Raw genomic sequence first — 57,671 nt, forward strand, 5'->3', positions numbered from 1 at the left:
AGTAAGATAAGGAAAATGGTGAACGCTTTTTGCGTAAAGGAGGCTTCTTATTGAAAGCGATAACAAATTTTTTTCTCGTTCGATTCATCCAACGATCCATCTATCGTAAAATGCTGCTTTCCTTTTTTTCAATCAGCGTTCTGACCGTTTCCATTCTCGTCACTGACTTTTACTTTCGAACGGCGCCAGATCTGAAACGACAGTCTGTAGAGACGACGGAAAGGTTGACACAGCAGTCCGCGGCTACGCTAAACGTTTACTTAAACAATGTTCGCAACTTTTCATGGAACTACTTTGGAGATGCTGCATTTCGGCAATTCGTGCTTCATTTGGGGAGTGATCCCGATGCGCTCAGTACGTATAGAGGAAAATTTACCCAATTCGTATCAGATAACCCCATCGTATCATCCGTTATCGTGACAACACTAGACGGCTTCGCCATGCGAACAGGGAACTGGACACCGGACACGCCACAAGAAGATCGCAAGAAGCTAATGAATCTAGCCATTGAAGAAAATGGGAAAGGCATATGGGTCCCCTCTTTAACCTATCAGATTGAATCGAAGACTTCTGTAGGGACCTTGACTTTCGCGCAGGCCATTCGAAACATATCTGTCAGTTCTCCAGGACCCGTCATTGGTGTCATGATGTTCGACATGTCTTATCTTTCGCTGAAGCAATGGCTCCAGAATGTGGAAGGTGACGGTTTGAATCGCACGTATATTGTCAATGCGATTGACGGCAAGATCGTATTTTCCAATCATGATCATGAGGACGGCCAGCCACTTCTGAATGCCGCACAATTAGAAGAAATAAAGGATTCTCAAGGTGGTCATTTCTACGGAAAGAATGACAAAGGCGATTCTCTTGTGGTTTATAAAAAGCTGACGAATACCGATTGGATGCTTGTCTCAACATCATCAATGAAGGCGCTCAATAAGCCCGTTAATGATTTTACAATGCGAACGATCATCATCGGTTCCTTAAGCTTACTCGTTTCCATGCTATTGGCAAGTGTGTTCTCATCGCGAACCATTACGCCTTTGAAAGAGCTAAGTAAAGGAATGAAGGCGATTGAAGGCGGGAATTACAAGGTGAGTCTGCCCATTCGGAGTCAAGATGAAGTGGGCTATATTAGTGCTTCGTTCAATCGGATGGCGCGGGAAATCAATCATTTGATCATGAAAGTATACGAGACGGAGCTCGTTAAGAAGAACGCGGAAATCAAGACGTTGCAATCGCAGATTAATCCCCATTTTCTTTATAATACATTGGGCATTATCGACAGCCTTTCTTCGATTGAAGGAGATGGCCGAGTATCGTATATCAGTCGTTCCTTAGCAAGAATGTTTCGTTACAACATAAGCGGTGAAGATATCTCCACGTTGGAGGCGGAAATTCAGCAAATCCGATTGTATTTGTCGATTCAGAAAATTCGGTTTGATACACGCTTTGATTATTCGATTTATCTGGAGCCTGGCCTCGAATCGATCGCCATTCCCAAAATGCTGTTCCAGCCATTGGTGGAAAACAGTATTCTCCACGGGATTAGCCGAAGCTTAGAAGGTGGTACGGTTAGGGTGGAAATCATCCGGGACGGCGAGGACAAAGTGCAAGTCCGCATTTGGAATAATGGCATCCCGATTGATCCCGAGCGGCAAGTCTGGCTAAGAAGACTGCTTCAGGAGAAGTCCAAGAATGGCGAGCCTTATGTCGAACGCACTTCGATTGGCTTATTGAATGTCAATACCCGAATTAAATTGCTTTACGGTGAGCATTACGGGCTTGATTTTGAAAGCAGTGAAGAACTAGGGACGGTATTTACACTAACGATACTGCCGACTTTGCCTCAAGGAGGAAAAGAGGAATGAACATTATTGTGATCGATGATGAACCGATTATCCGACAAGGTATTATTCATAAAATTCGCCAATCGGGATTGCCTATTGTCGTTGTAGGGGAAGCCGGGGATGGCGTAGCGGGTGTTGAGTTGGTTCGCAGGCTGCAACCAGATATCGTAATTACGGATATTCAAATGCCGACCATGAATGGTCTGGCTTTCATTCGACTTGCGAAGGAAATTGATCCAAAGACGGATTTCGTTATCTTAAGCGGATTCGATGATTTCGATTATGCGAAACAGGCGATTCAGTATGGGGTAAGCGATTATTTGCTTAAGCCTCTTGAGAACGAAGAGTTGTATGACGTGTTAACGAAATTAATCGAGAAAAAGAATGCGGAGAATAACGAGGTCCAAATGTATATGGAGCTCAAGTCTTTGGAAGAATCGAGCCGTGAAACTGTTCGGCAGCAAGTGTTGACGCAATTCCTACAACAGGGAGATTCCATCATTCAAGACAGCGCACTTAAGGAGCTAGAGAGCGCATGTACGTTATACACCGCCATCGTTCTGCAGATTGCCCCGTTCGTACTTCCACATCAATCCTTTATGGAAAGTGAGGAAGAGCTGCTCCTTTTTGCCGTCAAAAATATTGTTACGGAACGAATAGGCTCTGTTGGGATGCACGGTGTATTAGTACATCATGCTTTGCATAGGTACGAAATCGTATACATACTAGGTTTTGTTCATGCACATGAACGGTCGGTCATCCAAGCAGCATTAGAGGAAATTTCCTACGGGATTCGGACGTATCTGAAACTAGACATGACGATTGGCATCGGCCCCTTTACCGATAAATTTGCAGGCATTCAGGAAAGCTATCGCGAGGCGAAGCAATTAATTAGAAACACGATTCTGCATGGGAAAAACCGCGTTTATCAAACGAATAGGGCGGCAGTCCACACACCTAATCGTAAATCGATTGTAGGGGATGAGGATGAGAAGCTTTTGATCGCTTGCTTAAAAAGGTGGGAGTCAGAAAAGATCCATCGCTGGATCGAACGTCGTGTGGGGGCAATCGTGCAAGATCCGAATTCCGACTATATTCAATTGGAGTGGTTCTGCTTAGATCTGTATTTATTGTTCCATAAATATCTCATGGTTCACTCTCAAGATTCAGTATGGACCATTGGAGAGCTGGATGATCTTAGACAGTGGTTAGAGCAGGTTACGGATTGGCATGAAATCGTAGAACGCATGAAAAAGTTTGCGAGCAACATCGTTGCCTTGCTCTCCAAATCGGACGAATCAGCAGGGAAAGATATGATTGAAGCGGTACGCCTATACATCAATTCGCATTATCAGGAGTCATTAACGCTCCAGACGATTGCTGAACGGTTCTATATTCATCCTAATTATTTCTCGAAACGGTTTAAGGAGAAGTGTGGAGAAAGCTTCATTGATTATTTAACCTCCGTACGAATGAAAGAAGCTGCCAAGCTGCTTAGAGATACAGAGCTGAAAGTACAAGAGATTGGTGAACGAGTGGGGTATGAGGACTCCGCCTATTTCGGCAGTGTATTCCGTAAGGCCCATGGGGAAACACCAAAGCAGTATCGTGAGCGCAGTATACCTTAAGAATTTCATATGAATAGCTTAGGATATTCGCTTAAACTCAAAGGCTGTACAGCCTAAAATAAGACATGTAAGGAGAAATTAACGAGGGGGAAGTAAGTATGAAGAAACAATTCAGGGTCTCTGCCGCAATCACTTTACTAGCGACATTTTCGATAACAGCCGCCGCATGTGGTGGTAATAGCAGTACGATTAGCACGTCAACTTCACAGCCCACGACCTCAGTGGTGAGTCCGAGTGCAGCAGCGACGGCTCAGCCAACGAAAGCAGCTACCGTTGAAATTACGGTTTGGGATAAACCGCATGCCGATGAGGTTACCAAGCCTTTTATCGAGCAGCAGTTTGCCGCCTTTGAAGCGAAGTATCCGAACATTAAGGTCACACACATTGAGCCAACGAAAGAAAAAGAACGGGAGCAGTTTATGACAGCCGTAGCTGGCGGAGGTCAACCGGATGCCTATCGGTCTGCTTACCCAGATATGGTCTCCTACGTTTCGCAAGGAATTGCCGCAGATATCTCCGAATTGTGGAATGCGAATCCCGATAAAGCTAATTATTTGCCCTCATCGTTGAACGCTGCCACCTTCAACAATAAGGTTTATGGTGTACCCAACGAAATGTACGTGACGGGGCTTCTGTATAACAAGAAATTGTTCGCAAACGCGAAAATGGATCCGAAGGTTGCTTTAAAGGATTGGAACTCATTCGGTGAAGCTGTACAGAAGCTGACCGACCCTGCCAAAGGGGTTTATGGCTATGCCATTCTAGGTATGGACTGGGCGGATTGGTTCTTCGAGTACTATGTATGGCAAGCCGGCGGCGATCTGACAGAGAAACAACCGGATGGCACGGCTAAGCTGACATTTACCTCAGACGCCACCGTAAAGGCGTTACAGTACTACAAGGATTTAAAGTTTAAATACAAAGCAACGCAGAAGAATGTCGTACAAAGCTTTGATGACAACAATAAAGACTTCTATACCGGGCATGCAGCATCAATGGTTGGAGCGTCGGATTCTTTCAGAAGCTTGTTGCCAAAAGGGATGGATATCAATGATATCGGATTCTCACCACTCCCAGTAGGACCATCGGGCATTAGTCCTTCGCAGGTTGGCGGCAACTATTGGATTCTGAATCCGAAGGCATCCAAGGAGAAGCAACAAGCTGCTTTCACTTATGCTAGCTTCTTTACCTCCAAAGAATATGGCGAAAAGTATCTGTCGTTCCTGAAAGGCAATGGTATTTTCCCGAACCTTCTCACCGTACGTAATGATGTGGATGTAGCTAAATATGTTGAAGGTCTGCCAGCCGATATCGTAACGAATGTAAGAGCTGCAGCCAAAGATACACATTTGGAATATTTCTTGAAATCTCGCTTAAGCCCTTATATCGTCAAGCCGATCCAAAAAATATTGCTAGACGAGAGCGCGGATCCACTGACGGAGTTGAAAATCGCCCAGGAGCTCGCGCAAAAAGAAGTGATTGATAAGTTTAACGCAGAAGTAAAAAAATAATAGCGATCGGGATCCTCTAATCAGAGGGTCCCGAGATAATCTTGGGGTGGAAGAGCTGCATGACAAAATTTTTGAGAATCCGCTGGATGCCCATTCTTTTTCTATTCCCATCTGTCGTCTGTTATCTCCTGTTCAAGTACTACCCGCTATTCAGCATGATCTACGTAAGCTTCTTCAATTACAGTGTCATTGATCCGCCAGGTAAGTTCGTTGGTTTCTCCAACTATACGGAATTTTTGACTTCCTCAACGTTCTGGCAAGCTGTATCGAATACCTTCATTTTCTTTGCCCTCTTTTTAGTCCTTACCTTTTGGATTCCAATCGTTCAAGCTTTGTTGTTAAGTGATATTCGGAAAGGAAATGCCTTCTTTCGCTTCATGTACCAATTGCCGACAATCATGCCAGCCGTAGCTGGGGTACTAGTGTGGAAATGGATGTACAACCCTGATTTCGGTTTGCTCAATTATTGGCTTTCGTACGTAGGACTTGGACCTTACCTATGGTTGAATAACCTTAATTTAACGAAGTTAGCGATTGTTCTCCCTTCTGTTTTCGCAGGTAATGGTATCTCCTTGCTCTTGTATTATTCAGCGATTAAAGCGATTCCAACAGAGCTATTGGAAGCAGCGAAAATGGACGGAGCTAATCCGTGGAAACGTATCTGGACGATGCTGCTGCCGAACATTCGGTTTATTATCGTCATTCAGTTCGTTGCGTTCATGTCCGGCGTTCTCTTAGCCTATGACAATATTTATGTCATGACACAAGGAGGACCAGCGGGAAGCACGACCGTGGTATCGATGTTAGTTGTTAATACAGCCTTTCAGCAATCGCGATTTGGTATTTCGGGCGCCATGTCCATGTTTATGTTTATCATTATTGCTTTGTTAACTATTTTGCAAAATAAAATCTCAGCAGAAAAGGATTGAAGCCGATGGCACGAACCAAAGTTGTGGAAAAAGGACAGCGGTCTTTAACCTTTACTGCCTACGCCGTGACGATTTTCTTTGCGATTACAGCCTTAATTCCAGTTCTGTGGATGTTAACCTCCTCGTTAAAGACGGATAAAGATATCGAAACCTATCCGCCCAAATGGGTGCCGAGCATCCTTCGTTCCATCGAAGTAACGCTTGATTATACCGGGATGCCAGGGATGGATCAGGTTGCTTATGAGAAGGATGCGATGAAAGCCACGTGGTATCCTTGGATGAAAAATATTCGGGAGAACATCGGCGTCATCAAGGTATCGGGCGTTCGCGATGGGAAACAAATCTATCAAGCCCAAACTAATTCTTCTTCCTTCCGTGCTGGTCAGCCGATCGTAGTTCCGTCAACCCTATTTTCTAACGAGATGATGGATCTTAAGCTGCCCATTATTCAGGAAAAGAAGCTATCTACATTCACTTCTTACGGTGAAGGCAGCAAGAAAGCTGCGACGACTGCGGGTATTGCTGAAACGGAAATCCCTACGAAGCTGATGGAATTTTATCAAGTTTCTCCTTTTGTGAAGGGAAAAGTGACATCGATTACGGATCAAGCGGCGTGGAGTCGTATGTTCGACAGTTACCTTTCTTTGAATAAAGTGGCACAGGATACTGCTGGATCACTGGGGTTTTTCAAGTATTTTCTCAATAGCGGCATTGTGACGCTCTCGACTGTCGCCATTCAACTTGTTTTAGGCGGCTTAGCTGGCTACGCACTCTCGCATTTGATTCAGAGCCGCAAATGGCAGTTTATTTGGCTCATGTTTTTCCTTGGGACGATCATGATTCCAGGCATTTCGCTTATTTTACCGCTATATTTGTTGATGAAAGATTTGGGATTAATCAATTCGCTGCTGGCTGTAATTTTGCCACACTCGGCATGGGGGATTGTCATTTTCCTATTCAAAGGCTTCTTTGATCAGTTGCCCAAAGAACTCATGCAAGCTGCCCGAGTTGACGGTGCTTCTGAACTCCGTACATTTTCACAGATCGTCATACCTATGTCCATTCCGATTTTTACAACAGTCGGCGTGTTGACATTTATTCCAGTTTGGAATGAGTTCGTGTGGCCGCTCGTGGTCAACAACTTACCGCAATATTGGACCTTTACGGTGGCTTTGAACGATTTGCAGAATAAGACCTTTGTTCAGCAAAATATGGTCATGGCAAGCTCATTACTTTCCATGATTCCGCTATTTGTGATTTTCATCGTGTCACAGAAGTACATCGAAAAGGGAGTAGCCTTCTCAGGCGTGAAAGGGTGATGAACATATGGGAAGGATGACGTACCGCTTCATAGAAATATGCACCTCATTCGTAGCATCTTCGGATATAAAGGGAGAGGCGCGATTGGTACAATGATTTACGAGAAAGCGCATTCAATTAAATGGCCTCTCGGGGTTAGAGGGTTCAGACGTACATGTTAGTGCGATTTTAACAAAATGGAGTGTGACATGAATGAAGCGAAAGAAACGAACGTTAACTGGCAAGTGGCTTTCACTCTTGATTATCGCGTGCATGCTTTTTACATCGTTAGGAACAGCTTCTGGAGCAGAAGTAGCAGCTACGTCGGATACCAAGGGACATTGGGCTGAAAATCAAATCAACAGCTGGATCGGCAAAGGTTGGATCAAAGGGTACGAAGATGGCAGCTTTAAGCCAGAGCAGACCATAACTAGAGCGGAGTTCGTGACGCTGGTGAATCGCTCTTTTGGATTTACGGAAGTGACGAGCATCTCCTTTAGTGATGTTGTGAAGGGCATCTACTATTACGAAGAAGTGGCCAAAGCCATGAAAGCAGGCTACATCCAAGGCTATGCGGATGGAACCTTTGGTGCTGCTAAGCCCATTAGCAGGCAAGAAGCTGCTGTTATCATTGATCGATTGTTAGGCTTGTCCAAAACAGCGAGTACAGAAAGTGATTTTTCAGATAAAAACGCGATAGCTTCATGGGCGAAGGATGCAGTAAATGCTGCAGTTGCTCATGACATATTTACGGGCTATGCGGCAGATCATACACTAAGACCGTTGAATGCCATTAAACGTGGGGAAGCGGTTACGGTTTTGGATCGTGCTTTGGCGAAGCGAGTCACTACCTACAACACGGCAGGGATTTATGGTCCGACAACAGGCGTTCAGACGGTGGATGGCAATGTGGTCATACAAGTACCAGGGGTTACTTTGCAGAACATGGTTATCAACGGCAATCTCGTTTTCGCTGCTGGCATTGGCAATGGAGATGCAACACTCAACCATGTGACTGTAAAAGGTCAAACGACAGTAGAGGGTGGAGGAGAAAACTCGATCCACTTTATTGATTCCATCTTGCTCACAATTCTGGTAGACAAGCAACTTGGAACAGTTCGTATTGTAGCGGAAGGGACAACAACCGTTGGGGAAGTTACGATCGAATCTCCAACTACGATTCAAGAGAAGGGGACAACTGGCACAGGTTTCAGCAAAGTTACGCTGTCCGAGAATCTGCCGGCGGATTCGAAGGTTACTTTACTAGGATCGTTTGAATCGTTAGCAGTCAAAGGTGATAAAATCCAGATTGATATTCCCGAAGGCAGTGTGAAAGAACTCATAGCTGAACTATCAGCTACAGGGATGTCACTTCGTTTAGGGGCAGAGGCAACCATTATTCACCTCGTGCTAGATGCAGTTGCCAAAATCTTAGGCACTGGAACGATTGAAACGGCAACCCTTAGCAAAGCTGCGAAAGATACTACAACCTTTGAGAAGCAACCGAAAAAGAAAGAGGATAAGGTGGAAGGAGTGCCAACACCTACACCTACTTCAGCACCGCCGTCTTCATCTAATCCAGGCACGAATCCAACTCCACCTCCGAGTACACAATTGTCTATCGTAAACTATGGAGCGATTGCGAATGATGGGCTCGATGATTTACCAGCTATCAAGCTGGCAGTGGAAGCAGCAAAAGCGCAAGGCAAAAGTGTTTACGTGCCAAGCGGGGAATTTAATTTGAACGGCTTACTGACCTTGGATAGTGTTGACCTTTCAGGCGATGGGGAGACCTCTATTCTAAAAAGTATGGATCTCAAGCTCCAATCGATTATCCTGACAGGTGAAGGCACAGACCTAAGCGCTGTCAAGTTGACATCTGTTCCAGCTACGGTCAGGCTGACGAACGACGATTCAGCTCGTGTACGTGTAGGTTCGAATGCGACGAACTATTCGATCAAAAATATCGTCATTGACGGTGGTTCTTCCGTAGGCTTCTTCAACGCTGGGACGCATGGGGTTATCAGTGGCAATACCGTCAAGAATATGTTGGCAGATGGTATCCACATCACGGCGCTATCCAACGATATCCTTGTTGAGAACAACACGGTTCACCAGGTAGGTGACGATTTCATTGCCGTCGTTTCTTACGAGAAATTCGGTGGCTGGGTGAAGAACGTTGTTATTCGAAATAATCATGTTTCCCAAGGTGAGGCGCGTGGACTTACGGTTTCAGGTGGCGAAAATGTATTAATTGAGAATAACACGGTATCCGATGTGTACGGTGCTGGTATTTACTTAAGCTCTGAAGGGAACTACAAGACATATACCGTGAAAGATGTGATCGTACGTAACAATACGGTTACGAATGATAGTATGAATGGCGGCAGTCCGACGAAGGGCGGCTTAAACATCACAGCAACGAACAAAAATCCAAGTATTGATAACGTGCTGGTAGAGAACAACACATTTATTGATTCGCAAGATAACGGCGCGTTGATTGTAGGCACATTTGAAATTGACGGTCTGCAAATCCGGAACAATGTGTTCCAGAATCCAGTTAATTACGGCATCATGATTGTCAGAACAGTGTTTGGTGCAATTAATATCACTGGCAATACAGTGACTAGTTCTGGCAAAGCGGTCTATGTTAACAATTCCACGGATCCTGATATCACAAGCGATCTGACCAATGAAGCCGATAACGGTGGTGGCGGAGGAACGAATGTGGCTGCCTACGGAACGCCGACCCTTGACGGTCAGGCCGATGATTTCTGGGCTTACTCCACAGTGCTTCAAATGAATGCAACGGCAGCAGGTACAACTGGAACCGCTAGAGTTGCATGGGATGAAGATAAGCTGTATTACTTGTTCGAGATGAAAGATGCTACACCGTTTGCGCTGTCCGAGAATGAGAAGAACGACTCTGTCGAAGTATGGGTGGATGAGTTGAATACGAAAAACGGCGCACAAACAACAGGCGATTACCAAATGCGCGTCGACTTGAATAATGCCAAGACAACGTCGATGAGTATCCCGCCTGCCAACCTTTTAAACAGTGTAACTAGCGCAGTATACCTTACGCAGACGGGTTACCAAGTTGAAATTGCGGTGCCGTATACAGTAGCGGAGCATGCTCCGAAAGTCGGAGATATGATCGGCTTCAATGCTAGCGCGAATGACGATTCCAATGGCGATGGCCTGCGCGACGGCTTCGTGTCATGGGTAGACCCGAATCTTGCTTATTGGGCAGATACAAGGGTGTACAATGAAGTGAAGCTAGCTGCTGCAGTTCCACTTGCAGCATATGGGAAACCCGTGTTAGATGGCACAATCGACAGCTTCTGGGCTAACGCCACGCCATTGCAAATGGATACCATTGCGACGGGAACAACGGGTAAGGTCAGAGTTGCTTGGGATGAAACAGCTTTGTACTATCTGTTTGAAATGACAGACGCTACACCTTTTGCGGTTGCTGAGAAGGAAAAGAACGACTCAGTTGAAGTCTGGGTGGATGAGCTGAATACGAAGAATGGTGCTCAAACGACAGGCGATTACCAAATGCGGGTCGACTTGAACAACGCGAAGACGACGTCGATGAAAGTGACGGACATCTTGAATAAAGCGACGAGTGCAGTAGCGCGTGTCGATGGCGGTTATGTGGTGGAGCTAGCAGTTAAGTATACGAAACTTAGCCCGAAAGCTGGAGAGATCATCGGCTTTAACGCGACAGCGAATGATGATTCGAACGGCGATGGGTTACGCAACGGTTTCGTAACCTGGGTAGACCGCAATCTACCTTACTGGGCGGATACGCGAGTTTACAATCGCATTCAGCTGGATAAAGGGGAGGGAGACCCTACACCATCCCCCATCCTCGTAACGGGCATAACGGTAACGGGGGCTGAAAATGCGACAAGTGTTCTCGCAGGCAGCACACTGCAAATGAGTGCCAGTATTTTGCCAGTCGATGCAGCGAATAAATCCGTTACATGGCGTGTAACACCAGGTACTGGGACTGCGTCGATAAGTTCAGATGGGCTTTTGACAGCAACAACAGCAGGGATCGTATCAGTTACAGCAGAAGCGCAGGATGGTTCGACTGTATCTGGTTCATTAGAAATCACGATTACAGCTCCGATCACTCGCTTGTCCATCGTGGACTATGGCGCGATTGCCAATGATGATATCGATGATTTGCCTGCCATTAAGCTGGCAGTCGCTGCTGCGAAAGATCAAGGCAAGAGCGTATATGTACCAAGCGGAGAATTTAACTTCAATGGCTTGTTAATTTTAGATGCCGTCGATCTGTCAGGTGATGGGGAGACGTCCATTCTAAAAAGTATCAACTTAACGCAGCAATCGGTTGTCTTGACTGGTGACGGTACAGACCTAAGCGCTGTCAAGTTAACATCTGTTCCAGCAACGGTAAGGCTGACGAACGACGATTCAGCTCGTGTACGTGTAGGTTCGAATGCAACGAACTATTCGATCAAAAACATTGTTATTGATGGCGGATCGTCGGTTGGGTTTTTCAACGCTGGGACGCATGGCGTCATCAGTGGCAATACCGTCAAGAATATGTTGGCAGATGGTATCCACATCACGGCTTTATCCAACGATATCCTAGTTGAAAACAACACGGTTCACCAGGTAGGTGACGATTTCATTGCCGTCGTTTCATATGAGAAATTTGGTGGCTGGGTGAAGAACGTTGTTATTCGAAATAATCATGTTTCCCACGGTGAGGCGCGTGGACTTACGGTTTCAGGTGGCGAAAATGTATTAATTGAGAATAACACGGTATCCGATGTGTACGGTGCTGGTATTTACTTAAGCTCTGAGGGGAACTACAAGACGTATACCGTGAAAGATGTGATCGTACGTAACAACACGGTTACAAATGATAGTATCAATGGCGGTAGCCCGACGAAGGGCGGTTTAAATATTACAGCAACGAACAAAAATCCAAGTATTGATAACGTGCTCGTAGAGAACAACACCTTTATCGATTCGCAAGATAACGGCGCGTTGATTGTAGGCACATTTGAAATTGACGGTCTGCAAATCAAGAACAATGTGTTCCAGAATCCAGCTAATTACGGCATCATGATTGTCAAAACGGTGTTTGGTGCAATTAATATCACTGGCAATACAGTGACTAGTTCTGGCAAGGCGGTCTATGTTAACAATTCCACAGATCCTGATATCACGAGCGATCTGACCAATGAAGCCGATAATGGTGGTGGCGGAGGAACGAATGTGGCTGCTTACGGAACACCTGCCATCGACGGTCAAGCGGATGATTTCTGGGCTTACTCCTCAGTGCTTCAAATGGATGCTACGGCAGCAGGCACAACAGGAACCGCTAGAGTCGCATGGGATGAAGATAAGCTGTATTACTTGTTTGAGATGAAAGACGCTACACCGTTCGCGGTGTCCGAGAAAGAGAAGAACGACTCCGTCGAAATATGGATGGATGAACTGAATTCGAAACACGGTGCTCAATCGACGGGGGATTACCAAATGCGAGTCGACTTGAATAATGCCAAAACAACGTCGATGAGTAACCCGGTCGCCAACTTCTTAAATAGTGTGACAAGCGCGGTATATCGCACGCAAGCGGGTTACCAAGTCGAGATTGCGGTGCCGTATACAACGACGGAGCATGCACCGAAAGTCGGGGATATCGTCGGCTTCAATGCGAGTGCCAATGATGATGCGAATGGAGATGGCCTGCGTGACGGCTTCATAACGTGGGTTGACCGCAACCTTCCGTATTGGGCAGATACTCGTGTGTACAATGAAGTGAAACTGGCAGCGCCAGTGCCGCTTGCGGCTTATGGCAAACCAGTGCTAGATGGCACAATCGACAGCTTCTGGGCTAACTCCACGCCATTGCAAATGGATATCATTGCGACTGGAACTACTGGAAAGGTCAGAGTCGCTTGGGATGAGACAGCATTGTACTACCTTTTTGAAATGAAGGACACCACGCCTTATGCGGTTGCCGAGAAGGAGAAGAACGATTCGGTTGAAGTCTGGGTGGATGAGCTGAATACGAAGAATGGTGCTCAAACGATAGGCGATTACCAAATGCGGGTCGATTTGAACAACGCCAAGACGACGTCGATGAAGGTAGCGAGCATCTTAAATAACGTAACGAGTGCTGTCTACAAAGGAAATGGTAACTATATCGTTGAGATCGCAGTTAAGTATACCGAGCTTGTTCCTTCAGCTGGGGAGATTATTGGCTTTAACGCGACAGCTAATGATGATTCGAATGGCGATGGCTTGCGGAACGGTTTCGTGACATGGGTCGATCGGAACCTGCCTTATTGGGCGGATACACGTGTATATAATCGCATTCAGTTGGCTAAGGCGAAGGCAGTACAGACACCAACACCATGATTAGTAGCTAAAAAGGAATCACAAAAAATAACTGCTAAGCGAAGAGGCTAGCCCGAAGGTCGATGATGACCCTAGAGCTAGCCTCTTTCTATCCTTTATGGTGTCGGTACGGCAACTCCATTGATGTACGATTGCAGCGGTGAGCTATTGCCACTATAAGTTTGAGTGGAGCCGTTGACGAGCTCCTCAAGGAAGTAGTTTATTGAATAACCTGCAGCATTCGTATGGATGTTGTTCTGGATTTTGACACTAGTAACTGTGCCAGTATCCAGTTTAATGACATCGTTAGCTGCCGTGTTCGAAGTATTAATATCTTGAAACGTATTTCCTTGGACATTTAACGTGCCTGTTGTCATGCCATTTTTCCATTTCAAGCCATTCGTTGCGGTTCGGACGAAGGTATTGCCTGTAAAGGTTACTGTGCCAGCAAATGTGGCATCGATGATAGCGCCTTCGGTAGATGTGCTAGACACACTTGGAGATGTGCTCGTGATCGTGTTATTCGTAAAGGTGACGCTTTGAACATGGTCACCAGTGACATTAATCCCCATTTTACGTGAGTTGTAGAGCGTATTGTTGGAGAAGGTGACATTGGAAACATTATTAAAGTTAGAAGATACCATTAAAGCGCCATGGCTTGTGGTTGTACTGCCGCCATTTGTAATGGTGTTGTTGTCGACGGTGACGTTGTTTACACCGAAGGTAGAATATGCGGATTCAGATGCAATTAGAATACCAGCATTCAATGGGTTGGTGATCGTATTGTTCTGAATCGTCACATTGTTTCCTCCAATGACCGTCATTCCACGCCCAGCCGTTGGTTGGTTTGAAAACTGGTTATTGGTAATCCATACATCGTGTACAGCTTGAGGGTCCTTTAATTGGTAGCTGACAACGGCAATGCCATCATCTCCCGTGTTGCTGACATTATTATTATTAATACGAATATTATAGGAGCCCGCTGTTGTATGGATACCGTCAGCTAAAGTGTTTTTCACGGTATTGTTTTGTACGAGTCCATTGCTGGCCCCTTTAATCATAATGCCAGCTCCATTAGCGCCATCTACAGTGACTCGCTCAATAAGAAAATAGCCGATGTTGCTCGTTCCTCCGGTCACAGCACCTTCCACATAAATACCGCAGGTGGTATTTGCTGCTGAACGAGTGGAGGTGACGGCCGTCAACTTGAGATCAGTCAGCACAGCATTCGTATTTGTCATGCGAACGGCCTGATTCGTTTGATTAGTAGCAGCGAGAATTGACGATTGTCCACTGCCATACATAACAACACCATCCACTTGAATCAGACCTGTGTGTTCGAACCGACCGCTGGGGACATAGACGGCGGAGCCCGAAGATTTGGCAGCTGTAATTGCATTGTTAATGGCTGTTGTGTTATCCGTACCTGTTGTCGCGACAGCTCCGTAACTTGTAATGTTTACATTGGGTTTGCCGTACACTTGGAATTCAAACGCTGAGGCAAAAGCTCCCGCTAAAGAGCAGCCAGTGACAGTAATTCTTACATATCTACCCACATCCAAAAAGGTATCGTTGGTATCCCCTAACGTTGTATTACTCGTTTTATCGACAACGGTTGTAAAGTTTACATTGTCCGGACTGACTTCGATTTTATATTGGTACGAACGACTTGAGCCGAAGTACCATTGTGCAGAAACTTTGGTTAATGCTCTCGTTTCACCAAGATCGACCATCCACCATTGGGGCATGTTGCCATTCGCAGCGGCCCATCGGGTACCCGTATCGCCATCATTAGCATTGCTGCCTGCATTGCTGGCTTGCGTAGAACTAACGGTTACCGTTTTCCCTTGGGACAAAACGGAATCTGCGGCCAATACAGTTGGTGGATTCAAGCCAGTGAGACCGAGGCTGAAAGCGACAATCAGCATAATAGAAAGAAATACCCTCCATACATGATAAAACCGAATCTTGATCATTATTCACATTCTCCTTTTCTAGTTTGGATTCACGTACTTCCTAAGTATAGAGGGAATGAATTGAACTTTTTTGCTTGATAATTGCACTATTTTACGAATGTGTACCACTTCATAGAAATATGCACATCATTCGTAGAATCGTCGGATATAACAGGACAGGGGCCATTGGTACAATAAATAAGAAAGCGTATTCATGTAAAAAATTAGGAGGGGTTAATTTGAAAGCGTTCAAGCAAAAATGTTCGCTTCTTTTGGTTTTGGCAATGCTCATCAGCTTGCTGCCATTGCCTGTGGTTGGGGATGTAACCACAACACCCGCTTATGCGGATAGTGTTATTCCGACAACTGGACTTGATCTTTGGTTGAAAGCGGATGCTGGAGTTACAGCGGATGCCAGCGGGAAAGTTAGTCAGTGGGCAGATCAGTCTGGCAATGGCAACCATGTATCTCAAGGGACAGCGACGAAATTTCCGACCCTTGTCACGGATGCTGTATATGGAAAGCCGGCCATTCGATTTGCAGGAGATATTAATGGTAACAGTAAACAATTTCTGAGCAAAGAATTATTGGGTAATTCATGGACCGGAAGCAGTACGGTCATTATGGTAATGAAATTGAATGCCCTCGGGCAATTCAGCAATAAAGGAATTTTTGCTACTGACATTACAAGCAATCCTGGTGCTTGGGCTATCACGACCAATTATACTGCCGTTCCTAGCGCTCCTACTGTACCGTCCAAATTGATCGTTTTAGGACCGCTAGCGCCGTCAGGAACAACCAGTGGAGACTTGGAGAGTGTATCCACATTAAACGTGATGACGCTAGCCGTCACGCTAGATACGAGTAAAGGGGAGATGAAGTCGTATCAGAACGGAGTGCTAACTGGGGAGAAAACGAATCCCACTTTTAAAACCCTTGGGAACTTCAAGCACTATGTTATAGGCAAGAGCTACAGCCCGAGCAATTTGCACATGGCAGCCGATGTGTCAGAGGTGCTCGTGTACAGAGGTGTTCTTTCGGATTTGGATCGTCAAGCTGTAGAAAGTTATTTAGCGAATAAATATTATTCGGTTTCCCCTGTAACAGCAAGCGTGCCTTCCGGTACAGTGATGCCGGGAAGTTCAGTTTCACTTTCTAGCCCGACAGTCGGAGCGGCTGTCTACTATACGACTGATGGCAGCGACCCGCTGACTTCCGGAACTCGCATCTATTATACGTCGCCGATTACGATTACGAACACTACGACAATCAAAGCGTTAGCTCATGGTCAAGGATTGATTAATAGTACTGTCTCCACTTTCACATATACACTCGCTTCTAAGCTGGAACCAGTGACAGCTTCCACGCCTTCAGGAAATATTGCGTCCGGGACGACAGTTATACTGAGCGCAAATCCTGGTGCAAGCATTTACTATACGTTGGATGGCACTGATCCCAAAACCTCAGGAACCAAGATGACATACTCTGCTCCTATTCCGATCCTAGCTGCGTTAACACTTCGAGCATATGCAACTCAAGCAGGTATTTCGGACAGCGATGTATCTGTGTACACATACACGGTGCTTCCAGCACAACCTGTAACGGCGAGCCAGCCATCTGGTGTTGTGTTTAGCGGTGCACAGATCACATTGTCCACAACAACTTCAGGGGCAACGATCTATTACACCACGGATGGAACAGATCCGAAGACATCCCAGACACGCTTAGTATATGCATCGCCAATTGTACTCTCCAACGCAACAACGTTGAGAGCCTATGCTGTCAAAAGTGGAGTCTCAGACAGCGCTATTACACAATTTGACTACACGATTTATACCTCAACGTCGACAGTGTCGAATCTACCAGAGAGTTATTACGACAGACCAGGTCTGGAAAATATGCCGCATTTGAATTACAGTGCGATGCGCGTAGCCAACGTCAAAGATTTCGGGGCGGTTGGCGATGGAGAGACGAGCGATCTGGAAGCTTTTGATAGAGCGATTGCCGCATTGAGCGCAGCTGGCGGCGGTGTAGTCTACGTTCCGAAAGGATTCTATTACTTTCCGTTTGATTTGACAGATCCAGCTAATCGTTGGGCATATAAGCGTAATATTAATAACATTCATTTCATCGGAGATGGCGATGAATCGGTTATTCGGTTCAAGCTTCCTGGCATTCCATCATTGCCAGCCGGAAGAACATGGACGAATAGAAACGGTGTGTTCTCAGGCTTTTCATATGGATGGAGAATTGACGGTAACAATATTTCATACAAGGATCTGGCATTCTCCTGGTACCCACGATATGATGCGAGGGGCGGTGCAGGTGGTTATTCGGTAGCAACATCTGGCAATAACATTCAAATGAATCGCGTATCGATCGATCAAGGGAATATCGGAGCGGTATTTTGGCAAAATACGAAAAACGTGTACGTAGTCGACACGCAAGTTCGTAACACGGCGGCAGACAGTATTCACTTTGCGAACGTTGCGAACGTTGTGGCGGCTTACAACTTCGTTGACGGAGCCAATGATGACTCCATCGCGAGTATCGACGATAAAGAATTTGATGTCGCTGACAATCATCAATATCTGTACAACACGATCTTAAACAGCTATTGGGGCCGTGGTATTACCATTACGGGTACCAATAGTCGTGTGGAAGGCAATTGGCTTGAAAACATCAAGTCGTCAGGTGTCTACACGAACAATGGCGGACAGAGCAGCGTGGCAGGTAACGGTCACGATACGGAGCATCTTTTAATTAAAGATAACACGATCGTTCGCTCTGGACTCATGGGCCTGACTGATAATCAAAAAGGCGCTATTGCATTTAACCAATATAAAGATGATCTAACGATTGAAAATAACCGTGTTTACGGCGGTCAATCGTACGGTATTTATTTCAACCCGTGGGGACCTGCGTCAACGATAAGTAATGTTCGTATAAGAAACAATGAGTTAGCGGCCGTTAAAGGTAGTGCTATTGTACTTAACTCGAATATAACCATGAAGAATATTGAAATTACAGATAACGACATGTTCGGTAACGGATTAAATGGAGATAGCATTAATTTTAATTCTGCAGTGTTATCTGGGAATGTGAATTTGGCAAACAATAAGGTATCTGGGCCAGTATCCAATGCGGTTTATGCGTACGGATTCCCAATTGTTACAGACCAACCTGTGTATACAAATCCTTATGCAGCAATAGCAGCGGAGCCTTCAGAGATGAAATGGGCTGGAGCTCCAGTAGTTGAGGCTGCTGCTAATGAATTTAACGTCAAGAATTATGGAGCAAAGGGCGATGGTTCAACGAACGATATCCTAGCTTTTTACGCTGCATTAGATGCGATTCCAGCTTCTGGCGGTACGCTTCGCATTCCAGCAGGTACTTATGTGCTGACGCCTGATCCAAACAAAGATTCTCGGCCATATAGTGAAATTAAACATCATTTGCTTCTTGAAGGTCGCGACAATGTACACATTGTCGGAGATGGAGACAGCTCTGTGCTGCGCTTTACAAGCGCGGATCATTATGGCATTCGTCTCATGAATTTGACGGATTCATCTATCCGCAACTTGAAGCTGGAGCTTGCGAACAAGCCGTTTATGCGTCATAATCGTTCACTGCTTGATATTACAGGCAGCCATGGCGTCGTAGCGGAGCATGTGACAGTGGCGAACTCAGGCGGTTCAGGCATTCAAGTGGATTCTTCTACAGGTGTATCCATTCAGGATTGTACAGTGACGGATTCTAACATGAGCGGTATCCTTCTAGTGGCATCCAGACAGGTATACGTGGAAAATTCCACGTTGAAAGGTAACCATGATCATGCGATTTTCGTGAATAAGCAGGGCAGCCTCGCACGTCAATCCGAGTACATTCGGATCGCGGGTAACGTGATAGACGGTGAAGGGAAATCAGAGCAAAGCGGTATCGCGTTTGCTTCCGGCGACAACATACTAGCAACCGGAAATACAATTAAGAACACGCACATGGCTGGTGTCTTGTTCTATTACACAAGTGAAGTGTATCCTACAGATCGTATAACAGTGACGGGCAATAAGTTGATTAATACGAATACGGGGACAAATACGCTGACTTACGGCGCAATAAGCTCGATGATGTCCAAAGGTGGAAACTTCACCATTACAGAAAATACGATTCAATCTACACCATACTCTGGTATTTGGGTTAAAGATAGTAAGCTTAGTTCGCTCAAGCTAACTGCAAATTCATTTACGGACACTGCAACGGCAGGTGGGGCGATCATTGATATCGCTAGTGATCAATTATCAGCGATCCCACAGTATACTGCCAATACAGATCAAATTACGGTTCAAACTAAGCCTGAGCGGATTGATAGCGGCTCTGGATGGGCGATTGCAGTTACGATCCAAAATTTAATGACACTACAACCGAGTGTTGGAGGTACTGTAAGTGTGACGAGTCCAACAGAATGGGCATCTGCCATTCCTCTAGTCACTTTCGGCGATATCGCACCTAGTCAATCTAGGACAGTAATGGTTCCAATTCCGACACCGCTGCCGGCCAACATTGGAGCAATACCTTTTTCGTTGAAGATAGATCAAGGCGGCACTATCACAAATGTTACAAAAAGCGTGAATTTCTTTACATCATCCGAGGTATTGATGCCGCCAGTGATCGATGGGATTGCGTCCGAATGGTCGGATGCTAATACTGCAATCCTGAATCAGGCTAGTCAGGTAAAGTTCACATTATCGGACTGGGCAGGAGCTGGCGATCTAAGTGCAACAGGCTATGTGAAGAATGATGAATCGAACCTTTACATGTCTGTTGTGGTCAAAGATAACGTACATTCTCAGTCGAATAGCGGTTCAGAGATTTGGCGTGGGGATAGCTTGCAAATAGGAATTGATGCAGGCAGAGCAACGGCAATTGGGCAGTCAGGCTATCAGAACGAACTAATATTTGCTTTAAAGGGAGACAATCAACCCTCAAAATGGAGAACAACGGCTCCGAGCGGGAAAACCATCGGCGATCAGTTCAGCAGTCAGGTAGCGGTACAACGAGACGAGACGAATAAAACAACAACGTATGAAATCGCACTTCCATGGACTGAGATTTTACCAAATGCTTTAACAGAAGTACCTGAACGGATCGGTTTCTCGTTCCTGATCAACGATGATGATGGCACGGGAAGACGCGGATGGATCGAGTATATGGCTGGTATCGGTTCGAGTAAAAATCCAAGCTTATACGGAGATTTATTGTTTGCAGAAGCTCCAGCTATTGTTGCTGCAACAGGAATCGAATTAGATGAAGAAACAGTGAAAATTGATTTGGCTAATGCTGAAAAAACGCATCAACTGACAGCAACTGTGCATCCAGCTAACGCGACAAACAAAAACGTGACATGGTCGTCAGATAAAACAGGAGTAGCTTCTGTTGATGCAGACGGAACCGTGACTGCACACAGTGTAGGAACGGCAGTGATCACGGTGACAACAGTAGATGGAGGCTTTACAGCAACGAGTAGTGTAACAGTAAGTAACTCTACTCGGAATAATCCACCAACGTCGTCGAGTGGCAGCGCACCCATTGGAAATCAAGAAGGCAAGGTTGAGCGGACGGATTCAGGTATCGTTCTTCAGCCCGGTGAGGCTAGTAAAGTTATTGAGACTAAAGATGGGAAGCATATTACCAGTATTATCGTAAATGATGAATTGCTGCAGAAAGCTTTGGATGCACTCAAAAGCAATACAAACGGAAATAAAACAATCGTGATTAAAGATAATGATAGCAACGGTTTACAGATTGAGATTAGTGGTAAGGCGGCTGCTGCGCTTGAAAAAGAGCAAGGCTCGGCTATAACCCTCATTGTTGGCAAGAATGAGATTCATGTGCCGGCGACTCTTCTTGATTTTGAAAAGATAGCTAAGGAGTGGCAAGTAAATCAGGATGATCTCAAGGTGAAGTTAATCGTGAAGCCAGCGTCAACAGCTGACAAGAAGCAGTTGAGCACTCAATTGACATCGACAGGTGTTACGCTTGCCACGGATGTCTTCAATTTCGGGATCGTGGTAGAATCAGGAAGCCGTCAACAGGAAATCGACAGTTATGGAAGTACCTATTTGACGCAAAGCATGACATTCCAAGCTGTTTCGAATTTCAATAAAGTTACAGGAGTCATGATCAATCCGGTAACTGGTGAGATGGCATTTGCACCTACCACGTTTACAACGGAGAATGGTCAAACGGTTGCTGCAATTCGAAGTAATGGAAGCGGTATTTTTGCCATTGTACAATTCGATAAAAAATTCGAAGATATGTCAGGTCATTGGGCAGAAGCTGATGTCCATGTATTGGCTTCCAAACTTTTGATCAATGGGATGTCAAAGGATGAATTTAAACCAGAAGCGCCAGTAACAAGAGCGCAATTCGCAGTGATGTTATCCCGTTCACTTGGCTTAACTCAAAAGAATGGTGCTTCACAAGAGTTCGTTGATGTGAAAGAAGCTGACTGGTTCAATAGTGAATTGAGTGCTGCCTTACAAGCAGGGTTGATCGATGGTTATGAGGATGGAACGATGAAACCAAATGACACGATCACACGTGAACAAATGGCTGTTATGATCGCAAGAGCTATGCATTTCACGCAAAGTGACATTCAATTGACGGACAATGATAACCGTACAGCACAATTCGGGGACAACGCTTCGATCGAGAAATGGGCGTTAGAGGCGATTGAGGAATGTATGAAGGCTGGCATCTTACAAGGGATTTCACAAAGTACTTTCGGAGCAGACGAAACAGCAACACGTGGTCAAGCGGCAGTTACGCTAGGCAGACTGCTCAAGTACTTGAAATTTATTAACTAGCGACGAGAAAGACAGGCTGATAGATAGCCTGTCTTTTCTAGTGGTTTCAGATTCATACCCGCTTGGAGGGAGAGAAGGATGAGATCTGAATATAGCCTTGGGAACAGTAAGGAGCACTGTTTTAAATTCCAATTACAAGTAGCTTTAGACAGAGCGCTGGATTGTTATTATACGCATGAAAGCATCCAATTACTGTATGTGCAGCAAGGGAATGCTCAGATAACACTAGAACGGAGAACCTATACCGTTAGTGCAAACACTTTTGTGCTTATTCAACCTTTCCAATGCCACAAGATCACTATGCTGAGCAACTCGTCGCAACCGTTCATAGGTACTGTATTCGCTTTAAAACCAACATGGTTGGAACCCTACTTGGTAACTTTTCCTACCATTTCGTCTTTTTTTCAGCGAGTGTGGAAGCATCAAATCGGGTGTCCCGTTATTGAGTTAGATAACAAGAAAAATAACGATATGATAGATATAATAAATAATTTCCATAAAAGGATAAATTATATAGTTTCCTCTGATGAGGAAGAGGCAGCGATATGTCTTATTGCCTTGTTGAGCTATTTGAAAACCGATGTACTGCCGCTGGAGACAATAGTACCTAAGCGAACCGAACGGTATTCGGAAAAAATGATAGATTGGGTAGAGGTGCACTATAAACACAATTGTGTGCTAGAGCGGTTAGCTACCGAGCTTTACTTGTCTCCATCCCATATTTCCCATTTGTTTCATCAGGAGACTGGAAGTACCTTATCGGATTATTTAATGGCGCGGAGAATAAGGGAAGGAAGTAAATTGCTGAGATCTACGTCGTTATCCATACAGGAAATCAGTAAGCATATTGGATATGGCAGTGCCGCCTATTTCTCTCGTGTTTTTAAACGCCAGATGGGTATATCGCCACAACTCTATCGAAAGGCAAGTACCCAATCATAGGAGATACGTCTCAGAGACCATGGTAATCGTGGTCTTGTGAGGCGTTTTTTGTTATAAGTGTTGGATTAATTATCAATCATAGCGGCGGGAGGTGAGTGGGTGGAGGGGGTGGTGTGTCTCGAATACAACTTTCCTGAAGTATCTACAAGTTTATGTCTTGTGAAGTGAGAAGCGGAGCAGGGCTATGTCTCGAAAACAATTTTCCTGAGGTATCTATAAGGCTCAAGCATTTATTTCACACGATTTTTGCCTCATATAAACTCAAATTGATCTTGATATACATGAGGTTCAGTTCTGTAACTTAACACGTCAACTCGATTATGAGTTCTCATATCGTACTAATGTATCTCTCCCTGAGAGTATCACTCCACCCACTCCTCGTTTAGTAGAATCTAATTGATACCAATTGTGGGAACAAGAAAGGACTCAATTCTTAGAATTGGGGGGCATAGACCCGTCAAGATTAATGAGGGGAATGTATCACGAAATATGCCTTTAACGGTTTTGTATTGTAGTTATCTCAGAAAATTTTGATTTAAGGAAGTATCATGAAGGAATAAACAAATTTTTCTTTACATGGGAATAAATGTTCGATATAATACAATTATAAGAACACAAGTTCTATTTTTGGGTGGGTTTGATAATGGAAATGTTCCTTTTAGACACATTGGACAACACTTTTCAATCTGAAGAGGATTGTGAGAAGTTCCTTATGACAAATAGGTGGGCTAATGGGTTCTATTGTCCAAGATGCGATCATGATTCATTTTATAAATTGAAGACACGAAACTTACTTGAATGTAAGGAGTGCAGGACACAAATATCGATTACGGCTGGGACCGTTATGCATAAATCTAAGTTATCTTTATTACTCTGGTTCAAAGCAATTCGATTATTAATTCAAGATGAGACTAAGTATTCAAAACCATCATTTGCAAGGTTACTAGGTGTGAATTATCGAACAGCGAAGTTGATGCTAGAAAAACTTCAATTCGCCTTACATAAGCAATACGCACGAATGGGTAACAAGAGGTCCTCTAAACCAATCGAAGAGTCCTTGAAACCCGAAATGGAGCAGCAGAGTAACGATGAAGAAAGTGCTAAACCAAAGAAAAATACAGGCGTGCTAGCAAGGTATCTGTTTAAAACCTCTAGAAAAGTTAGATATGAAGAACAAGATATGTTTAGAAAATGGATGAATGCATTCTCTTCTGTGTATTTATATCCATATTTTTTAAGGTATTTTCAAGTAGGTTGAAAGTAAGAAGCAAATTTAACATAAAAAAGCCCCATCACTGAAATTGTGATTAGGGCTGAATGAAGCATAGAATGGGGATGTAACGGGCATTCTCGAGCAAATTGATCGATCATTGTGTTTGGATACACCAGTTTATGTCGGAATTTTCGACTGCTCACGGAAGGCGCTTGGTGTTTGTCCCGTGGACCTGCGAAACAACCTTGTGAAATATTTATAATCAGGTATGCCAACTCGCTCGGATATTTCCTGTACTTGAAGTGTTGTTTCTTTCAGTAGCTTTTTAGCTGCTTGCATACGATAGTGTGTGACATAATCAGAGAAATTACTGCCTGTTTGGGCTTTGAATAGATGGCTGAAATAGTTTGGACTTATTTGATGATGCTGACATACGTCAGTTACGCTGATCGGTTTATGGAAATGGGTATTGATATAATCAAGCGCATCCTGAATTTCGATGCGATATTGATGATCCTTACTGGATAATACTTGAATGGTTCGTTTCCATTGCATCAATCGGAGTAAGTAGGCTTCAACATCCTGGAGGACCTCAACCATCTCAAGGGAATCGATTAGCGCGGTTGCACCCAATGGGTCATTTGCAGTCCAATGCTTAGTTAGCTCTTCTAGCCAGCTAATTAGTTGTGCAGGTTGAACATGCTGCTCTTGAATTTTACTGATGACTTCTTCGTAGAGGCTTCTTCGCAGACTGCTATCATCTAGAAATGGATTAATACTTTGCAAGCTATTATTCAGGGATTGCTTTTGTGCTTCACCTAATGCGTGATAGGGTACGAATTGGGAATAGGTGTATACCATACCTAAATTATTGTAGAAGCGCTGTGAAGTAGCACTGATAGCTTCATGAACGGCTTCCTTCAAGCGTATCGGGAGCTGACCATGATCCAAGGAAAGTCTCTTTGCCTTACTGAAACCACAAGTAACAGTAAAGGGCAAGTATAGCTTGATAAACTCATTAATTTTTTGGAACAAGGCATAGATTTGCGACTCCGCTTGCTCCATTTGATAAGCCGAATCCCAGTGAAGCCATAAACAGAGGGAGTTATCTTCTGTCCAAGGGAATAGATTGCCATTGTAGTGGGTTGAACTGACCTCTTCGATCATCTGCATCAACACGTATTTGAATAAGGAGATATCACGGGAATGAAAGATTTGCTTCAGCTCAGGGAATTTATCAATTTCTAGGTAGGCAATCGTAAATCCGTAGGATAACGGATGAAGCTCGAGCATAGTGAATTCCTTACGAATGGATTCTGGTGTAGCATACATCTGGTCCATCACATTCATAATGAATTGTTTGCGAAGCAGAGGCTTGCTTTGCTGGAAGCGATGCCGTTCCTGGATTTTTTCTAGTAATGATTCACGGTCTAATTCAATTTCTTTTCTAGCACGTTCAAGTAGGTCGAGAAGCTCTCGATGCCCGGAAGTAATTTTCAACAGATAGCCAATAGCCCCGAGTTGAACTGCTTTGCGGGCGAAATCGAACTCTTGATAGTTAGATAAAATAATGACCTTTACACGTGGCATCAAGGCTTTTAAGTGTTCAGTTAGTTGCAGTCCATCCATCCGTGGCATGACGATGTCGGTAATGACAATATCGGGATTGAGCTGCTTGCACAGCTCCAGTGCTTCTTCGCCATCTTCGGCTTCCCCTACGATTTCGAAGCCATTCTCAGCAAGCGGAAATCCGATCCGGAATCTTTCTCGGACTAAGTCTTCATCATCTACAATAATGCAACGAATATTTTCGCTTATAATCAAGTTCGATTTCATAAGCTGTCATCTCCTTTCATCGCTGGCATTAGAAGTTCTACTCTAGTGCCTAATCCTTCCTGACTCGAAATACTTAAGCCATATTCCTTCCCATAATGAAGCTGATAACGTTCATGCACATTCCGTAAACCAATTGAATTAAATCCCTTAGGCCTAGCAGGCGATGGGGTTCCTAAGTTATCGATAAGCAACTGCGCGAGTCGTTCAGGGGATATCCCAGTTCCGTTGTCTTCCACAAATAATAGAATAGAGGTTTTGCCATTCGTGAAGCCGCCGCCGATGTGAATAATACCCTCACCTTTTTTCTTACCTTTGATACCATGGAATATTGCATTTTCGACAATCGGTTGCAAGGAGAGCTTCAGCATTTTATATGACAGCAATTCTTCTTCAAAAGAATAATGCACCTCAAATTTATGCTGGTAACGTATTTGCTGGAGATAGACATATTGTTCAAGCCCTTCTAATTCCGCGCTTAGCTCCGTAAATTCAAGTCCATGATCCATCGTATATTGAAACAGTCGTACGAGTGCGTTCAATACTTTAGGAATCTCATCTGTGCGATTCAGGTCGACAAGTGCGTTAATCGAGTTTAGTGTATTGTATAGAAAATGTGGATTAATTTGCGATCGCAGCGCTTTGAGTTCAAACTTCTTCTTGGCTTTCTCAATAAGCACTTTTTCATCTACCAATGTTTCAATCCTGTCAAGCATTTCATTAAAGGAGTCCGCTAAGGATAGAAACTCATCCTGACGCTTAAGGCGGATACGGATGTGCAGATTACCATTTTTGATCCGATTCATTTGAATGATTAGCTTTTGGATTGGTTGATTAATTGATCTCGCCAAGTAGAGGGACAGGATGAACACGATCAAGGTGAAGACACCGGCAAACCAAAGTGTATAATTTTTGAATTTTTCCACTTCACCTAAGAAGCGATCCTTATTAACGAAATGCAGCAATTTCAATTTGAACAAATCAGGTGTGCTGATCCGCACGATATATTCATCATTATGGATATTCACAATTTTGGTCTCATTATTTGCTGTATACACAAGTTCCTGTAGAGCAGGAAACAGTTCGGAGTATTCCTGCTGTTGGAATGTTCCACGCAGCTTGATGTCACTCAGAATGGGACGAAGCTCACTGTTAAACACTAATGTAGAAATTTCCTTATCAATATTACTATCCATAAATAATTTGTTGATTTTCTCGGAGTTGATATCAATCGCAAGAATCCCTTTAATTTCGGTGCCTTTTCTGACATTGGCTGTGACTGTACTAATAAGGCCCTTGGAAGGAGAGTAGTAAGGCCCAATGTAGTTGATTATATTACTGCCAGTCTGGTCAATAATGTAATCTGAGATCTCGGGTGGAACCGTATAATTGCCACCTGATTGAATAACATGGCCTGAAGGCTCAATGAAAAATAAGCTCTGTGTTAACGGATAGAGGGAGTAATTGTACGTTTTAAGAATAGCTGCAATTTCATTCTCCGTTAAACTGGTTTGGGCAATTTCACTAGAGATTAAAGAAAGTGCTTGTTGTAAATCACTCGTAGTTCTTGCTAATTGTTCCTCCGTACGATCTGCTAGTATTTCCATTCGCTCTAATTGACTTTGCGTTACAATTTGGAGAGTGTATTGGTAAGCGAATAAGCCTAGGAGCAGTACGGCGGCGATAACGACCGTTGAATTCAGGATGAAAATTTTAAAACGAATGCGTTTAGTGAAGCGCAGATAATGTTGAATGATTCCCATGTTGCACCTGTCCTGTATCGTAATCGTTCCTATTAGTAATTGTTAAGCAAGCTAAGGGTGCATGTCAATGTATTTTGGGGTATCTATAGATTAATCCACACAATTTGTAGGATTCTTATATACGAAGCATGTAAGAGCCCGTCTACGATCGACTAGTTCCAATAGATTAATCCACCTCGTTTATAGTAGGATGGGATACTGCGAAAGGTTTGTGATTGCTACAATTAAGTTGTAAACAAAATCAAACTAGCAAATAAGGGGAGTCGAACACATTGAACAAAAAAGTTAAAACTTCGGCATTGGCTATATTAGCCTTATGCACAACGATCGTTTCCGCTGGTTGTTCCAAAAACGCTGTAGAACCTGCGCAAAGCGTTGCTCCAGCAACAAGCAAACCTACTGCTCAGCAGCCGCCAAAAACGGTTAAGGTCGTACTGCCTTCAGCTAGAGCGGAAGATGAAGCTTTCTATAAGGCAGAAGTTAAGAAATTTATGGACAAAAATCCAGACGTAAAAGTAGATTTGCAAATGAATCCTTCCGCACAGTATAACAATGCGGTGCAGTTGATGTTTGCAACAAATGAGGGGCCAGACGTATTCTTCATCGTAGGTGGTAAAGCGCAATGGCAGCTTGCTTCAGACAATGGTTGGATTCAACCGATTGATGAATATTTGACACCGGAATTCAAGGCGAGATACCCGCAGGGTACCTTCGACAAGGATAGCTGGTTGCGTTATAAAGACAAGGTGGTCGGCGTTCCTTTGGCGGATCCGCGTTACAGTAAAGTCAGACCTTTGTTTTACAATGTCGACATTTTGAAACAATACGGTATCGATGCACCACCGAAAACGTATTCCGAATTCAAGAATATGTCTGCTAAAATCACCAAAGAAGGCAAAGGACAAGTGTATGGTACCTCCATCATGGGCAAAGACCTTGGCGCTTTCTCCGCTACCATTGCAGGCTTCGCCGTATCGAACGAAGGCGGGGTTCTCCAACAAGAGGGAGATTGGCCGATTAGCCTCCTAACAGGTCAGGCAAATGCAGCTTCTATGGCTCCTGCGGTTGAAATTTTCCGAGATTTGAATGCACAGAAAGTATTGGCACCTGGTTGGGAGAACTGGGATCCAGCGCAAATGCATCAGCAATTTGCAGCAGGCAAGGTTGCGATGTTCGTTGGAGCAGCATGGCAAGCAGCTGAAATTCTGAAGCTGAAACCAGATTTGAAGCTTGGTATTGCTGCAGCACCAGTACCTGATACAGGACGCAAAGGTTATAGAGATGTACCTACGCCAGCTGAGCCTAAGTTCGTCATCGGATCTGGGTCGAAGGTTAAGGATGCGGCTTGGAAAGTACTCGATTATTTCGGATCTGCTGAATTCCAAAAATCATATTTCGAATCATCTAAAGAAATGGTCGTTATTCCTAAGGCTTACGATGGCATTGAGTTAGATAGCATTTCGAAACAAGTGTTGCAAGTGATGAATGAAACATTACGTTTGGCTCCGCATGTAAGCTTGAAAAACGCAGATATGGATAAGTTGTCCAAACCAATTGCTGATGGATTACCAAAACCAAGAATTAAAGACCTTGGTGTGAAAGCGATTATCAACAATGAAGATGTAAAAGCGGTATTTAGCGAGTATGACAAAAAAGTTAATCAATTAATTGAAGCAGAAATGAAAAAGGCACGCGATGGCGGAAGCAAAATTACGATCGATGATCTTAAATTCCCAGAGTGGGATCCTATGAAAGATTTTCTTAGAAAATAAGTGATTTCGTGGGGAGATTCCCTCAAGAGAGAATAATCGCTTGAGTGGAATCTCTTTTCACCTAATGGCTCGGGAAAAGGAGTGGAAGGAATGAACATACACCAAGAGAGGACATTACCATCCTCGACCTCAGTAAGAGAAAGTGGAGCAGCGACATCTGCTTTATGGAAACGGATCAAGCTGCATCGCTGGCATTATTTGTTCATATTACCCATGTTGGTTTTATTTCTTATGTTTTCAATTTGGCCTATGGTTGGAAGCTGGTACTATGCTTTCTTTGACTGGGATGGAACAGGAAGACCATCGAACTTTATTGGTTTCGCGAATTTTATAGAGATATATACGGATCCTGGATTTTGGAATGCGTTCAAAATTACATTCTCATTTGCAATAAGCAATGTGTGCATTCAATTGCCGCTAGCACTAATTGTGGCGGTAATTCTAAATCATCCTGCAGTTAAAGGAAGAGATATTTACCGTTTGCTTATCTTTTTGCCAGTGATCTCAACGACAGCCGTTGTCGGTATCGTATTCGTCATCTTGTTAAATCCGCTCGGCGGGCCAATCAACGATGTGTTGTTGAAAATGGGATTGATCGACAGCCCGATTAACTTCCTCGGGTCCCAGAAACTAGCTTTACCTACCTTATTGGTTATTTCGCTATGGAAAAGCTTTGGTACGCCGCTCATATATTGGCTTGCAGGCTTGCAAACCATTCCTGCAGAGCTGTATGAAGCTGCGAAAATCGATGGAGCCGGCTCTGTTCAGCGTTTTACCCGTATTACGATTCCGCTGCTCGTGCCAATCGGTATTATCATTGTCTTGTTGACATTCATAGGCAATCTACACCCCTTTGACTTGGTCAAAACGATGACGGAAGGCGGACCAGTCAAATCCACCGATGTCATTGATACCTATATTTACCGCTATGCGTTCGAAACAACGGAGTATTCGAGTACACGTTATGGTTTCGCGTCTGCTGCGGGGATCGTGTTCAGTATGGCTGTATTTCTAATTGTGTTGGTTCAAGCGGCTGTTATGAAGAAAGTACGACCTGGTAAAGGAGGGCAATCGGCATGAGAACACTTCGTACTGGTAAAACAATGGCTCAGACCGCCATGCATCTTCTCTTCATTGGGATTACCTTCTTGTGGAGTTATCCGTTCTTATGGATGATTTCCTCCGCGTTCAAATCGCAAGGTGAAATGTTTCTAGGCGGTCTGAGGTTAATTCCGAAGGAGCCGACCTTAGTGAATTTCAGTCGAGCATGGGAAAGCGCCAAGTTCTACTTGTATTTCTTTAATACAGTCTTCGTTACCCTTATGGTTATCTTAGTGGTGCTTCTTGTTTCCTCATTGGCTGGTTATGCGCTCGGTCGCGGCAATATGCCAGGTAAGAAGATCATTTTGGCTGCGCTTGTTGTGGCCATGTTTTTGCCGAAGGGCTTTACGATTATTCCGTTATTTGAGCTGATTGTAAAATTAGGCTTTAACAACAGTCTAATGGGCGTTGTATTAGCTGAGGCGGGACCGTCCAATGTGGTCTCCATTCTACTGTTCATGGGCTTTTTCGCTTCGATTCCGAAGGAAGTCGAAGAGTCTGGTGTCATGGACGGTGCGAGTCAACCGCGAATCTTTTTCAATATTATGCTGCCTTTAACAAAGCCAATCATTGCAACAGTTAGCATTTTTACATTTATTGCCGCTTGGAACGCATTCCTAGTGCCGTTGATCTTTACGCTAGGTAAACCAGAGCTTCGTACGCTTGGGGTCGGGATGTACAATTTCTTCGGTACGAACACGGTGGATTGGACGGGTATAGCAGCGGGAGCTTGTATGTCACTGATTCCAATTATTATTGTTTTCCTTTTCCTCCAAAGATACTTTATTGAGGGAATTGCGGGTTCAATCAAAGGGTAACTGGTGCTTATAGGCTAAGAAAACGAGATAGGAGAGATTGCAGTCATGTTTTATACAACAGAAAAGCTCGGTAAACGAATTGCCGAGCTCTCGGAATATCGCTATAGAGATGCTATTGCCATTCGTTCTCTGCAATGTGCGCTAGATGTGGAGGGGAATATTGGAGAACGACCTCCAACTGCCTTCGAGCAAGAACCGCTAACGTTAGGTGATTCCTGGGAAGGCAACGATACCTACCTCTGGCTTCGTACAGAAGTTAAAGCTCCAGAGACATGGAAGGGTAAAAAAATAGTGGGCCGTTTCGACTTCGGAACCTCCGGTCCCAATCACATTTCCGGCTTTGAATCGCTGCTTTATGTGAACGGAGTTCCCTATCAAGGCGTGGATACGAACCATCAAGAGGTGCTGCTGCCGCAAGCTTGTGCGACGGACACGCATACACTCACTTTTCGATTATGGTCAGGATTGAAAGGCTACGGCAGCTGGGGACCGCGCAATAAAGCGGAGCATAAGATCCTTAAAGCGGAGCTGACGTGGCTGGACGAAACGGCTGATGATTTATTCTTTACAGCAAAAGCGGCGTTGGAGACAATAAAGCGTCTTCCTGAAAACAGCGCAGACAAGCAAATGCTGCTTGCGGCAGTGAATAAAGCATTTTTGCAAATCAGCTGGTCAGAGCCAGGGTCTTCAGCCTTCTATGAGACAATTGTAGCTGCAAGTGCGGTGCTCCACAGTGAGCTGGATTCACTCGACAAAAACTCAGCAATTACCGTTCATTGTGTAGGTCATACGCATATTGACGTAGCGTGGCTTTGGCAATTGAAGCATACGCGTGAGAAATGCGCACGTTCATTCTCGACAGTGCTTCGATTGATGGAGCAGTATCCGGAATATTTGTTTTTACAAACGCAGCCGCAGCTGTATGAATATATGAAAGAAGATTATCCGGAAATTTATGAACAAATTCGCACGCGAGTCAGAGACGGAAGATGGGAAGCAGACGGCGCGATGTGGTTGGAGCCGGATTGCAATCTGACTTCAGGCGAATCCTTGGTCAGGCAAATCTTGTACGGCACACGATTCCTACGTGAGGAGTTTGGCGTTGAGTGCAGCTATCTGTGGCTGCCAGACGTATTCGGTTACAGCTGGGCGTTACCTCAGATCCTTCAGAAATCAGGTATTCGTACATTCATGACAACTAAAATCAGTTGGAACCAGTACAATCGCATGCCGCACGACACCTTTATGTGGCGGGGGATTGACGGTACGGAGATTTTGACACATTTTATTACGACACCGGAACCTGGAAACACGATCTACACGTACAATGGCATGGTTACGCCTGAGACGGTGCAAGGCATCTGGGACAATTACAAAAATAAGGCGCTGAATAAAGAGCTGCTGCTTTGTTATGGCTATGGGGATGGCGGCGGCGGTGTAACCCGTGAGATGCTGGAGATGCGAAGACGTTTGGATGTGCTGCCAGGTTTGCCTAACGTGAAGACAAGCAGAGCTGACGAGTATTTTGCTGGTCTTCAGGAGCGGGTCGCACAAAGTGAAGAATACGTTCATACTTGGGATGGCGAGCTTTACTTGGAGTACCATCGCGGGACGTACACAAGCCAAGCACGCAATAAGCTTTTGAACCGAAAAGCAGAGCTTATGCTGAGAGAAAGCGAATTTACATTCGTACTAGAAGGATTATTGAAAGAAAATTGGTCGATGTATCCAACAGATGAGTTGTTAAAGATTTGGAAAACCGTCCTACGTAACCAATTTCACGATATTTTACCAGGAACGTCGATTCGTGAGGTGTACACGGACAGCTGGCAGGAATATGAAGAAGCGGATCATTCGCTTGTTCGTTTGTGGAAGCAAGCATTGGCAGAGCTCGCTCGGGTTGAAACAACGGATGCAGCTATTTCAAAAGCAAGCACTTATACGATATATAACTCAGCATCATGGGAACGCAGCGAAACGGTTTACCTACCCCAAGCTGATCTTAATGGGACATGGCGAAGTGCAGAAGGGGCCGAGCTTCCTGCTCAACGCAGTGGAGACGGTTGGGTCGTTCAAACGGATAGCGTGCCTGCTATGGGGATGACGGAAATTCATTTCCAATCTGGTGAACGGATTGGCGTACAATCGCATTCGTTTGACTTCAAGGCAGACAGCCTAACGACTCCGTTCTATTGCTTGAAATGGAATGCAAATGGCCAACTTACGCGAATCTACGACAGAGAAAATGATCGTGAAGTGCTCAAAGCTGGTGAATACGGTAACGTATTGCAGGTATTTGAGAACAAGCCGTTACGTGATGACGCATGGGGGATCGACATTTATTACGGAGAAAAGAAACGCGAGGTTACGGAATTAGTTTCAGTTGCCTTAACGGAAGTTGGCCCAGCTAGAGCGGTCGTTCGCTTTGCGTGGACGTTCGGTCAATCACATATCGTGCAGGAACTGATCGTGTATACGAGCAGCCGACGTATTGATTTTCAAACGCATGCTAATTGGCATGAACGCGAGCAAATGTTGAAGGTAGCTTTCCCAGTGAGCATTCGCTCAACGGAAGCAACGTATGATATTCAGTACGGCAATGTGAAGCGTCCGACGCACTGGAACACAAGCTGGGATCAAGCACGCTTTGAGACGGTTGGTCAACAGTGGGCAGACTTATCTGAACACGGTTACGGCGTTAGCTTGCTGAATGATTGTAAATATGGATACGATATCAAAAATCATGTTATGCGCTTATCCCTTATTAATTCCCCTGTATTTCCTGATCCAGAGGCAGACCGCGGTGACCATCAATTCACCTATGCGCTGCTGCCGCATGCTGGTGATTGGAGAGAGGGAGAGACCGTGCGTGAAGCGTGGGCTTTGAATAGTCCACAAACCGTCGCTGTTGGCGGGACGCCACATGTGGGATTATCGCTCTTTACCCTTTCTTCACCACACACATTCATCGATGCTGTGAAAAAGGCAGAAGATGAGAACGCAGTTATCCTACGTATACATGAATATGCTGGGGCTCGGGGCCAATTGGACATCACGAGTAGTTTACCGATACGCGGCTGGGCAGAGTGCGACTTAATGGAACGTATTGAATCTGACAAGCAGAACAGTAACATCATTAGCTGTACGATGAATCCTTACGAAATCAAGACGTTTATGGTGTATTTTTAAATCGGATACGGAAAGAGTGAATTGGAATGCAAGATGCTACTCATACATTTAGCAGCAGGCCGCATAAGCTTGCGTCCAACCGAGTGTGGCGAACGTATCATGGTGGCAAGATGCTGGAAGAGTGGCAGGGAGGAGAGCGGCCGAACGACAACTCCATGCCCGAGGAGTGGATTGCTTCTGTGGTAAGAGCTCGCAATGTTGGCAGGGAGCATATCGTAGAAGGGCTGAGCAGGGTACTGACGGAAGAGGCTCTAGGAGCTACACTGCAGGAGCTGATTGCAGCGGATCCCATTGGTTTTCTAGGTCAACGTCATCATGAGAAATATGGCTTTGAAACAGGTGTGCTTGTCAAAGCATTGGATGCTGCTGAACGATTGACGATTCAGGTGCACCCTGATCGCATAACAGCACAGGAGATCTTTCAGTCACAATTTGGCAAGACAGAGGCGTGGTACATCCTTGGCGGCAGAGAAATCGATGGACAGCCACCCTATATTCTGTATGGGTTTAAGCCAGGTATGACACGCGACCAATGGGAGAAATTGTTCTGGGATCAGGATATCGATGGGATGATTCAAGCCTTACACAAGATCGAGGTACAGCCAGGTCAGGTGTTTCTAGTAGAAGGAGGGATGCCGCATGCCATTGGTGCGGGTTGCTTTCTGATAGAAATTCAAGAGCCAACAGACTATACGATTCGGATTGAACGTAAAACACCAGCCGGCCGCGACATCCCCGATGCGATGTGCCACCAAGGTGCGGGCTTTGATCGCATGTTCGACTGCTTCCATTATGAAACTTACAGCTTAGAAGAGATTGCTTCGCGGTATCGTTTGCAGCCTAAACTCATGGAGAAGACGAAGAGTTTCGAGAAATACGCTCTCCTGTCTTATGAGGATACGCCATATTTCGGATTGGAGTCCATTGTAATAACGAACCTATATGCCTTGAATCACCATGGTGAGTTTTCAGTTTTGGTTGTTGCCGAAGGCTCAGGCACACTATCTTGGGAAAATGGTCGTATACACGTTGCGCGAGGCGATCAAATCTTTTTGCCAGCAGGGATGTGTGCGCTCGTATGCGAAAGCGAACATGCCAATGAACCGCTGCATCTGCTGCGATGCTTGCCGCCTCAAATCTAGTCGTACTAAATAAGCCTTTCGTTCACATGTGAACGAGGGCTTTTCTCATTTTTAGCATCATGGAATTGATCACGTTATTCCCTGAAATTATCATAGACAGCGCAAAAGCCGAGGACTAACATGGTATCATAGAGGATAATTGGCAGTATGTTGTCTGACGAGGGGGAACCGGCGATGTATAAAATTCTGGTCGTGGATGATGAACCGACAGTTAGCGCGGGAATTAAAAGCTATTTGATGAGATCAGAACTAGGAATTGATCATGTGGAAACAGCGCTGAATGGGTTTGAGGCGTTGGACTGTTTGCGCATGGACATGTATGATCTCGTATTGACGGATATACAGATGGGGATGATGAACGGCATCGAACTGATGGAAGCGATTCTTCTGGAGCAGCCACATCTTCCGGTTATCGTCATTTCGGCCCATGAGAAGTTTGACTTTGCCAAGAGAGCGCTCAGGTTAGGAGCCAAGGACTATTTAATCAAGCCTGTTGAGCTGGATGAACTGATGCGAGTTGTCGGCAAGGCCCTCCAAGAGAAGAAGGAAATGGGCAGATTGACGTTGCAACGTCCAGATGCGGATGCGAGTAAAGATGGCCACTTGCTCAAAAAGAGACACGAAGCGCTCATCGAATTGGTAACGGAGACCGATTTGCAGGACAAAGATTATGAAGATCTTCTTCGTGAAATCGGCAGCTCACTCAAGGAGCAAGGTCATTGGTATGGCATTGCTGCCGTACATTTGAATTTGAGCAAGGGTGGATTTAGTAATCAGGACATTACGTTAATGGACCGAAAATTATTGAAATATGCCTCGGTAAATATATTGGAGGAAAGCCTATCCGATTGGTGCGGCGTAGCTTTTTATGGCTTTGGCAATCAGCTTGTTTGCGTGATTCAATTGGAAGCGACCGACTCTATAGACACGAGGCTGCCGATGAATTCGCAACTGAATCTGATCGGTCAAACGATCATTATTAATTTGAAGCAATATTTGAATGTTGATGTCACAGTCGGAATGAGTACACTGAGCCCAGATTTATCTATGCTACCAAAGCTGATGGAAGAGGCGAATGCGGCCATTGAATGGCGTAAGCTGCATCCGGATAATAAAGTGCTTTATTATGAAGATATGTCGGCCTTGGGCAATATGAGGATGATGGAGTGGGTAGCCAAGGTTGAAGAACTGGTGCTTCACTTGAAAACAGTCGATGAGGCAGGATTATCCAAGGAGCTTCAAGCCGCTGTCAAAATACTATCGAACCTGACACAGTCAGAAGGTTTGTTTCATAGCTGCTTCGGATTATTGGTGTACCGGATGTATGGCTTGCTATTTGATAATGGACAAGAATCAAGCAGTTCCTTCCGTCAGTATGATCCGGATGTGTATTTCAGAGGCATGGAGATCAGCAGGAAAGTGGCCTGTTTACAGGAATATGTGGAAGCGCTGTCCGATATCATTCGGGCGTGCATTACCGAGCGAGATCAGACCGTTGTATCCCGAATATCTGCTTACATTAACAATCATTATGGCAATCACGAGCTCAAGATTCAAGATATCGCTGGCGAAGTCCATTTCAGTGCGGCTTATGTGAGTTATTTATTCAAAAGAGAAACAAACAAAAACGTCTGGGACTTCGTGTCTGAGGTTCGGATCGAAGAAGCGAAGCGTTTGCTTGCTGTAACTGATTTGAAGCGTTATGAAATCTCGTATCAAGTGGGGTATCAGTCACCAGAGCATTTCAGCCGAATGTTCAAACGTTTCATCGGCATCTCCCCGGCTGATTATCGCAAAGAGATCAGGGGGAATTAATCTGAGGCTCCAATATAAGGTGATTGTTGCATTCTGTTTGTTCATCATCGGTCCGTTTCTAATAGTCGGTTGGATCTCCTTCTCACGCACCTCCGCAACGATTAAGGATGAGGTTGGGAAGACGATGCTTCAGTTGGTGAAGCAGAATCACGCTACGATAGAGAACACGTTATCTTCGGTCCGAGATAAGACGGTAACTTTTCTGGACAATCATTTTTTCAGCAATCCGAAGCAATTTGCATTCTGGACGCATATTGAGACGATTAGCGCACTGAGTGAAGCGGATACCATTCTTGAACGTTGGTCCTCGGATGGCACCGAATACGCGATTTATATGGCGAATAAAGGGAACCAACCTTTTCCACTCAATGCCTTATATAAAAAGCAAGGACTGATCTATCTGGATAAAAGCAGTGCTTACCCGGAGTGGGCATTACAGACCCAAGAAGAAAAAGGGGCCGGAAGTCTGCGAGTAGCCAAGTCGAGTTCAGGACAGCCAACGGTTACGTTTACACGAAGTATTTTGCATCCAGAAAAATATGACGAATCCATCGGCTTTCTTGCTGTCTCCAAGCTGGAGGTCCTGTTGACCAAAAATCTCGTTTCTGTACAACTGCCGGATCATGCTGGTGTTTATCTATTCGATGACCGGGATGAGTTGCTACTGAAGGTAGGTTCAGCAGGCATGGAGCTGTCAGAATTGCCAGAAACACTGCGCAACAAATCGGAAGGCTACTACTATTCGGAATCCAATAATCATAAGGATCTCTACGCGGTTTCGTATGAGTTTAATTTCAATACAAGACTAATCTACAAGATTCCATTGGACTCCATTATGGGGAAACAAACAAGCTTTCAGCAGTTAATCATGGTGATGCTTGCCATATATCTGATTCTCGTTTTGTTATTCGTCTTGTATTTACTTCGGAATATCATTAAGCCATTGGCTCGCTTAGTTACGTTCACACGTGTCTATGAGTTGGGTCGACCATTTGACTTTGGAACTTCGTCATCACGCTCTCGCTCGGATGAATTTGGTGTTTTGTATACCGCGTTTATTCGTATGACAGGCAGGCTGAATGAATCGATTGAAGAAAATTATGGAATGAAGATCAAACAAAAACAACAGGAGCTGAACACGCTCCATTCCCAGATCACGCCACATCTACTTTACAATACGTTAGATTCGATCTATTGGTATGCTTTAGAAAGCGGTAATCACGATGTTGGAGGCATGGTCAAGGACTTATCGAAGTTGCTGCGCATTGGGTTAAGTAAAGGCAAAAGTTTGATTCCGATCAGCGAAGAGTTGGAGCATGTTCGTGCGTATATTCGCCTTCAAATGAAGCGGTATCCAGGGAACTTCGAAGTATTCTGGGAGATTGATGAAGACTTGGATGCGTATAAAATGCCAAAGGTGATGATTCAACCGCTTGTCGAGAATGCGATTTTTCATGGGATACAGAGTATGGATGGGGAAGGTCATCTGTGGGTTCGATTGAAACGCCAAGGAGATGAGATTCATATCCTGGTTGAGGACAATGGATTTATTCCAGTGAATCTCGATAAGCTCAGGATGATTGTCAGTGGGGAAATGGATGACAAAGGCTATGGCATACGCAATGTTCATCAACGCATTCAACTGCATTATGGTGATACCTATGGGTTAAGTTATCGTTTGAGGGAAGGCGGCGGGCTCATAGCCACAATCGTCATTCCGATTCACCCAAGTGAATAAAGTGTGATCCTGATCCGGCCTATGGCCGGATTTTTTGTTTTTGCGTAGCTGGTGTTTACATGCCGCATTGGTGATTTCTGCTTGTTTGCACTTGTGGAGGATTCATCACGTTCTTATAGGGATACATCATCGAAATAGGGGATCCCGTATTCTATACTTAATTTAACAGAGAAAGGAGTGGGACGCAGTGAGAGAGACAGCCGCACCTCCACGACAGGCAGGGCAGACGCGATATCAAGCAAAGGGAGTTAAGTTTTTGCGGAGCTTTTGGCAATTCAGAACGTTGACATTGATGATCGTGCCAGCAGCCATCGTGCTATTGCTTAATAATTATTTACCGATGTTCGGGCTATTCATTGCCTTCAAAAAAATCAACTATGTCGATGGTATTTGGGGGAGTCCATGGGTAGGCTTCGATAACTTCACATTTCTATTTAATAATGGATCATTGTGGAGGATTGTAAGAAATACGGTTGCGTATAGTATGACGTTTATGATTTTAAATTTGATCTTGTCCGTGGCCATTGCAGTGACACTCAATGAGCTCCGCAGTCGAATAGCCGTCAAGAGTTATCAGAGCTTTCTGATCATGCCCCACTTTTTATCCATGATCGTCATTAGTTATCTCGTCTACGCGTTCCTGCATCCGACACATGGCTTCATTAATTCCACGGTTCTGGAATGGTTTGGCAAAGAACCTGTGTCTTGGTATATGGAGAAGGAATATTGGCCTTTCATACTCACGGTTGTCAGCGCTTGGAAAGGCGTCGGTATCGGTGCCGTGATCTACATCGCAGCGATCGCCGGCATTGATCCCGAGTATTATGAAGCAGCAGTTATTGATGGAGCCTCGAAGTGGAAGCAGATGATGCATATCACCTTGCCTTCTATTATGCCAATTATCATTATCATGACAATTCTGAATATGGGACATGTGTTCAATTCAGATTTTGGACTATTTTATCAAGTGCCGATGGATTCTGGTGTATTATATCCAGCCACCGATACGGTAGATACGTATGTGTACCGTGTCTTGATGCAACTTAATGATATCGGCATGTCCTCGGCAGCAGCTATGGTACAGTCGGTTCTAGGCTTTATTATGGTATTTCTGACGAATGGAGCGGTCCGTAAAATAAATTCGGATCAAGCTTTATTCTAATTGATTGAATAGGAAGTGAACCTGATGGTCTCCAAATCGTATCGAAGGGAAAATCGCATTTCCCCGCTGGCTGAGATGATACTTAATTTCGTTTTCATCTTATTATCGTTAGCCTGCGTACTCCCTGTCATTCTCGTCATTATTGTATCCGTCACACATAATGATTCTTTGATCAATGAAGGATACAGCTTTTTCCCTTCGAAGTGGTCGTTGATCGCTTATAAGACTGTATTCAAAGATTTTGCGACGATGGCAAATGCATACAAAGTTTCTATCGGGATTACTGTCGTAGGCACACTATTAAGTGTCTTTCTGATGGCTTTATACGCGTATCCCTTATCTCGCAAGGATTATCCTTATCGTACCGTGTTTACTTTCTTTCTTTTCTTCACGATGTTATTTAACGGCGGATTAGTTAGTCGTTACATGATCTACACCCAGACGCTTCATTTAAAAGACTCTTATATGGCCTTGATCCTACCGCTCTTAATCGTTCCGTTCAATGTGATTATCATGCGTACATTTTTCCAAACGACGATCCATCCCGCATTAATCGAATCTGCCAGAATAGATGGAGCGGGAGAGCTGCGTATCTTCTTACGAATTGTTCTTCCCTTATCGCTGCCAGTGTTGGCCACGATGGCTTTATTCTCAACGATTCATTACTGGAACGATTGGTTCAATGCGTTGCTCTTTATTAATAAGGAGCATATGTATCCCGTACAGTTCCTCATGATGCGAGTGCTGAAAGATGTTCAGTATATCCGCGAAAATATGACGATAGCCGCTCAGAATCCGGAGTTGCTTAAGAACTTGCCTAACGAGTCCCTGCAAATGGCCTTAGCTTTTATAGGTATGGGGCCCATATTGATTGTCTACCCGTTCTTCCAAAAATATTTCGTAAAAGGCTTAACTGTCGGTGCCGTAAAAGGCTGATCATAGTAATACCGGCTGCGAATTGCTACTCGCATTCCTCAGTCGTTTCCTATAACATTCATTACAGGAGGGTCCACAATGAAACGTAGAAAATCAGTATTGCTTGCACCTATGGCACTCGCAATTGGATTAACGGCTGTCTTGCCTGCTTGTTCTAGTGATAACAAAGCAAGTACAGCAAGTCCGGCGACGACTGCCGCCAGTTCAGCAGCTCCTGCTAATCCGAAAGCAGCTTTGGAGCCTTATGATGTATCCATCGTCTATCAAGCGAAGCCGATGAAGGACGACGCCCTCGTTCAAGAGAAGTTGAATGAGTACTTAAAAGGAAGAATTAACACAACTGTCAGTTTGCAGCCAATCGCGTCAGCAGATTATAAGAAGAAGACAGAGTTGATGATGAATACTGGGGAGAAAATGGATCTTGTATTCACAGCTTCGTGGCTGGATTTCTCTGCGAATGTGACGAAGGGAGCTTTCTTGGAGCTTGATTCGCTTCTGGATAAATTTGCGCCTGAAACGAGGAAGTTGCTTCATCCTCTGTACCTAGAGGCACCTCGTTACAAAGGTAAATTGTATGCGATTCCAACGGATAAGGAAATTACCCAAGGGAAGGCATTCACTTTCCGTAAGGATATCGTCGATAAGTATCAGATACCTGTCGATAAAATTAACAAAGTCCAAGATTTAGAGCCGTATTTTGAGAAAATTAAAGCAGCTGAACCTAATATGATCAATTATTTCGTAGCAGGTGGTCCAGCTAGTTTTATGATGTATGAAACTAATTCTAATTATCGTCCGATCGGACCTGTTCCAGCTAAGCTTCCGATGTTCTTCCTCGATTACAAGGCAACGGATATGAAGGTTAGAACTATTCTGGATCAGGATATTATTGATATGAATAAAGCAGACGCCGAATTGTTCCGTAAGTATTATGAAAAAGGGTACATTAACGCAGATGCTGCAACCGTTACTACGAATGTTGCGGACATACGTAAGCAAGGTAAGCTCTGGGTGCAATCCACGGTGTGGAAGCCTGGTTCCGATATCGAATTGAAGCTTTCTGATAACTTCGACTGGGTTTCCCATGTCATTGAAGAACCAATTGTAACAACGGATTTGGCTACGGGCTCGATGCTTTCCATTTCCAGAACTTCAAAAAATCCAGAAAGAGCGATGATGGTCCTTAACTACCTTCATACAGACCCTTATGTGATCAACCTCCTTGTGAATGGTATTGAAGGCAAACACTACACAAAAGTGGGTCCTAACCGTATCGAACCGATCAAAGATTCTGGTTATGACAGTCAAGTGTTCTGGGTACTTGGTAACCAATTCTTGAACTACATGAAACCAGGTCAACCAGACGATCTGTATGACAGCTGGAAGAAGTTTAACAATGATGCGAAACGCTTCCCGTTAATTGGATTTGTTTTCGATGACACGAATGTGAAGAACGAGATTGCTCAGTTAACGACAATTGTGAACGAATATAAAGTGATTAGTACAGGTGCGGTTCCGAATCCATCCAAATTGCTTGATGAGCGTAATGGGAAGCTGAAAGCAGCAGGACTCGAGAAGGTGAAAACAGAACTGCAAACACAAATCGATGCATGGTGGAAAGAGAACAAAAAATAGGAAGAGCTAGAGGTGATTTTCGTTGAAACCCCAGAACCTCATTTACACCTTCGTCAGCTATGCCTCTCATTATGATACCTCATGGGGACATGGAACAGCAGTCGAAGGTGTGGAGCGGACAGCAAGATTAGCCCATGAACATGGTATACCTGTGACATGGATCGTCAACCGAGGCTCCATTCCCGTGTTGGGTGAGCGAATTCGGCAGTGGCATGAGGCATATGGCGATGATATCATTCTTCAATGCCCTTTCTTTATGGAAGATTCCGGGATGTCGAAGGAAGCATTTAAGGCTAGGTTGTATAGTGACTGGCAGCTCGTACAGGAGGCCTTTCCTTGGGCGACTACCAAGATCGCTGCAAGGGGCAAGATTTACAATGAAGTCATTGAAGTACTAGAGGAACTGGATTTCCAAGGCATGTGGGGATATTGCTGGGAGCAAGTGTGGTGGGACGGTATCACGCATAAAGGGATCCCTTGGGGATCCTGGTATGTGGATAGCCACCGATACAAAGTTCCACATGCTGGCAAAGGAAAAGTCGTCGCCTGCGAGTGGACAGCACGGGATTTGCATTTGTCGTACCATACGGGCAGTCCTGTTATTTACTCGACTGACCCTAATGATGTGCTGCGTGCGGGTTTGTGTACGGGTGAGGAGATCACGTATTGGCAGATGCTGTTTGATGAATATTTGGCAAATACGGACCATAATGATCAAGTATTTTTCCTGCAACAGCAAGAGGCGCATGAAATGGAGTTCAGCGATCGCTTTCAAGTGTTTCCGGCTTCACACGTTGAGGCATGCGAAGGGATGCTCGACCGATTCTTTGCCTACGTGGCACAGTGTGGCGTAACGCTTACAACCTTGCCGAAGGCGCTAGCCACGTATCATGAGCGCAATCAAATCACAGCACCGTCCTATATGTTAACGAAGGATAAGCCAATTCGTCCCGAAGTGAACGACTACACGATGACGCTAGGCGGCGTGGCCGCAGGGCCTTGGCCGGATACGTTCTTCTTCTACGACAGCCAATGTCAGATGGTATTCGTCAAAGGGGAGTGTAAACCGCGGCTTGTCCGCAATTACGTCGGCCAGTGGAATATGCAAGACGAATTCGAGGAAAAAATTCCTCCGTTATTTATTACGACTTATGAGAAAACGAGCGATCGCATCGAGCTTGTCTATGAAATGGGGAACTGGAAGCCGATGCCGTTCGGACTTGCCTATTGGGATGACGAGCTGAGTGGCTATGAAATTGAAAGCTGCACTAGCGATGTGGAGACGAAACTGATTAAAGATGAGTTGATTTTCCTTCGATTTAATCTGACGGGTGACAAAAGAACGATTCGCTTGGTACTAAGCAAAAAGAAATAGCTAGCTTGGAAGGAGCCGGAGCCTCGCTTTTGCGGGGTTCTTTTTTCTTTCTTGGCTGATGGACTGAATTTGAGTAGCATTTCAACCTCGCTCGGCACGAATAGATGGATTTCCTACAGTTAATTCCAGGTGATTTCCGTTCAAATATGAATTAGATGGATTTCCTCCAGTTAATTTCAATCCTTTTCGCCCAAATGAGCTTATGGTGGAGTATTAGCTACATATTTTACAGCTAAATCGAATTTCCGAGGAAATTCCTCAAGATTAGCTGTACTTTTTCCATTCAATCTGTGTTGCAGCCCAGAATCTGAGGATCAGGAACTCCAACCCTCACAAGTAGCCAGAATTAGCAGAAGTAGCTAAAGTAGTGGAAATAGTAGAAGTAGCTATAAAAGCCCAACACCCAAAAAATGAACTTGCAGGAAGACATTCTGCAAAATCACCTTGCTCGTGTCGTGAATTTTTATCGAATTACTATCTCTATCTGAAATGCTTGCAAAAGTGCAACTATTTCTGCCAGCAGTCATCCCTTTTGGCCCTTCTCGGTCCCAAAGGTTGCACTTTTGCACGAATTCATCCATGTTTAGCCATACTCCCGGAAAATAAGTGTACTTTAGCATCTTTGACCATTTACGCTTACTTGCAACGTTTCTGCATCTGTGAAAGGGGTTGTGAAATTGAAGACTTGGACGGATGTAAACCGGGGAGGAATAGGTGAATGATCTGTTTTCATTGCGAAAATAAAAGGAAATGTTGGAAACCAACGCAATTATTTCTCGTAAGAGGATGTATCCCTTGGGTCTACGGAAGCTTTTTTACAAAGAAGAACACCGTACTCTAATTCATGCAAGAATACGGTGTCGAAGGGGCTATTTAGAACGTACAATTAAACTTATTTAACAATTCACCGAACCTTATCTGATCTTCCAATGTCCAATTTTCTAGATGCTTTGCAAGATACTCAATCCGAGCTTGTTTGTTCAAAGCCAGTTCCGCCAAACCGCTTTCCGTGATCTGCAAGGAGTAAGCTCGACCATCTTGGGGATCGGGAATCCGATAAACATAACCTTTTTGTTCCAAAGCTGCTGTTTGTCGACTAATTGTCGACATATCGAGATGGAATTCCTCAGCCAAAGCTTTCACACCAGCTGATCCGTTTGTCCAGATTTGATGAAGCAATAGATAAGCAGCACGATCCAAATTACCTACTTTTTTATTGGTGGTAGCTGCGATAAATCGGCGTATAAATAGTGCAACTTCGACCTCAATGGTTTCAACAGGATTTTTCATCATTGTATACCTCATCTTTAGGCATTTTCAATCATTTATGCTTGTATCGTAACATACACCGGATGATTTGAATATCTTCCAAATAGAGGTTAGCAGCTGTAGCATAGGGATAAGGATTGACTTCACTCGACATAGTTGTATAATGCAAGTATATAGTGTCATCATACTTCTTGCTTCAATAGAAGGCAATAGTAGACAGGAGTGGACACAATTTGAAAGCTAAGGAAATTATGGTTCAACAGGTGTATAAGGTGAAAGAAGGAGATACTGTTCGCGCTGTGATTGAGAAGTTTATTAGTCATCGGATTAGCGGACTTCCCGTTGTGAACGACCGGAATGAAGTCGTCGCTTACATCAGTGATGGTGATATTATGCGATATATCGGCAAGCATGATGATTATATATTCGGATCGTATCTGTACACGGCTGTGATCAAAGGCGATAATAATGAGTTCCAAGATAGAGTACGCAACTTGCTTCCTTTGAATGTGATGAAAATAGCTCAAAAGAAGGTGATTGCTGTAGATGCAGAAGAGGATATTGAGCAAATCGCGGCGATATTGGGAAAAAAACGCATAAAAAAGCTCCCCGTTCTAAGACGAGGCGTACTAGTAGGAATCATTAGCAGGGGAGATGTGATTCGGCATTCCTTCCAGTCCATTTTATGAAAATGTTATAAACGAAAGGAGCTATCTGCATGTTGGAAAAGCTCAGACATCGATTATTTTTATTTCCATTATTTATTGTAATTAAAATTTATGTAGCCTGGATGATCTTATTTGAAACAGGACCGTCGGCTAGAATCCTTTTGACAGAAATTCCGGCCATCTTGATTACTTATTGTGTGATTGAGTACGTTGTGAAAAAGCATAAACTTGCCTGGTATCTTGCTGTTGACCTTATTATTACGATTTTGTTTTTTGCACTCGTTATTTATTATAAGCATTTTGGTGTTATAGCTACGTATCATGTTTTAACGCAAGCCAAACAAGTTGGTGCCGTCAAGAAAAGCATTTTCTCTGTGATTGAGCCCCAGTATCTGTTGTTTTTCTTGGATATTGCTATTGTTGCTCTCTTTGCATTCTTTAAGCCTAAAACAAGAGAATGGAAGCCGCTCAGCATGAAAATAGTTGCTAGTGTCGCTTGCTTCTCTTTACTACTTTGCGCACTTAGTGTAATTCCTAACCGCAGTTCCTTTAATGAGAATGTGAAAGCAAGTAAAATGGGCATCTTAAATTATGAAATGTATAATTTGCTTTCTCAAAAGAAGGAAGAAATGATCAGTCCAGATCAAATTAACCAGCAAGCCATTGATACATTAAAAAATAAAGTTGTGGTCGAAAAACCTGTGATGCATGGCGCGGCGAGTGGGAAAAATTTGATTATTATTCAAATGGAGTCCTTTCAAAACTTTCTGATCGGCTTGAACATCGATGGGAAAGAAATTACACCTAACTTGAATAAGCTGGCTGGATCCAACTATTATTTCCCGAAATTTTATCAGCAAATTGGTCAAGGGAATACGTCAGATGCCGAGTTTATCGTGAACACGTCGTACTATGTACCTCCAGATGGCGCAGCTACTCAAGTCTATGGGAAGAAGGACTTACCTAGCCTTCCAAAGCTCCTTCAGAAGCAAGGCTACACGACGATGAATTTCCATACGAATGAGGTTGGATTCTGGAATCGGGATGATTTATATCAGGCCATTGGCTATGATCGGTACTACGATAAACAATTTTTCAAAGATGAGGATGCCTTCTTCTATGGCTCGTCCGATGAAGTGTTATACAGGAAAACAGCGGAAGAGTTAGCATCATATCAAAACCAAGGAACACCTTTTTACGCGCACGTGATCTCGATGAGCTCTCACAACCCCTTCACAATTCCGGAAGAAAAATATAAGATGACATTGCCTGAGCGGTACGAAGGCACCTTTGTAGGCGACTACATTCGTGCAGAAAACTATGCAGACTATGCACTTGGCTTGTTTATCGACGATTTGAAAAAGCGGGGGATTTGGGAGAACAGTGTAGTTGTTCTTTACGGCGATCACCGCGGCCTTCCTTTATTTTCTTTGAAAGCTGACGACAAAGCCTTGATGACAGAAATATTAGGTCATGAATACGGTGAAAAAGAACTCATAAATATTCCTCTTATTATCGCGTCCGAAGGTGTGACAACGCCACAGGTACAAATGCAGCTAGGCGGTCAAGTCGATATTTTACCAACAGTTGCCAACCTATTAGGTGTACCGCTGACAGACTATATTCACTTTGGTCAAGATTTGCTTAATCATACGTCCTATAATTTATTACCTCAACGTTACTATTTGCCGACAGGCTCATTTGTAAATAGCGAAGAGCTCTTCATGTCTGGTAAAGGTTTTGAGGATGGCAGTTATTTTACGCTTGCCGGCAATGCCAATGAACACCAATCGGCGACGGAAGACGAATTTAATCATGCGTTAAAGCTTTTGCAATTATCCGATAGTTATGTGTCACAACTGCCAGATCGTGTGGAGCCTGAATAACATAAACCGCCTTGCGAATCCTCGCAAGGCGGTTTTCTGTTTACGTACTGCTCAGCGCAGCTCACACACCATTTTATAACTTCCAGGCTCCGCGCGGAAGCCGATCAAATCACGGTTAATGCGCAGCATAGGGGCATTCATGGAATCATTGTGTGTTTTCAAATATGGCACACCGCAGACGCTGGCAGTTTGTATGCCGAGCATCTTTAAGGCGAGTGCAATCCGTCGACCTCGATATGCCGGCAGTACACCCGTATATTCATGATACATGGCACGAGTTTGTTCGTTCTGTTGGAGCGTAACAACACCAATGTAGCGTTCGCCATCTTTGGCGATATGGATCCATTCGGGACGTACGCCATTTTGGGCGATGGTCCACTTTTTCCATTCTTCAAACCAAGGAAAGTCACCGGAGTAGCCTGGAATATCCGGATGTGTGATCTTATATAGCTCATGCAGCTTCCTCTCACTGGCTTCCCCTGGTTCATCCGCCAAGGTAATGAACTGAATCCCTGCTCGTTCGGCTTCTTTTATGGATTCCTCAAGTGTGCCTCCATCAAACGTTGCCAAGTCCAGAACGGATTCGAAGGAATGGCGTTCTTTTACGTGGTTGCGACGTTCTGCAAAAGCTAATGACTGTTCGTCGCTCTCCTTCATATAGCCAATGAGCCGCGAGGCTCTTACCTGGTTGCCCATTGAAGAAGCGTATCATACAAAGCATTCCCTACGCCGTTACCACGTAATTTCGGATCTACAACCAGGTTATAGATCAGTGCGCCAGGCTCCGTCCATGGGGCGCGCCAAGCGATTGCGTAGGCGACAACTTGTCCATGCTCGTCTTCTGCAACCCATTTGGGACGATCCCATCCTATCAGCTGTTCTTCTTCATTGTAATGCAGCTGACCTGGAGGGATTTTGTCCTCGTCTTCATTGAGCTGTTCAGCTGTTGTCGGTTCCGACCAGATCAGATTAAGGAGCGGTGCGACTGCCTTAAAATCATCGGGCTGCTGTAATTTTCGAATGATCCAATTTGGCACGATATGACCTCCATCAAAGAATATCTTGTTGTCATTATCACATGCCAAGAGACGGAGATCATGGTAAAGTCTGGATATAACGAAAGATTCTGATCCTGTGCGAATTTCATTCAATGAAAATGGTATAAGCACTCATCCCTTTGAATTTGTAGGGCGTGAACCCGACATGTTTCTTGAAAAGCTGGCAGAAATATGAGAAGTTGCCTAATCCGACGGACTCACCGATATCTTGAACGGACATATCCGTCGTTCGCAGCAGCCAACAGGCTTGTCGGATCCGGCGCGCAGTCAAGTACTCCGTTATTGTGCTGCCAATGGATTGATGAAAAGTAGTGGATACATGGTTGGGCGTTAGGTGAACCGCCGAAGCCAGCTCGTCTAGCTTGAACGGCTCCATGTAATGCGCCTCGATCCATGCAAGCATTCGCTCGGCTGTTGATGAGCTTTTCGGTGTAAGCATAGGAACAGAATCTGACTGCGAGAAAGCAGCCTTCTCCGAATCCGTGCGAAGCTGGTGTATGAAAGCCGTCAGGAAAAGCAACTGTTCTTCTAACAGTCGCTCTGGTCCGCGTTCCTTGGCGGCATCAAGTCTAGGTGTATAGCTCCGAAGTAAAACTTCAAGCGCAGCCAGATTTTCACTTCGAAAGGCTTGCGGCATAAGCGGGTCTTTCCAAAGCTTTCTGAGAAACTCGCGAAGAGCTGGGAAAGCAGAGAGAGCTTCCTCTAGAACGGCAGGCTCAAGAACGAACAGCGAACGGATGTAGCTGTCTTGAGGCAGATTATGAATGCGAATGCGATGCAGCTGAAACGGTCTAAAGCAGAAAATGGTGCCAGGCTGCAGCTCCACAATTTGTTGTTCTATTACGACAAATCCCGTGCCTTCATGGACGATCAGAAGCTCCATGCCCTGATGGGCGTGAAACACTTCTTCGAATGAGTGTGTTCGATCTTTGAAAAACGATAGTTGGACGGGATGCACATTTAAGTTCAAGTAATTCATCAGCTTCAAGGGGATCACCTCATCGTATTCTAACAACATTTTATCATAAGAGGCCTAAACTTTTTCATGCTTTTTTTTGATACGATGTAGACAAGTGAATGCGCAACTAGGAGGAGACACGTAAGATGTTGAAACAACGTTTAAATGAGCAATGGGAGCACTATCGCGGATCGTTAGGCGGTGTTTGGGAGGTGTGGCGCTCAGATAAGCTGCAAAATCATTATAATGTGCCATGGGAGTCGGTTACGCTTCCACATACGTATAACGGGACTGATGTGATGGATCCCGATCATAAATATTATCAAGGACAAGGCTGGTATCGGAACAAGCTAGAGATAAATAACCCTTATCCTAAGGGGAGAACGCTGCTGCATTTTGAAGGCGCGGGACAGCGCACGGACGTGTATGTTTATACCGAAAAGGTGGATTCCCACCTAGGCGGATATGATGAGTTTACGGTAGATATCTCAGAAGCAATTGAGCGGGCAAAGGAGATCGAGCGATATGCAGGGCGTGTACCCGTCGCCATAGCGTGTGATAACAGCCGAGAACTGGAGACGATTCCTTCGGATGCAAGTGACTTCAATCTATATGGCGGTGTGTATCGCTATTTGAACCTCGTCTATGTGCCGCAGATTTCCATGGCTCAGGTGCATGTGGAAACACAAGTGGAAGAAGTTTCTGCGCAAACGCAAACAGCAGGAGGCGGGAAAGTAAAGGTACGAGCTAAATTGTACAATCCCGATCAGCTTGCGGAGAATATCAAACTCACGATTGTGCTTAAGCAGCAAGATGGAACGATTGTCGGGCAGACGGAGATTTCGCTGCCAGCTTGGCAGGATGAGAAGGAAATTGCGGTCTTCGAGGTGCAGAATCCACATTTGTGGTCCGTCACAGACCCTTATTTATACGACTGCTCAGTAGCCCTCGCCTGTGTGGACGGGGAAACGACAAGCCAAGAAAGGTTCGGCTTCCGAACGTTTGAATTTGTAAAACAAGGTCCTTTTAAGCTGAACGGCAAGCGTCTCTTGCTGCGCGGTACGCATCGACATGAGGATCATGCAGCGGTAGGAGCAGCGATGACCGAAGACATGATCCGCGAAGAAATGCAGCTCATCAAGGCAATGGGTGCGAATTTCATTCGTCTGGGACACTATCAGCAGTCTCGTATTGTGCTGGATTTATGTGATGAATTGGGCATTCTTGTCTGGGAGGAAATTCCTTGGTGCCGCGGCGGACTGGGTGGTCCGGAATACCGCGAACAATGCATCGATATGCTTACAGCGATGATCAATCAGCATTACAATCACCCGTCAGTCATTTTATGGGGATTAGGTAATGAGAACGATTGGGAGTGCGATTTTGATCATTTCGATCAGCAAGAAATTCGCACCTTCATGAAAGGATTGCATGATCTGTCGCATGAGCTGGACCCAAGTCGATTAACAGCGATTCGCCGATGTGAATTTTGCAAGGATATTATCGATGTGTACTCGCCTTCCATTTGGGCAGGGTGGTATCGTGGCGTGTATACCGACTATGAATCGAGCTGTCAGATTGCGTTTGAGAATGTGGACTCGTTCTTCCATATGGAGTGGGGAGCGGATAATTTGCCAACTCGGCATGTGGAGAAGCCTTTCACGGGCTTTGCGTTTATGAAGAATACTGATGACGGCGTTACGGACGAGCGTGATGGGGATTATTTATTGACGGGTGGCGAGCCCCGCGTATCGCGTGATGGCGATTGGTCGGAAACATACTTCTGTGAAATGATCGATTGGTACTTGAAATCACAGGAGAAAATGGATTGGCTGACGGGGGCAGCGCAATGGTCTTTCAAGGATTTTGCAACACCTGTGCGTCCGGACTCCCCGATTCCCTATTTGAACATGAAAGGGATCGTCGAACGTGATCTGACTCCGAAGGAAGCCTTTTATGTGTTCCAATCGTATTGGTCAGAGGAGCCGATGGTTCGCATCTATGGGCATACGATGCCGATTCGCTGGGGCATGGAGGGCGAACGAAAACTGATTAAAGTATACTCGAATGCCGAACAGGTCGAGCTGTTCCTGAATGGCGAGAGCTTGGGCGTGAAGCAGCGCGATTCGCAAGATTTCCCTTGTGCTGGTCTTCGTTGGGAAACGGAACTGACCGCAGGAGAGTATCGTCTGCGCGCGGAAGCCATCTGCAATGGCGAGGTTGTGAGCGACGAGCTGCAATTCACGTATCAATCGGACGCGTGGGGGGAGCCGACGGAGATCCAATTAACGACGGAAAGCCTAGCGGATGGACGAGTTTACGTAGAAGTGCGAGCATTTGACGCGAAAGGCGTCTTTTGTCCCGATGCAGCTAATTTTGTTCGATTTGGATTAGCTGGTGATGGGAAACTGCTCGATAATCTCGGCACAATCCGTGGCTCAAGACAGGTTCAACTCGCCAGTGGTCGCGCAGTAATTTATGTAGATCCGTTCGGTGGGTTACCCGCTGGCATTACAGTAACGGATTTCGTGAGTGCAGGCGGACCGGCCTCCTCTTTAGCTTCCATATCCAATGGGGCTAGAGCAGCTCAGCGGAGATATACATCCGTCGTCAGTGCTGCATGTGAAGGAATGTCTACGGTAACAGCAATCCTAGAAGTATCCAAATAAAACATATAGGGAGGCTTACAAGATGAGTGAACTTATGGAAGCAGCAAAGTGGCAAAACGCACAGAAGCTCGGGGATATTTTGCCGGACGTGTGGAAAGAGCTGCAAGTGAAAGTTGATCGGATGATCGAGCAAATTGGGGAGAAGTCCCCTCATGTTGCCAAGGAAGATGGCATCTATGATGATATGCGAATCGATTGGTGGACGTCAGGCTTCTGGCCTGGGATTTTGTGGATTATGCATGAGATGACAGGCAAAGAGCACTACAAGGGAGCAGCCTGGGAGTGGGACGGCAAGTTCGAACAGGCCAGCATCCGGGATAACAATTTCCATCATGACGTTGGCTTCCAGTATTTGCCGACAGCGGTGATTAAACATAAGCTGACAGGGGATAAGGATGGATTGCGTCGCGGCCTTCAAGCGGCTAATTTCCTGGCAGGTCGATTCAATATCGCAGGGAACTTTCTACGTGCGTGGAACCAAGATAAGCTAGGTTGGTCAATCGTTGATTCCACGATGAATCTGTCCATTTTATTCTGGGCAGCTGAGATGACTGGGGATCCACGTTTTGATCATATCGGAAGAGCACAAGCGGATACGGTTGTCCAGAAGTTCATCCGGGAAGACGGCTCCGTGAACCATATCTTGAGCTTTGATCCGAAGACGGGCGAGCTGATTGAGTCACTTGGCGGTCAAGGTGCCGGCCCGCAATCGGCTTGGAGCCGAGGCGCAGCTTGGGCACTGCATGGCTTAGCGAATGTATACCGCTTCACAGGAGACACACAGTACTTAAGAGCTGCGCAACGTGTGGCCAATTACTTCCTGGCGTGTCTGCCTGAAGATCATGTGGCTCATTGGGACTTCCGTGCAGACGAGACGTTGGATAACGAGCCAAGGGACACTTCCGCTGCCTCTTGTGCAGCTTCTGGGTTAATTGAACTCGCGGAATTCCTGCCTCCAACAGAAGGTGCGATGTACCGCAATGCGGCAGAACGTATGCTGTTGTCTCTCACACAGAAGTATGCCACTTGGGATAAACCAGAGCACCAAGCTATACTGCTAGAGGGAACAGGCAATAAACCAGCTGGCCAGAACGTGAACGTATCTCTCATTTATGGTGATTATTATTATGTTGAAGCACTTGCTAAGCTGCTAGGTTGGAAACAGCGGATATTTTAAGCATTTGATCGTTTGATCGTTAAGTATTTGCTCATTTGATCGTTGACGAAGCAACACCACTTTCTTTCAATAAGGGAAAGCGGTGTTTCTTTTTGCTTTTCGTGTATAATTAATGGAAATCAAATTAATTCAAACTCGGGGGACTAGCTGTGACAATGAAAAATTTACGATTTAGCACACGAAGTGTCATGGTGAATTGGCTTATTTCCTACATTTCTGTATTGCTTGTTCCTATACTGATCAGCGGCATCATTTATACCGCAACTTGGCATGTGATTGAATCGGAAGTCAATCGAGCCAATGAATCGCTGCTCAAGCAGATTGAGCAAGCGATTGACAGCAACTTGGCTGGTATCGAACGCTTAAGTGTTGAGATGGCGCTAAGCAAACGTCTTGCAGGCTTCATTACGGTATCGAAACCGTTGAAGGATGAGCAATATTATGACGTCGTTGAAATCGTCGACGATCTGCGCAAATATAAAGTGGCTAACGATTATATCGATCAAATTTATGTGTATTACAAAAATAGTGATACCGTGGTCTCAACGCGCGATCATATCAATAGCCATCAATTATACGAGAGAGTTCGGGCACGCGAAGACATGAGTTATGAGGAATGGCAGGCTACTTTTGATAAAAGGTATATCCAAGAGTACTCACCAGTGACCATTCGAGAGGATGGTAAAGCGGTTAAAGCGGTGATGTATGCCAAATCGATCATTCTCGACACCCCAGAGCAACCAGGTGCTATTATCCTATTTACCATTAAAGATACGAAGCTGCTTGAGAATATCATGTCACCAAATCATTCTTCTATCGCGGTACTCGATCGCCAGAATCGCTTGATTGCTTCAACGGGATTAGAGAAGAATCCTGATTTTCTATCTGTCGATAAGCTAACAAGTGAGAACGGTTTCTTTTACGATAAGCTGATAGACAAACAGTATGCGGTTTCGTATACAACCTCGAATAGAGCCGGATGGAAATATATTTCGATGATGCCTGCGGAGCTTTTTGATGAAAAAATGAAGTATGTCAAAAACTTGATCTCGATCAGTATAGCGCTCAGTCTCCTTATTGGCGGCATTGTCACGTTTCTGATGCTCAAACGAAATTACGATCCGATCAGCAAGCTGATTCGAAGTTTATCCACGCGCTCTAGCATTTCATTCAAGGAAGGCTCTAATGAGTATGGTTATCTGCAAGCTGCGCTGAATGATACTTTCACGGAGAAGGAGAAAATCGGGCAACGTCTGGAACAGCATCGGGACACGATTCGTTCCCATTTCCTCCAAGGTTTATTAAAGGGCTCACTTGAGCGGAATGTGCCTGTCCATGAATCACTGGCCGTTCATAATATGGAGCTGGCGACTTCTCATTTTGCTGTATTGCTGTTCCATGTTGATCATTATGGCAAATTGGAGTCCTCCGAGTTTGCTTATGCCGAGAAAATCAAGCATGTTCAGTTCATTATCATGAATGTCGCGGAAGAAGTTGTTGGCATTAAGCATCAAGCATTTTCAACGGAATTGGACAATTTACAAGCGTGTATCATTAATTTTAAAAAGAACCCTGAGCCTGATGAGGTAAAAGATATCGCGGAACAGGTAAAAGCTTTCATGTTGGATCATTTTCATGTGCATTTGACCATTGCGATTAGCCGCATTCATCAAGAGCTGGCGGGCATCCCCGTGGCTTATCAGGAATCGCTTGCTGCGCTTGAATATCGCATGGTGATGGGAAGCGGCGAAATTATTGGGTACAATGACTTGCCAGATGCTGGTTCAGAACGTGAATCAAGCTATTATTACCCCTTGCATGTGGAACAGCAGTTGATCAATTTTGTGAAAACGGGTGATTACAATCAGTCAAAAGCGATGATTGATGAGATTATTGAAATCAATGTATCGGGTGCATCCCTATCTGTTCCGCTTGCGAAATGTTTGATGTTCGATCTCATTTCCACCATGCTCAAAACCATCGATGAAATCGGCGCAAGCAATAAACGGGAATTCATGAATCAGGTCAACCCGATTGACCGATTAACGGCGTGTACAACGATTAAAGATATGAGAGTGCAAATCGGAGATGTGCTGGAGCAAGTGTGCCAATCCATTCAGGATGATCGTAAGCAAGATCATAACCAGCTCAGCCAACAGATCATTACCTATGTGAAAGAGAATTTCAGTTCCGCTGATTTAAATATTACGATGATTGGAGACGTTTTCAACTTAACCCCTTCCTACTTATCCAAGCAATTTAAAGCGCAGACAGGCGAAGCGCTGCTTGAACACATCAACAAGACGCGAATCGAAGAGGCGAAAAAGCTGTTAGCGGTACAATCGTCCTCGATCGTGGACATTGCAAGACGAGTGGGCTACGAGGATATCAATACGTTCAATCGTATTTTTAAGAAATATGAAGGAATTACACCTGGGAAATACAAAGACTTTGTGTAGCCTAGCGGGGGAAGATGCCACCTTATGGGTGGCTTTTTCTCTTTTTGCACGTCAGTTTCAATTTTAATGATGTGAAAATACTGATTTTGAAGATGGTTTTCTGTTTTTGATGATACCCAAACAGCGCTTTACTTCGCATAATAACGTTATCGGTGCACCGCACAAGACAGTGCGAGATGCATGAGCAAGCAGGAATATGCATTCACGAGGGGGATATCTATGAAGAAGCAGATGAAGACAATTGGCACGGCACTCTCCATTGTTTTGGCAACAACAAGCTTACTAACCGCATGTTCGAAAGAAGAAGCAAGCAGTACACCTAAAGCATCATCGTCATCAACAGTACCAGTGACTGAGGCAGCGAAGTATCCAATTACAACAACGGGATCGATTACTTCATGGGAAGAAATTAATCCGAATATCACATCCATTGTACCTAACTTAGGTGAATCAGCCTTTGGTAAGCAACTAGAAAAGGAAACAGGTGTAAAGGTTAAATATACGCATCCTGCAGACGGTCAAAAAAAGGAGCAATTCAATCTCTTGATCGCCTCGAACAATTTAACAGATGTCATCGAATATGATTGGAACAAAGAATATCCAGGCGGACCTGAGAAAGCGATCGCGGATAAGATGATCATTCCTTTGAACGATCTGATCGATAA

At 44.7% G+C, this 57,671-nt stretch carries 34 protein-coding genes and 2 pseudogenes (1 of these 36 running past the window's edge); 28 read left to right on the plus strand and 8 right to left on the minus strand.

Annotation, left to right across the window (positions count from 1 at the left end; genetic code table 11):
* Positions 1–50: 50 nt before the first annotated feature.
* The 6 genes from AC58QG_RS17565 to AC58QG_RS17590 all read left to right on the plus strand — a co-directional run bounded on the left by AC58QG_RS17565 (position 51) and on the right by AC58QG_RS17590 (position 13,628).
* Positions 51–1,871 carry a cache domain-containing sensor histidine kinase gene (locus AC58QG_RS17565; protein WP_497363405.1) on the plus strand — a complete coding sequence of 607 codons (1,821 nt, stop codon included), beginning with the start codon at positions 51–53 and terminating at the stop codon, positions 1,869–1,871.
* A complete protein-coding gene (locus AC58QG_RS17570; RefSeq protein WP_497363406.1) occupies positions 1,868–3,478 on the plus strand; it encodes a response regulator in 1,611 nt (536 codons plus the stop codon). The genes AC58QG_RS17565 and AC58QG_RS17570 overlap by 4 nt, the downstream gene beginning before the upstream one ends.
* Positions 3,479–3,576: 98 nt before the next feature.
* Entirely contained in the window at positions 3,577–4,989 is a 1,413-nt protein-coding gene (locus AC58QG_RS17575) for an extracellular solute-binding protein (protein ID WP_497363407.1), read from the plus strand.
* Between the two features lie 59 nt (positions 4,990–5,048).
* Positions 5,049–5,918, plus strand: a complete 870-nt coding sequence (locus AC58QG_RS17580) for a carbohydrate ABC transporter permease (RefSeq protein WP_497363408.1) — start codon at positions 5,049–5,051, stop codon at positions 5,916–5,918.
* A 5-nt stretch (positions 5,919–5,923) separates the two neighbouring features.
* Complete coding sequence (locus AC58QG_RS17585) at positions 5,924–7,237, plus strand: carbohydrate ABC transporter permease (RefSeq protein WP_497363409.1); 1,314 nt, start codon at positions 5,924–5,926, stop codon at positions 7,235–7,237.
* Positions 7,238–7,430: 193 nt separating this feature from the next.
* Positions 7,431–13,628, plus strand: a complete 6,198-nt coding sequence (locus AC58QG_RS17590; protein ID WP_497363410.1) for a sugar-binding protein — start codon at positions 7,431–7,433, stop codon at positions 13,626–13,628.
* A gap of 95 nt (positions 13,629–13,723) precedes the next feature.
* On the opposite strand, the gene AC58QG_RS17595 is transcribed toward AC58QG_RS17590, so the two are convergent.
* Positions 13,724–15,583 carry a right-handed parallel beta-helix repeat-containing protein gene (locus AC58QG_RS17595; RefSeq protein ID WP_497363411.1) on the minus strand — a complete coding sequence of 620 codons (1,860 nt, stop codon included), beginning with the start codon at positions 15,581–15,583 and terminating at the stop codon, positions 13,724–13,726.
* A gap of 218 nt (positions 15,584–15,801) precedes the next feature.
* Between AC58QG_RS17595 and AC58QG_RS17600 the strand changes: the two genes are divergently transcribed.
* The 5 genes and pseudogenes from AC58QG_RS17600 to AC58QG_RS17620 all read left to right on the plus strand — a co-directional run bounded on the left by AC58QG_RS17600 (position 15,802) and on the right by AC58QG_RS17620 (position 24,628).
* Positions 15,802–22,428, plus strand: coding sequence for a chitobiase/beta-hexosaminidase C-terminal domain-containing protein (locus AC58QG_RS17600; protein ID WP_497363412.1), 6,627 nt, complete (start codon positions 15,802–15,804; stop codon positions 22,426–22,428).
* A gap of 78 nt (positions 22,429–22,506) precedes the next feature.
* Positions 22,507–22,827: pseudogene (locus tag AC58QG_RS17605) on the plus strand (AraC family ligand binding domain-containing protein); the annotation flags it as partial.
* Positions 22,828–22,998: 171 nt separating this feature from the next.
* Positions 22,999–23,370, plus strand: a complete 372-nt coding sequence (locus AC58QG_RS17610; protein WP_497363478.1) for a helix-turn-helix transcriptional regulator — start codon at positions 22,999–23,001, stop codon at positions 23,368–23,370.
* Between the two features lie 649 nt (positions 23,371–24,019).
* Positions 24,020–24,178 (plus strand): annotated as a pseudogene (locus tag AC58QG_RS17615) (transposase family protein); the annotation flags it as partial.
* A 36-nt stretch (positions 24,179–24,214) separates the two neighbouring features.
* Positions 24,215–24,628, plus strand: a complete 414-nt coding sequence (locus AC58QG_RS17620) for a hypothetical protein (protein ID WP_497363483.1) — start codon at positions 24,215–24,217, stop codon at positions 24,626–24,628.
* A gap of 132 nt (positions 24,629–24,760) precedes the next feature.
* Here the strand turns inward: AC58QG_RS17620 and AC58QG_RS17625 are convergent, their stop codons facing one another.
* Together AC58QG_RS17625 and AC58QG_RS17630 are read right to left on the minus strand one after the other, a co-directional pair.
* Positions 24,761–26,419, minus strand: coding sequence for a response regulator transcription factor (locus AC58QG_RS17625; protein WP_497363413.1), 1,659 nt, complete (start codon positions 26,417–26,419; stop codon positions 24,761–24,763).
* Positions 26,416–28,179: a sensor histidine kinase gene (locus tag AC58QG_RS17630; RefSeq protein ID WP_497363414.1), complete on the minus strand. Its 1,764-nt coding sequence runs from the start codon at positions 28,177–28,179 to the stop codon at positions 26,416–26,418. The genes AC58QG_RS17625 and AC58QG_RS17630 overlap by 4 nt, the downstream gene beginning before the upstream one ends.
* Before the next feature lie 272 nt (positions 28,180–28,451).
* Between AC58QG_RS17630 and AC58QG_RS17635 the strand changes: the two genes are divergently transcribed.
* From AC58QG_RS17635 to AC58QG_RS17685, 11 genes are all read left to right on the plus strand, one after another.
* Complete coding sequence (locus AC58QG_RS17635; RefSeq protein WP_497363415.1) at positions 28,452–29,951, plus strand: ABC transporter substrate-binding protein; 1,500 nt, start codon at positions 28,452–28,454, stop codon at positions 29,949–29,951.
* A gap of 90 nt (positions 29,952–30,041) precedes the next feature.
* Entirely contained in the window at positions 30,042–31,031 is a 990-nt protein-coding gene (locus AC58QG_RS17640; RefSeq protein WP_497363416.1) for a carbohydrate ABC transporter permease, read from the plus strand.
* A complete protein-coding gene (locus AC58QG_RS17645; RefSeq protein ID WP_497363417.1) occupies positions 31,028–31,870 on the plus strand; it encodes a carbohydrate ABC transporter permease in 843 nt (280 codons plus the stop codon). Before AC58QG_RS17640 ends, AC58QG_RS17645 begins: the two co-directional genes overlap by 4 nt.
* Positions 31,871–31,915: 45 nt before the next feature.
* Positions 31,916–35,059, plus strand: a complete 3,144-nt coding sequence (locus tag AC58QG_RS17650) for an alpha-mannosidase (RefSeq protein ID WP_497363418.1) — start codon at positions 31,916–31,918, stop codon at positions 35,057–35,059.
* Between the two features lie 26 nt (positions 35,060–35,085).
* Positions 35,086–36,201 carry a class I mannose-6-phosphate isomerase gene (locus tag AC58QG_RS17655; protein ID WP_497363419.1) on the plus strand — a complete coding sequence of 372 codons (1,116 nt, stop codon included), beginning with the start codon at positions 35,086–35,088 and terminating at the stop codon, positions 36,199–36,201.
* A 174-nt stretch (positions 36,202–36,375) separates the two neighbouring features.
* A complete protein-coding gene (locus AC58QG_RS17660; protein WP_497363420.1) occupies positions 36,376–38,016 on the plus strand; it encodes a response regulator transcription factor in 1,641 nt (546 codons plus the stop codon).
* A 19-nt stretch (positions 38,017–38,035) separates the two neighbouring features.
* Positions 38,036–39,754, plus strand: coding sequence for a sensor histidine kinase (locus AC58QG_RS17665; protein WP_497363421.1), 1,719 nt, complete (start codon positions 38,036–38,038; stop codon positions 39,752–39,754).
* Positions 39,755–39,941: 187 nt separating this feature from the next.
* Positions 39,942–40,916: an ABC transporter permease gene (locus AC58QG_RS17670; protein ID WP_497363422.1), complete on the plus strand. Its 975-nt coding sequence runs from the start codon at positions 39,942–39,944 to the stop codon at positions 40,914–40,916.
* Positions 40,917–40,940: 24 nt separating this feature from the next.
* Positions 40,941–41,852, plus strand: coding sequence for a carbohydrate ABC transporter permease (locus AC58QG_RS17675; protein ID WP_497363423.1), 912 nt, complete (start codon positions 40,941–40,943; stop codon positions 41,850–41,852).
* 78 nt (positions 41,853–41,930) lie between these two features.
* Positions 41,931–43,487, plus strand: a complete 1,557-nt coding sequence (locus AC58QG_RS17680) for an ABC transporter substrate-binding protein (RefSeq protein ID WP_497363424.1) — start codon at positions 41,931–41,933, stop codon at positions 43,485–43,487.
* A 22-nt stretch (positions 43,488–43,509) separates the two neighbouring features.
* Complete coding sequence (locus tag AC58QG_RS17685) at positions 43,510–44,862, plus strand: hypothetical protein (protein ID WP_497363425.1); 1,353 nt, start codon at positions 43,510–43,512, stop codon at positions 44,860–44,862.
* Positions 44,863–45,248: 386 nt separating this feature from the next.
* On the opposite strand, the gene AC58QG_RS17690 is transcribed toward AC58QG_RS17685, so the two are convergent.
* Positions 45,249–45,443, minus strand: a complete 195-nt coding sequence (locus AC58QG_RS17690) for a hypothetical protein (protein WP_497363426.1) — start codon at positions 45,441–45,443, stop codon at positions 45,249–45,251.
* A gap of 292 nt (positions 45,444–45,735) precedes the next feature.
* The gene (locus tag AC58QG_RS17695; protein ID WP_497363427.1) at positions 45,736–46,155 is read right to left on the minus strand and encodes a MarR family winged helix-turn-helix transcriptional regulator; all 420 of its coding nucleotides are present in this window, start codon (positions 46,153–46,155) and stop codon (positions 45,736–45,738) included.
* A 209-nt stretch (positions 46,156–46,364) separates the two neighbouring features.
* Between AC58QG_RS17695 and AC58QG_RS17700 the strand changes: the two genes are divergently transcribed.
* Positions 46,365–46,820, plus strand: a complete 456-nt coding sequence (locus AC58QG_RS17700) for a CBS domain-containing protein (protein ID WP_497363428.1) — start codon at positions 46,365–46,367, stop codon at positions 46,818–46,820.
* 29 nt (positions 46,821–46,849) lie between these two features.
* Positions 46,850–48,685 (plus strand): LTA synthase family protein, encoded by a 1,836-nt coding sequence (locus AC58QG_RS17705; protein ID WP_497363429.1) that lies wholly within the window; start codon positions 46,850–46,852, stop codon positions 48,683–48,685.
* 51 nt (positions 48,686–48,736) lie between these two features.
* Here the strand turns inward: AC58QG_RS17705 and AC58QG_RS17710 are convergent, their stop codons facing one another.
* The 3 genes from AC58QG_RS17710 to AC58QG_RS17720 all read right to left on the minus strand — a co-directional run bounded on the left by AC58QG_RS17710 (position 48,737) and on the right by AC58QG_RS17720 (position 50,722).
* Positions 48,737–49,381 carry a GNAT family N-acetyltransferase gene (locus tag AC58QG_RS17710; RefSeq protein ID WP_497363430.1) on the minus strand — a complete coding sequence of 215 codons (645 nt, stop codon included), beginning with the start codon at positions 49,379–49,381 and terminating at the stop codon, positions 48,737–48,739.
* Complete coding sequence (locus tag AC58QG_RS17715) at positions 49,366–49,722, minus strand: GNAT family N-acetyltransferase (RefSeq protein WP_497363431.1); 357 nt, start codon at positions 49,720–49,722, stop codon at positions 49,366–49,368. The genes AC58QG_RS17710 and AC58QG_RS17715 overlap by 16 nt, the downstream gene beginning before the upstream one ends.
* 106 nt (positions 49,723–49,828) lie before the next feature.
* On the minus strand, positions 49,829–50,722 hold the full coding sequence (locus AC58QG_RS17720; protein ID WP_497363479.1) for an AraC family transcriptional regulator: 894 nt from the start codon (positions 50,720–50,722) through the stop codon (positions 49,829–49,831).
* Between the two features lie 125 nt (positions 50,723–50,847).
* Between AC58QG_RS17720 and AC58QG_RS17725 the strand changes: the two genes are divergently transcribed.
* The 4 genes from AC58QG_RS17725 to AC58QG_RS17740 form a co-directional block, all read left to right on the plus strand.
* The gene (locus AC58QG_RS17725; protein ID WP_497363432.1) at positions 50,848–53,370 is read left to right on the plus strand and encodes a glycoside hydrolase family 2 TIM barrel-domain containing protein; all 2,523 of its coding nucleotides are present in this window, start codon (positions 50,848–50,850) and stop codon (positions 53,368–53,370) included.
* A 34-nt stretch (positions 53,371–53,404) separates the two neighbouring features.
* Positions 53,405–54,547, plus strand: a complete 1,143-nt coding sequence (locus tag AC58QG_RS17730) for a glycoside hydrolase family 88 protein (RefSeq protein WP_497363480.1) — start codon at positions 53,405–53,407, stop codon at positions 54,545–54,547.
* Positions 54,548–54,702: 155 nt separating this feature from the next.
* Positions 54,703–57,006, plus strand: a complete 2,304-nt coding sequence (locus AC58QG_RS17735; RefSeq protein WP_497363481.1) for a helix-turn-helix domain-containing protein — start codon at positions 54,703–54,705, stop codon at positions 57,004–57,006.
* A gap of 219 nt (positions 57,007–57,225) precedes the next feature.
* Positions 57,226–57,671, plus strand: the start of a protein-coding gene (locus AC58QG_RS17740) for an extracellular solute-binding protein (protein ID WP_497363433.1). The gene runs 1,177 nt beyond the window's last position; the window shows 446 of its 1,623 coding nt (coding positions 1–446); the start codon lies at positions 57,226–57,228; its stop codon lies beyond the right edge, outside the window.

It is taken from the genome of Paenibacillus sp. J22P169, from assembly GCF_059691995.1.

Coding starts and splice junctions, on each gene's coding strand:
- AC58QG_RS17570 (WP_497363406.1), top strand. CDS start 1,868: ATGAACATTATTGTGATCGATGATGAACCGATTATCCGACAAGGTATT.
- AC58QG_RS17575 (WP_497363407.1), top strand. CDS start 3,577: ATGAAGAAACAATTCAGGGTCTCTGCCGCAATCACTTTACTAGCGACA.
- AC58QG_RS17580 (WP_497363408.1), top strand. CDS start 5,049: ATGACAAAATTTTTGAGAATCCGCTGGATGCCCATTCTTTTTCTATTC.
- AC58QG_RS17585 (WP_497363409.1), top strand. CDS start 5,924: ATGGCACGAACCAAAGTTGTGGAAAAAGGACAGCGGTCTTTAACCTTT.
- AC58QG_RS17590 (WP_497363410.1), top strand. CDS start 7,431: ATGAAGCGAAAGAAACGAACGTTAACTGGCAAGTGGCTTTCACTCTTG.
- AC58QG_RS17595 (WP_497363411.1), bottom strand. CDS start 15,583: ATGATCAAGATTCGGTTTTATCATGTATGGAGGGTATTTCTTTCTATT.
- AC58QG_RS17620 (WP_497363483.1), top strand. CDS start 24,215: ATGCATAAATCTAAGTTATCTTTATTACTCTGGTTCAAAGCAATTCGA.
- AC58QG_RS17625 (WP_497363413.1), bottom strand. CDS start 26,419: ATGAAATCGAACTTGATTATAAGCGAAAATATTCGTTGCATTATTGTA.
- AC58QG_RS17630 (WP_497363414.1), bottom strand. CDS start 28,179: ATGGGAATCATTCAACATTATCTGCGCTTCACTAAACGCATTCGTTTT.
- AC58QG_RS17640 (WP_497363416.1), top strand. CDS start 30,042: ATGAACATACACCAAGAGAGGACATTACCATCCTCGACCTCAGTAAGA.
- AC58QG_RS17645 (WP_497363417.1), top strand. CDS start 31,028: ATGAGAACACTTCGTACTGGTAAAACAATGGCTCAGACCGCCATGCAT.
- AC58QG_RS17650 (WP_497363418.1), top strand. CDS start 31,916: ATGTTTTATACAACAGAAAAGCTCGGTAAACGAATTGCCGAGCTCTCG.
- AC58QG_RS17655 (WP_497363419.1), top strand. CDS start 35,086: ATGCAAGATGCTACTCATACATTTAGCAGCAGGCCGCATAAGCTTGCG.
- AC58QG_RS17660 (WP_497363420.1), top strand. CDS start 36,376: ATGTATAAAATTCTGGTCGTGGATGATGAACCGACAGTTAGCGCGGGA.
- AC58QG_RS17675 (WP_497363423.1), top strand. CDS start 40,941: ATGGTCTCCAAATCGTATCGAAGGGAAAATCGCATTTCCCCGCTGGCT.
- AC58QG_RS17680 (WP_497363424.1), top strand. CDS start 41,931: ATGAAACGTAGAAAATCAGTATTGCTTGCACCTATGGCACTCGCAATT.
- AC58QG_RS17690 (WP_497363426.1), bottom strand. CDS start 45,443: ATGGATGAATTCGTGCAAAAGTGCAACCTTTGGGACCGAGAAGGGCCA.
- AC58QG_RS17695 (WP_497363427.1), bottom strand. CDS start 46,155: ATGATGAAAAATCCTGTTGAAACCATTGAGGTCGAAGTTGCACTATTT.
- AC58QG_RS17705 (WP_497363429.1), top strand. CDS start 46,850: ATGTTGGAAAAGCTCAGACATCGATTATTTTTATTTCCATTATTTATT.
- AC58QG_RS17710 (WP_497363430.1), bottom strand. CDS start 49,381: ATGGGCAACCAGGTAAGAGCCTCGCGGCTCATTGGCTATATGAAGGAG.
- AC58QG_RS17720 (WP_497363479.1), bottom strand. CDS start 50,722: ATGAATTACTTGAACTTAAATGTGCATCCCGTCCAACTATCGTTTTTC.
- AC58QG_RS17725 (WP_497363432.1), top strand. CDS start 50,848: ATGTTGAAACAACGTTTAAATGAGCAATGGGAGCACTATCGCGGATCG.
- AC58QG_RS17730 (WP_497363480.1), top strand. CDS start 53,405: ATGGAAGCAGCAAAGTGGCAAAACGCACAGAAGCTCGGGGATATTTTG.
- AC58QG_RS17735 (WP_497363481.1), top strand. CDS start 54,703: ATGAAAAATTTACGATTTAGCACACGAAGTGTCATGGTGAATTGGCTT.